At 38.3% G+C, this 57671-nt stretch carries 50 protein-coding genes (1 of these 50 running past the window's edge); 17 read left to right on the top strand and 33 right to left on the bottom strand.

The features are described from left to right. Positions 1-263: 263 nt before the first annotated feature. A complete protein-coding gene (gene wecB, locus EL17_RS11855) occupies positions 264-1358 on the bottom strand; it encodes a non-hydrolyzing UDP-N-acetylglucosamine 2-epimerase (protein ID WP_035074235.1) in 1095 nt (364 codons plus the stop codon). 340 nt (positions 1359-1698) lie between these two features. Here wecB and EL17_RS11860 point away from each other — a divergent pair, with 340 nt between their 5' ends. Then, a complete protein-coding gene (locus EL17_RS11860; RefSeq protein ID WP_035074237.1) occupies positions 1699-1887 on the top strand; it encodes a hypothetical protein in 189 nt (62 codons plus the stop codon). A gap of 92 nt (positions 1888-1979) precedes the next feature. Here EL17_RS11860 and EL17_RS11865 read toward each other — a convergent pair whose 3' ends face one another. The 20 genes from EL17_RS11865 to EL17_RS11960 all read right to left on the bottom strand — a co-directional run bounded on the left by EL17_RS11865 (position 1980) and on the right by EL17_RS11960 (position 28256). Further along, positions 1980-4418 (bottom strand): GumC family protein, encoded by a 2439-nt coding sequence (locus EL17_RS11865; protein ID WP_035074238.1) that lies wholly within the window; start codon positions 4416-4418, stop codon positions 1980-1982. A 4-nt stretch (positions 4419-4422) separates the two neighbouring features. Next, positions 4423-5238, bottom strand: coding sequence for a polysaccharide biosynthesis/export family protein (locus EL17_RS11870; RefSeq protein WP_084166202.1), 816 nt, complete (start codon positions 5236-5238; stop codon positions 4423-4425). A 239-nt stretch (positions 5239-5477) separates the two neighbouring features. Continuing rightward, entirely contained in the window at positions 5478-6176 is a 699-nt protein-coding gene (locus EL17_RS11875; protein WP_035074240.1) for a hypothetical protein, read from the bottom strand. Positions 6177-6431: 255 nt separating this feature from the next. After that, positions 6432-7727 carry a nucleotide sugar dehydrogenase gene (locus tag EL17_RS11880; RefSeq protein ID WP_035074242.1) on the bottom strand — a complete coding sequence of 432 codons (1296 nt, stop codon included), beginning with the start codon at positions 7725-7727 and terminating at the stop codon, positions 6432-6434. A gap of 16 nt (positions 7728-7743) precedes the next feature. Beyond that, positions 7744-8850 carry a DUF1972 domain-containing protein gene (locus tag EL17_RS11885; RefSeq protein ID WP_035074244.1) on the bottom strand — a complete coding sequence of 369 codons (1107 nt, stop codon included), beginning with the start codon at positions 8848-8850 and terminating at the stop codon, positions 7744-7746. Next, on the bottom strand, positions 8843-10390 hold the full coding sequence (locus EL17_RS11890) for a glycoside hydrolase domain-containing protein (RefSeq protein WP_035074246.1): 1548 nt from the start codon (positions 10388-10390) through the stop codon (positions 8843-8845). The genes EL17_RS11885 and EL17_RS11890 overlap by 8 nt, the downstream gene beginning before the upstream one ends. A gap of 151 nt (positions 10391-10541) precedes the next feature. Continuing rightward, on the bottom strand, positions 10542-11690 hold the full coding sequence (locus tag EL17_RS11895) for a glycosyltransferase family 4 protein (protein WP_035074247.1): 1149 nt from the start codon (positions 11688-11690) through the stop codon (positions 10542-10544). Next, complete coding sequence (locus EL17_RS11900; RefSeq protein ID WP_035074249.1) at positions 11671-12816, bottom strand: hypothetical protein; 1146 nt, start codon at positions 12814-12816, stop codon at positions 11671-11673. Before EL17_RS11900 ends, EL17_RS11895 begins: the two co-directional genes overlap by 20 nt. Further along, the gene (locus tag EL17_RS11905) at positions 12816-14093 is read right to left on the bottom strand and encodes a glycosyltransferase family protein (protein ID WP_035074252.1); all 1278 of its coding nucleotides are present in this window, start codon (positions 14091-14093) and stop codon (positions 12816-12818) included. Before EL17_RS11905 ends, EL17_RS11900 begins: the two co-directional genes overlap by 1 nt. Positions 14094-14144: 51 nt before the next feature. Continuing rightward, positions 14145-15275 carry a glycosyltransferase gene (locus tag EL17_RS11910; RefSeq protein ID WP_035074254.1) on the bottom strand — a complete coding sequence of 377 codons (1131 nt, stop codon included), beginning with the start codon at positions 15273-15275 and terminating at the stop codon, positions 14145-14147. After that, a complete protein-coding gene (gene asnB / locus EL17_RS11915; RefSeq protein WP_035074256.1) occupies positions 15276-17153 on the bottom strand; it encodes an asparagine synthase (glutamine-hydrolyzing) in 1878 nt (625 codons plus the stop codon). It abuts the gene before it with no gap. Positions 17154-17397: 244 nt separating this feature from the next. Continuing rightward, a complete protein-coding gene (locus EL17_RS11920) occupies positions 17398-18873 on the bottom strand; it encodes a lipopolysaccharide biosynthesis protein (protein ID WP_035074257.1) in 1476 nt (491 codons plus the stop codon). After that, on the bottom strand, positions 18873-19988 hold the full coding sequence (locus EL17_RS11925; RefSeq protein ID WP_035074259.1) for a TDP-N-acetylfucosamine:lipid II N-acetylfucosaminyltransferase: 1116 nt from the start codon (positions 19986-19988) through the stop codon (positions 18873-18875). The genes EL17_RS11920 and EL17_RS11925 overlap by 1 nt, the downstream gene beginning before the upstream one ends. Beyond that, positions 19981-21117, bottom strand: a complete 1137-nt coding sequence (rffA, locus tag EL17_RS11930) for a dTDP-4-amino-4,6-dideoxygalactose transaminase (protein WP_035074612.1) — start codon at positions 21115-21117, stop codon at positions 19981-19983. Before rffA ends, EL17_RS11925 begins: the two co-directional genes overlap by 8 nt. Next, positions 21114-21821, bottom strand: a complete 708-nt coding sequence (locus EL17_RS11935; RefSeq protein ID WP_035074261.1) for a GNAT family N-acetyltransferase — start codon at positions 21819-21821, stop codon at positions 21114-21116. Before EL17_RS11935 ends, rffA begins: the two co-directional genes overlap by 4 nt. Further along, entirely contained in the window at positions 21822-22790 is a 969-nt protein-coding gene (locus EL17_RS11940; protein ID WP_035074263.1) for a Gfo/Idh/MocA family protein, read from the bottom strand. Between the two features lies 1 nt (position 22791). After that, on the bottom strand, positions 22792-23364 hold the full coding sequence (locus EL17_RS11945; protein ID WP_035074265.1) for an acyltransferase: 573 nt from the start codon (positions 23362-23364) through the stop codon (positions 22792-22794). Continuing rightward, positions 23357-24487: a DegT/DnrJ/EryC1/StrS family aminotransferase gene (locus EL17_RS11950; protein ID WP_035074267.1), complete on the bottom strand. Its 1131-nt coding sequence runs from the start codon at positions 24485-24487 to the stop codon at positions 23357-23359. The genes EL17_RS11945 and EL17_RS11950 overlap by 8 nt, the downstream gene beginning before the upstream one ends. Positions 24488-24491: 4 nt before the next feature. Then, the gene (locus EL17_RS11955; RefSeq protein WP_164675074.1) at positions 24492-25547 is read right to left on the bottom strand and encodes a Wzz/FepE/Etk N-terminal domain-containing protein; all 1056 of its coding nucleotides are present in this window, start codon (positions 25545-25547) and stop codon (positions 24492-24494) included. A gap of 75 nt (positions 25548-25622) precedes the next feature. Beyond that, complete coding sequence (locus EL17_RS11960; RefSeq protein WP_035074271.1) at positions 25623-28256, bottom strand: SLBB domain-containing protein; 2634 nt, start codon at positions 28254-28256, stop codon at positions 25623-25625. Positions 28257-28854: 598 nt separating this feature from the next. Here EL17_RS11960 and EL17_RS11965 point away from each other — a divergent pair. Continuing rightward, the gene (locus tag EL17_RS11965; protein WP_051719968.1) at positions 28855-29433 is read left to right on the top strand and encodes a hypothetical protein; all 579 of its coding nucleotides are present in this window, start codon (positions 28855-28857) and stop codon (positions 29431-29433) included. Positions 29434-29504: 71 nt separating this feature from the next. After that, entirely contained in the window at positions 29505-30164 is a 660-nt protein-coding gene (locus tag EL17_RS11970; RefSeq protein WP_035074275.1) for a hypothetical protein, read from the top strand. Between the two features lie 270 nt (positions 30165-30434). On the opposite strand, the gene EL17_RS11975 is transcribed toward EL17_RS11970, so the two are convergent. The 3 genes from EL17_RS11975 to EL17_RS11985 form a co-directional block, all read right to left on the bottom strand. Continuing rightward, positions 30435-30929 carry a glycosyltransferase gene (locus tag EL17_RS11975; protein WP_394332164.1) on the bottom strand — a complete coding sequence of 165 codons (495 nt, stop codon included), beginning with the start codon at positions 30927-30929 and terminating at the stop codon, positions 30435-30437. A gap of 206 nt (positions 30930-31135) precedes the next feature. Continuing rightward, positions 31136-31438, bottom strand: a complete 303-nt coding sequence (locus tag EL17_RS11980) for a hypothetical protein (RefSeq protein ID WP_035074279.1) — start codon at positions 31436-31438, stop codon at positions 31136-31138. Between the two features lie 485 nt (positions 31439-31923). After that, entirely contained in the window at positions 31924-32715 is a 792-nt protein-coding gene (locus EL17_RS11985; protein WP_084166204.1) for a glycosyltransferase family 2 protein, read from the bottom strand. A 293-nt stretch (positions 32716-33008) separates the two neighbouring features. On the opposite strand from EL17_RS11985, the gene EL17_RS11990 reads away from it, so the two are divergent. The 3 genes from EL17_RS11990 (at position 33009) to EL17_RS12000 (ending at position 37014) form a co-directional block, all read left to right on the top strand. Further along, on the top strand, positions 33009-34646 hold the full coding sequence (locus EL17_RS11990; protein ID WP_035074281.1) for a capsule assembly Wzi family protein: 1638 nt from the start codon (positions 33009-33011) through the stop codon (positions 34644-34646). A gap of 33 nt (positions 34647-34679) precedes the next feature. Beyond that, entirely contained in the window at positions 34680-36392 is a 1713-nt protein-coding gene (locus EL17_RS11995) for a capsule assembly Wzi family protein (protein ID WP_240485986.1), read from the top strand. Between the two features lie 196 nt (positions 36393-36588). After that, a complete protein-coding gene (locus EL17_RS12000) occupies positions 36589-37014 on the top strand; it encodes a hypothetical protein (RefSeq protein ID WP_035074282.1) in 426 nt (141 codons plus the stop codon). Between the two features lie 5 nt (positions 37015-37019). On the opposite strand, the gene EL17_RS12005 is transcribed toward EL17_RS12000, so the two are convergent. The 5 genes from EL17_RS12005 to EL17_RS12025 all read right to left on the bottom strand — a co-directional run bounded on the left by EL17_RS12005 (position 37020) and on the right by EL17_RS12025 (position 44831). After that, positions 37020-37751: a DUF6089 family protein gene (locus EL17_RS12005; RefSeq protein WP_035074283.1), complete on the bottom strand. Its 732-nt coding sequence runs from the start codon at positions 37749-37751 to the stop codon at positions 37020-37022. A 295-nt stretch (positions 37752-38046) separates the two neighbouring features. Further along, complete coding sequence (locus tag EL17_RS12010; RefSeq protein ID WP_035074284.1) at positions 38047-39552, bottom strand: RagB/SusD family nutrient uptake outer membrane protein; 1506 nt, start codon at positions 39550-39552, stop codon at positions 38047-38049. A 64-nt stretch (positions 39553-39616) separates the two neighbouring features. Beyond that, complete coding sequence (locus EL17_RS12015) at positions 39617-42700, bottom strand: SusC/RagA family TonB-linked outer membrane protein (RefSeq protein ID WP_051719970.1); 3084 nt, start codon at positions 42698-42700, stop codon at positions 39617-39619. A gap of 445 nt (positions 42701-43145) precedes the next feature. Continuing rightward, the gene (locus EL17_RS12020) at positions 43146-44294 is read right to left on the bottom strand and encodes a BamA/TamA family outer membrane protein (protein ID WP_240485987.1); all 1149 of its coding nucleotides are present in this window, start codon (positions 44292-44294) and stop codon (positions 43146-43148) included. 54 nt (positions 44295-44348) lie between these two features. Continuing rightward, the gene (locus tag EL17_RS12025; RefSeq protein ID WP_035074285.1) at positions 44349-44831 is read right to left on the bottom strand and encodes a GNAT family N-acetyltransferase; all 483 of its coding nucleotides are present in this window, start codon (positions 44829-44831) and stop codon (positions 44349-44351) included. Positions 44832-44916: 85 nt separating this feature from the next. On the opposite strand from EL17_RS12025, the gene EL17_RS12030 reads away from it, so the two are divergent. After that, the gene (locus EL17_RS12030) at positions 44917-45708 is read left to right on the top strand and encodes a type III pantothenate kinase (protein WP_035074624.1); all 792 of its coding nucleotides are present in this window, start codon (positions 44917-44919) and stop codon (positions 45706-45708) included. A gap of 21 nt (positions 45709-45729) precedes the next feature. Here EL17_RS12030 and EL17_RS12035 read toward each other — a convergent pair whose 3' ends face one another. Continuing rightward, positions 45730-46035: a DUF4286 family protein gene (locus EL17_RS12035; protein ID WP_035074286.1), complete on the bottom strand. Its 306-nt coding sequence runs from the start codon at positions 46033-46035 to the stop codon at positions 45730-45732. A 107-nt stretch (positions 46036-46142) separates the two neighbouring features. On the opposite strand from EL17_RS12035, the gene EL17_RS12040 reads away from it, so the two are divergent. The 9 genes from EL17_RS12040 (at position 46143) to EL17_RS12080 (ending at position 54230) form a co-directional block, all read left to right on the top strand. Further along, positions 46143-46808: a carotenoid biosynthesis protein gene (locus tag EL17_RS12040; protein ID WP_051719971.1), complete on the top strand. Its 666-nt coding sequence runs from the start codon at positions 46143-46145 to the stop codon at positions 46806-46808. Positions 46809-47073: 265 nt separating this feature from the next. Further along, positions 47074-47961: a MerR family transcriptional regulator gene (locus EL17_RS12045; protein WP_035074287.1), complete on the top strand. Its 888-nt coding sequence runs from the start codon at positions 47074-47076 to the stop codon at positions 47959-47961. Between the two features lie 227 nt (positions 47962-48188). Then, positions 48189-48701, top strand: coding sequence for an RNA polymerase sigma factor (locus EL17_RS12050; protein WP_035074288.1), 513 nt, complete (start codon positions 48189-48191; stop codon positions 48699-48701). 3 nt (positions 48702-48704) lie between these two features. Next, positions 48705-50207: a phytoene desaturase family protein gene (locus EL17_RS12055; RefSeq protein ID WP_035074289.1), complete on the top strand. Its 1503-nt coding sequence runs from the start codon at positions 48705-48707 to the stop codon at positions 50205-50207. 1 nt (position 50208) lies between these two features. After that, positions 50209-51051 carry a phytoene/squalene synthase family protein gene (locus EL17_RS12060; RefSeq protein WP_035074290.1) on the top strand — a complete coding sequence of 281 codons (843 nt, stop codon included), beginning with the start codon at positions 50209-50211 and terminating at the stop codon, positions 51049-51051. Between the two features lie 2 nt (positions 51052-51053). Then, entirely contained in the window at positions 51054-51770 is a 717-nt protein-coding gene (locus EL17_RS12065; RefSeq protein ID WP_035074292.1) for a lycopene cyclase domain-containing protein, read from the top strand. Then, the gene (locus tag EL17_RS12070; protein WP_035074294.1) at positions 51763-52608 is read left to right on the top strand and encodes a 4-hydroxy-3-methylbut-2-enyl diphosphate reductase; all 846 of its coding nucleotides are present in this window, start codon (positions 51763-51765) and stop codon (positions 52606-52608) included. The genes EL17_RS12065 and EL17_RS12070 overlap by 8 nt, the downstream gene beginning before the upstream one ends. Positions 52609-52620: 12 nt before the next feature. Beyond that, positions 52621-53325, top strand: coding sequence for a fatty acid desaturase (locus EL17_RS12075; RefSeq protein ID WP_394332163.1), 705 nt, complete (start codon positions 52621-52623; stop codon positions 53323-53325). A gap of 224 nt (positions 53326-53549) precedes the next feature. Then, on the top strand, positions 53550-54230 hold the full coding sequence (locus EL17_RS12080; protein WP_035074295.1) for a peptidase associated/transthyretin-like domain-containing protein: 681 nt from the start codon (positions 53550-53552) through the stop codon (positions 54228-54230). A gap of 84 nt (positions 54231-54314) precedes the next feature. Here the strand turns inward: EL17_RS12080 and EL17_RS12085 are convergent, their stop codons facing one another. The 3 genes from EL17_RS12085 to EL17_RS12095 all read right to left on the bottom strand — a co-directional run bounded on the left by EL17_RS12085 (position 54315) and on the right by EL17_RS12095 (position 57274). Beyond that, positions 54315-55886: an Rne/Rng family ribonuclease gene (locus tag EL17_RS12085; RefSeq protein WP_035074297.1), complete on the bottom strand. Its 1572-nt coding sequence runs from the start codon at positions 55884-55886 to the stop codon at positions 54315-54317. 183 nt (positions 55887-56069) lie between these two features. Continuing rightward, positions 56070-56891 carry a tetratricopeptide repeat protein gene (locus EL17_RS12090; RefSeq protein ID WP_035074299.1) on the bottom strand — a complete coding sequence of 274 codons (822 nt, stop codon included), beginning with the start codon at positions 56889-56891 and terminating at the stop codon, positions 56070-56072. Between the two features lie 74 nt (positions 56892-56965). Next, on the bottom strand, positions 56966-57274 hold the full coding sequence (locus EL17_RS12095; protein ID WP_035074301.1) for an HU family DNA-binding protein: 309 nt from the start codon (positions 57272-57274) through the stop codon (positions 56966-56968). A gap of 159 nt (positions 57275-57433) precedes the next feature. On the opposite strand from EL17_RS12095, the gene mutY reads away from it, so the two are divergent. After that, on the top strand, positions 57434-57671 hold the beginning of the coding sequence (mutY, locus tag EL17_RS12100; RefSeq protein WP_035074303.1) for an A/G-specific adenine glycosylase. Its footprint extends 839 nt past the window's final position; the window shows 238 of its 1077 coding nt (coding positions 1-238); it begins with the start codon at positions 57434-57436; its stop codon lies off the right edge, out of view.

Raw genomic sequence — 57671 nt, forward strand, 5'->3', positions numbered from 1 at the left:
TTTACTAGTGGGTAAGTTCGACCCCTCCAGGGTCGTGGGGAGGATGAATACCTGTTTCCCATGGGTAGCTACCCATGGCTATTGAAAGGTTTGACCCCTATCGGGGTCGGGGATAGACAGGTGGAGATATGGATAAGACCGCGGCACAGGGGCCTATTCCGGACAGTGAAGCTGTCGAACTCCTTGATAGCCTAGGGTAAAAACCATTATAAACAATTTCAGGCAACCCTATAGGGATCGGTGATAGATGGAATTATAAAATATTATATGTTAAATATATCAATTATATGTTTTACAATCCTTTCGGCTGTTTTCCCATCCCAAAGCGGGATTTCTTGCCCTTTCTTCCAATTTCCGGCAAACAGTTTTTCCATGGCAGGTGAAATGGATTTCGGATCATTTCCCAACAGCTCATTGGTTCCCATAGTAATGGTTTCAGGCCTTTCCGTATTGTCCCGCAGGGTCATGCAGGGAATGCCCATCACGGTGGCCTCCTCGGTAATTCCTCCCGAATCGGTCACGACGGCCTTGGCCCGTTCTACCAGAAAATTAAATTCCAGATAACCCAAAGGCTCTATCATATGCAGGGCATCATGGACAATCCCCAAGTTTTCCAAAATCTTGCGGGTACGGGGATGCACCGGAAAAATAAGGGGAAGCCCCTGGGTATGGGCCACGATCTGCTCGATCAGTGCCCTTAGTTTCTCCTCCTGGTCTACATTGGCAGGGCGGTGAAGGGTCATTACGATGTATTTGCCCACATCCAGTGCCTTTTGCTCCCATATCTCCGGCTGTTTGAAGCGGGGTCTGTGTTTGAGCAGGGTATCGATCATGGTATTGCCTACCCTGAAGATCCGCTCCTCCCCCACACCCGAACGGATCAGGTTTTGGTCTGCTGCTTCCGTGGTGGTAAAAAAATAATTGGTAATGCTATCGGTCACCATCCTATTGATCTCCTCCGGCATGGTCCAGTCCCCGGAGCGGATACCCGCTTCCACATGGGCCACAGGCACCGATAATTTCTGGGCGCTGATGGCACAGGCCATGGTGGAGGTAACATCTCCTACCACCAGGCAAAGGTCCGATCTGGATTCCAACAATAATTTTTCATAGCCGATCATGATGGCAGCCGTCTGCTCTGCCTGGGACCCCCCTCCTGCTCCGAGATTGACATCCGGCGGGGGAATATTAAGTGCTTCGAAAAAGCTACCGGACATGTTTTGGTCATAATGCTGTCCGGTATGTACCAACCTGAAGGAAATGTCATGGCCTCTATCACTTGCCTGCCGGATGGCATCGATGATAGGGGAAATTTTCATAAAGTTGGGCCTGGCACCGGCTATGAGGTCAATTTTCATATAAATGGGGCTTAGGATGGCAAGTTACTATTTTGAGAGGACTATGGGGGCAAGTGCAACGATAAATATATAAGGGAATTGATGTCCCTGGAGAGAGGAGGGACGAAAGGCAGTGGAGAGGTACAGGAATGAAATGTTCAGGTCGATCCCTTATACAGCGTACTTTCCACCGAACGGAGGGAGCGGAGAAATCTCAGTAACGGGATTTAATCCGTATAAGAGACCTCTCCGCTACACTCCGTTCCGGTCGACGTGACGGCGTGTTGGCGGCCGAGGAGACGGGACGAATGAGTAAGGTCGACCCCTGTAGGGTCGTAGGGATGACGAATCCCTGTTTACCATGGGTGGCTACCCATGGCTATTGATGGGTTTGACCCCTACCCCTTTAGGGTCATGGTCCAGTTTCGAGGTGACGGAGTATGGAGAGGACGGAGCCTCTATACGGCGTCTTTTGGACCGACCGGAGGGAGTGGAGAAATCTCAGCAATGGAATTTAATCCGGATGAGAGACTTCTCCGCTAATGTCTAGGGTACGATCGGTGGAGATGCGTATAAGAGACCTCTCCACTACACTCCGTTCCGGTAGACGTGAGGGTGGAAGAAACGATAACAAATACCCTTTTAATCTTTTGCTTTGCTGAGCAGCGATTTGTACCAGGGCTTTTTTTCTTCTTCTTCGTGGTATCCGTACGATTTGCCGTTTCCATATCCATATCCGTAACCATAGTTACCATAATCCCCATAGGAATTGACAATGTATACGTCATTGAATACGGCATACAGTTTCTTGATACCTCCTTTGGTCTTCAGGTCATTGATGACCTGCACGGCATTTTTATGGGAATAATTCTGTCTGAACACAAACAGGTTGATATCGGCATATTGAAACAGCTCTTTGGTTTCAGAAACCAGGCCTACCGGAGGGCAGTCCATGATGACCACATCATATTCCTGCTGTATTTCTTTCATCACCTGTGCAAATTTGGGCTGCATCAGGAGCTCTGCCGGATTGGGAGGAGTAGGTCCGGCCAATAAGATATCACAGTAAGGAAACCCGGAAGGTTTGACCACCGTGCGCCAGTCTGTAGCCGAACTGAGTACCGTACTCATCCCCACATCATTGGTCAATCCAAAGTCATCGGCTATCCTGGGTTTTCTAAGATCAAGACCCAAGATGATGGTTTTTTTTCCTATCAAAGAATAAACCGAAGCGGTATTAAAAGCAGTAAAGGTTTTGCCCTCCCCGGAAATGGCGGAGGTAAAAGAAAGGGTAAGCGATCCCTTATGGTTGGGCAATAGGTAGGCCATGTCAGCCCGCAGGTTACGGAAAGATTCTGTCACCATGGAGCGGGGTTTGGTCAGGACCACTTTCTTATCCGAATAACTGCTCCTTCCGATCATGCTGATCAGTGGCACTTTTAAGGTGTGTTCCAGTTCCTCAGGATCTTCTACTTTGACTTTTAGAAAATTTCTTCCAACGATAATAACTATTGGAATCACAAACCCTAAAATAAATCCAACGAGTAAATTTAAAGTCCGCTTAGGTGCAACTGGAATATTACCAGCTCGGGCATAATCCAATATAGTATTATTTGGGATATTAGAAGCTTTGGTAATCTCTGATTCAGCCCTTTTTTGTAAAAGATAAACGTATATGTTTTCATTGATGGTAAACTGCCGCTGTATGCCCAACAGGTTTCTTTCTGTTTCGGGCAGGGCATTAATGTCCCTTTCCACATTTCTGACCCGCTGATTCAGCTGGGCCATGAGGTTTTCATTATTACTTAAAGCACTGTTGACATTTTCTAACAATGCCTGCCGGGTACTTTGAATTTTGCTTTTTACTTCCCTAACGGCAGGAGTTTGATCTGAAAAGTTAGCGGACAGTCTTACCCGCTCACTTTGTAGCTCTGCCAAATTAATAACTAATGAATTCAGCAAAGGATCTTGGATCCCAATGACGGATGGAGCAACCAAGTCATTCAGCTGCTCATTGCTCAGGTAGGTCTGAAGGGTTTGGTAATATTTAATACGAAGTTCAGCCTCTCCTCGTTCTCTTTCCAAAGCTTCTAAGCGTTCGAAAATAATAGTACCCTCCTTACTTAAGTTAAAGATGCGGTTTTCACTACGGTACTTTTGCAGCCTGTTTTCGAAAAAGGTCAAGGAATCAGTAATACCACTCAGCTGCTGATCGATAAACCTGACGGTATTTTCGGAAGCCTGGTTTTTGATCTTCAGCTCCCGCTCTAGGTATACTTCCATTAGTTTATTAAGATAGTCCTGACCAAGTCTCCTTAGGGGGGTTTCTAAACTAAGTGCCAATAAGGAAGCCTGCTTATTGAAAGGAGTAACATCGATTTTTTCTTTATAAGATAACGCCAAAGTAGGAGTATCTATTAACGTAATAAAAATTGTCTCCCCATGATAACTGGAGGTATTGTCAATTTGAAACTTGAAGTGTTCCCCTTCAATCATTTGACCAAACTGATAGGTACCTTCCTGAAAATTAAGCTGATCGAGTTTTGTTTTATAGAAAGGGTCCTGTGGATTGAATAAGGCAAAATCATCTTTTTCCAGGCTTAGGTTGAACGATTTATTATCCAATACCTCTATCTTCCACTGCCCCCCGACCATCTGTGGATGGGTCCAGTCTACCTGCACGTATACAGGAATATTGCCATAAACCTGTCTCTTTTTGAATAGGTCATCTTCATAATAGGAAACATTGATGTCCAAGGATCCGATGGCTTCTTCCGCTAGGCTAAATGATTTCAGTATCCCAATTTCATTTTCTATATTGTTTTTGGGCGCAAACAAATTTCCCCCGTCAAAGAGGTCCGCACCCAATGAAGGTTTGTCATCAGAGATCAGAACCGTAGCCTCTATCTTATATACCGAAGTCATGTATTTGGTAAGCACAAATGCACCAGCTACTCCTATGATGGCAGATACCAGTATATATGGCCAGTAACGCAGGTATTTGAAGAGTAACTTACGTAGGTCGAGGGTCTCTTCTTCTTCTATGACCTGATAAGGAGAATGATTGGGTTGCTGATTCATACTATTAACGGGTAAAGAAATTCAAAATAACGATCAGGGCGGTAAGCGAAGTCACGGCAATGGAAAGGGACTGGGCGGCGTTCTCACCGGTACCCCACTCCCGCTGCTTCAGCGGCTCGGCATAAATCTGGTCATTGGGCTGAATGAAATAAAAGGGGGAACGGATGATGTTCCGGTCATTGAGGTTTAACCGGTACACCCGGGTGCCCTCGGGATACTGTCTGACCAGCACCACCTCATCCCTTTTGGCCACGGTGGTCATGTCCCCGGCATGGGCTATGGCCTCCAAAATAGTCATCCTGTCCTGCAGGACCACAAATTTACCCGGTCTCCTGAATTCTCCCAAAGCACTGTAGCGGATGCCTCCCAGTTTTACTTTAACGAAAACATCGTTGGTAGCGTATTCTCTCAATTTATTTTCTATGGCAATCCGGCTTTGTTCTATCGTCAGATCCTGGACTTTTATATTGCCTAGGATAGGCAATCTAATTTCCCCCTCTCGATTTACCGTATACCCTGTCATATAATAAACATCCCCTCCTCCTTGACTTGCCATCTGCCCACCTGCCATGCCACCTTGCATGCGAACGGATTGACTAGAAAACCGTTTATTAACTTCATCATCACCCGTCTGTACGGTGACATCGATGATATCATTGTACTGAAGCTTATACTCGGGAATATCATAGGTAATGAGTTCCCCATCTTCTATAGGAGGAAGGCCTTCGAGGTTTTGGAGATAGATGATCTGACTGTTTCTCACACAGGAACTTGAGGCGACGATCAGCGTGCACCACAAAAATAGGTTAAATATCTTCATCGATTTATTATATTCAAGTCGCTTACACAGGATAGAAAGCAAGCAAACATAGCTAAAATCATTGAGATCTAAGAAGTTTTTTTTGTGAAAAACCCATAAAAAAATCTATATCATTCCGTATTTCACAATATATATACCTTGATTTTAAGGAATAATCAAAAAGAATTCATAGCATGGCTTTTTTTCCCATATATAAAAATATATTTTTTATATTAAAAAATGCTTTTGCTGCCAAAAACCTATCTTCCTAGGTACCTTTTAATGGTCACCTGCATCTGCAGCATCATGTCCAGAGGGATCAGTTTATTTTTAATACGGTTACCGTCCACATTAGAAGAAGTGGCGGTGATAAAGGTACCTTCTACGCCAATGTCCCAGAGTCCCTCTAAGTTGGTACTAAGCCCGGCTCGGATCGGAATGTACAAAGTGGTGGAGCTATTTTCTACTTCTCGGAGCAGCAGGGGTTCAGAAGCTCGCTCCCTGGGCAAGGGCACCTCTTCAGTTCTGCTGGAATAAAGAAATCCCAATCCCATACCGGCATAATAGTTAATGGCATAGCCCACATAGCCCGGAGGAGTAGGATTGAACTGGTATACCGGCATCAGGTCCAGGAAAAACGCCTGGCCCGTAAAATGGATGGCCTGGTCTTCAAATGCAGAACGGTTGGTATTGCCAAAGTTACGCAAGCCATAATCTCCCGCATCCATGAACTGTGCCCCAGCCGTGGCCCGAAAGTCCCACTCCGCTGCCATTTCCCGGCTATAACTGATACTAAAGGCAGGAGAAACTTCAAAGCGGAATTCTTTATACCGTCCGGCATTGTCCCCATAAAGCATGGCCGGACCTACGGCTACCGTAAAATTATCTCTTGAATATTGCGCCTGCGCAAAGGGAACCGCTGCATAAAGAAAAATGATTACGCCTAAAATTTTATTCATATTTACCTAATATTATTCGCTTGGAAGCCCAAATTTAGATAAAATCTATAATAATTAGGTTGTTTATAAGAAAAGAAGCCAGAAAAAGTTGTAATATGTTCCACTATTGTATAGGTAAACAACTTTTATATGTATACAATCAATAATTGATAAATGATAATTGATAAGTTTTATTTAACATTGAAAAAGGGTGTAAATGAAGCAGGAGCCTAGTAGGCTCCTGCTTCATCTATGGTGGTTAATGATTATTGGTTATTATAGCCTTGCTGTTACTTTTTCTTTGGGCAAAAAACCTTTAATATCATATATAACGGAATTTTTATTGCTCAATTTATCCATATCAAGTTCATAAAACTCCTTATGAGCCACAGCCAAAATGATGGCATCATAGGTCTCCAGCTGATCTTTATTGTTTGCTATATTAAGGTTATACTCATGTGCGACTTCTTCTTTGGAGGCCCATGGATCATACACGCAGATATCAGCATCATAATCCAGCAGTTCGTGATAAATGTCTATCACCCTTGTATTGCGCACATCGGGACAGTTTTCTTTGAAAGTAAAGCCTAAAATAAGGATTTTAGCATTTAATACAGTCACTTTGTTTTTAAGCATCAGCTTCACTACCTCTTTGGCCACAAATGCACCCATCCCATCATTTAGTCTTCTTCCTGCCAGAATGATCTCAGGATGATAGCCAAATTCCTGTGCCCGCTGGGCCAAATAATAGGGGTCTACCCCAATGCAATGTCCTCCTACAAGTCCCGGAGAAAAGTTTAGAAAATTCCACTTGGTACCTGCCGCTTCCAATACTTCCCGGGTATCAATACCCATCCTGGTAAATATCTTGGCCAGCTCATTTACAAAAGCGATGTTGATATCCCTTTGGGCATTCTCAATGACTTTAGCCGCTTCTGCTACTTTAATGGAAGGTGCCTTATGTGTACCAGCTACAATAATGGAGCGATAAAGCTCATCGACCTTATCAGCGACTTCTGGTGTGGAACCAGAGGTTACCTTTAGAATCTTGGTAACGGTGTGTTCTTTGTCCCCTGGATTGATCCTTTCAGGTGAATAACCCGCAAAGAAATCGACATTAAATTTTAATCCTGAAGCTTCTTCCAGAATAGGAACGCATTCCTCCTCGGTAACACCGGGATAAACTGTAGATTCGTAGATGACTATATCTCCTTTTTTTAATACCTTCCCCACTGATTTAGAAGACTTGATCAGAGGGGTCAGATCAGGCCTATTGTGCTTATCAGTAGGAGTAGGTACAGTTATGATGTAGATATTGGCATCGGCTATATCTGCTACCACGGTGGTACAGTAAAGCCCATGTCTTCCTTCTCCCAATTTATTGGCTGAATCAACCAATACGGACTTAAGGTTTTCATCTTCCACTTCCATGGTGCTGTCGTTTCCTTTATTCAGTTCACCCACTCTCTTTATGTTAATATCAAAGCCAATTACTGAAAACTTCTTTGAAAATTCTACGGCTAGTGGCAATCCCACATAACCAAGGCCTATGACGGCAATATGATTTTGCATCTTATAAGTTATTTATTTATCCTTTAATGGCTTGAATATACTGATCGCTGATATATCTCCAAGTATAATTTTTTTCTGCCAGCACTTTCATTTTCTTGGCATATTCATCTCTTTTAATCAAAATACTATTTTCCGTACTATTAAATAATTCAGAAATAATAGTTGATAATTGTACCTGATCTCTGAAATAGATGGCTTGTTCGGAGGTGCTTGCCTTATTATACGCTACATCATATGAGATTATAGGAAGCCCCAAATACATTGCCTCTACCAAGGATGGATTGGTACCTCCGGCACTATGGCCATGAAGGTAATAAAAACAATTAGACCGTAAAGCATTCAACTCTAATGTATCATAAATGGGATTCAAAAGATATATATTACTTTCGTTACCATATTTTTCTATTAGATGCTGACCAAATTTGCTGGCTTCCCAATTACCGATAATAACATAAGGCACTTTACTTTGGGCTTTTAAAAAACCTTCTATAAGCATGATAAGGTTATTTTCAGGCTCAATTCTACATACTGTAAATAGAAATTTATGTTCTAAAAAGGGATATTTATCTAAATAAAGATCCTTATTAACAGCCGAAACGTGATCTCCACCATAAGCTATAAAAACCGACTCTTTGTGATATTCTTTATTTACATGTTTTTGGATATGTAGATTATCTGTAATGACGGTATCCGAATAATTTACGGCTATCTTTTCCGACATCTTTAAAAATTTTTTGGCAAAGAAATTCCATTTATCTCTTTTCCATTCCAGTCCGTCAATATTGGTAATTATTCTTCCTTTAAACGATTTCTTTATAATAGGAAGCGCTATAGCACCTGAAACGCCTAATACCAACAGATAATCGTTTTTCCTAAAAGATGTAAACAGAGATAACATATCATAGGCAATACTTTGAATACCATTGGCCTTTAGATTTAAATATACAAGCTCAGCTCCCTTATATTTGCTAATTTTATTGCTATAACCATCCGCTTCACAAAATACTGTCACATCAAAATGCGCAGGCAAGAGATCCAACAGGTTTTCTACCAAAGTTTCAAAACCACCATAATTGGCCGGGACGCCAACAATTCCTATAATGGCTAATTTCTTTTTACTCATTTAAATTCCTGTTCATACTTTTAACCAATTCACTTCTTTGCTCTTCAGATCTTATAAGGGCCGGATCTAAATGCCTATCCAGTAATCTTTGTGTTTTTGATTTTCGGCTTCTGTTTTTGGCCTTTGACACTTCTTCTAAGGCATCTAATATTAAAAAATATCTAAGTGACGGCTGATTGTCTGGGTATACAAAGTGCGCATCCCCTGATGGCACATGAGCGTATATAGCATTTTCCCTAATATTAGAAGACCATTGATTATAGGCCCACCTTAATTTTCCATTGTACCCCTTTACATTGGCCAACATCATTAAGTAATAGGTATCCACATTGCTAGAAGTCATGAGCATATTAGCTCCTTTGTCAAAACAAGCCGTATAAAATGTCGTATGTTTTCCCTGCAGTTGCCTATCCTTTAAAATTTGAGCATCCATAACCACATTAGAGGGGATAGAATAATCGAATATATAAGGGGAAAGTTTGGCGTGAAATGCACCTGCATACCCCAGTTTAAAGTCAGGGTTTATACTGTGAATAAATTTCGCTAATTCTATAGTAATGTCTACATCTCTCTCATCTACATAAAACATAACTTTATCCAGCCATCCCTTGTCAGTTAAATAAACTTGAAAATCTTCTAAAAAAGGTCTCCAAAAGTCATGGTGTACAGGAGTATTGGGTACAGTAGAAATAGTTACCACCTGTCCGGTAGTTTCGTCCAAATAAAAAAAGTTATTGTTCCAGGGATACAAATTATGTAAGGAAATATGCTCATCTACCCCTTTGGAGAAGGCCAACTCTACATATTTTTCAAAGTTACTATAGTCGTAAACATAGTTCCCTTCTTGATCTCTTTTGACCTGAATCATCATTTGCGTGGGATCTCTTACTTGAGAGTTATAAGGGTCCCAAAATACAGTGGCTGTAACCACTTTTTGATTAATTTCATTCAATTGTTCAAACATCACTTCTAGATGTCGATAGTGCTCTTCTGACCACGGATCAAGATTATAAAAATCAGCAATTGACATTGGAAATTGCCAAAAATCTAGTTTAAAATCCATGTTCGATATTGCAGGAAGTTTTCTATTGATCACTTGAATGTTTGCAGTAACCTCTGCTTCTCTATTATTTTGCTTGATATTTACTGAAATGGGAATGTTGCCTCTTCTCATCGATTCCTCAATTTCTACTTTCAATAAAACAAAACTGGTTGTACTATCAGATCTGAATTTATTCTCAGATATTTTAACAGCCCTATCAGGAACCCTCGCCTGTTTAAATTTACCTTCCGCCTTTTCTGTTCCACAAAAACCAGCAGCGTAATCAGCCAAAACATAGGCCAGATTGAAGCTTTCTATATTAATTCTATCATTTGTATTATTTATATCCAATTCAATATCCTGGTTTGCCTCTGACTCTATCTTTAGCACCATTAATAACATCTCTCCTCTCCAAGCGCTATGTTTAGATCCTTCTGGAAGAAAATCATCAAAATCGTATATGGATGTAAACCCTACACTTAAAGGCTGCTGGGCCATAGTTTGGCAACGAACAGAAATTATACAGATAAAAAGCAATAAGAATCGCAATAAAGTTTTCACATTAATTTGTTTTAAGTTAAATAACCCTTTCTGGATACAAATATCTAACCATTAAATTTAATAATATAACTAAAACAATAATCTTGTTTCAAACCTTTTCCTGGATGGAATGAAGTTGGATATTTACAAACTGAGACATTCTATTATGATAAGAAGAAATAGAAAAATTTTTCATATATTTCTCTCTAGCATTAACGCCCAACCTTTTCCGTTCCGAAGCATCAGCAATTAAATTATCCAGCTCCAGAGCAAAGCGATGGGTATCATCATTTTTAATCAAGAGACCTGATTGCCCATGGACGATAGCCTCCGCTGCTCCTCCGGTATCTGTTGCCACAACGGCTTTAGCACAACACATGCCTTCCAATACTGTAGTGGGAAAAGGATCTTTCATGATGGATGGAACGACTAAAATATCCGTAGCATTAAGATATTTACTGACTTCTGTAGTAAAGGGGATGTACTGTATTTCAATGACACTTTTAGTGATATCTTGTATTAATTTATTGACATACTTTTCACCAAACGGCGCAGGTCCTCCTATTATTCTCACGCGTACAGACGATTTATCTTTAATCAAGTCTAATGCTTCCAAAAAATACCATATTCCTTTTTCTGGTTTAATTCTGGCAATTAAGGTAATGGTACATTTATCAGGGTCATTCTTGAATGTAGTATCAGGACTAAAAAGATCAGGGATCCCATTATGAATAACTTTTATTTTATCCTCAAATGATGAACCTGCTTTAAGAAGATTATCTTTTACCGCATGTGATACAGCCAAAATGGAAGTTGCCCATTTTAGAGAATACTTATTGATAATTTGACTGACTATTTTAGGGGATTCTAAAATCTCATGGACATGGACAAGAGTTTTGATCTTCAGCCGACTAGCAATCGGCAAAACTAAAAAATTACTTAAAGTATTGACGTACAACAGATCAATAGGCTCCTTTTGATGTTCGTACTTTAAAAATCTATAGAAATCTTTGACCAACTTAATGGCCTGCAGTCCTCCGGAAATGGAAAACATTTTTCTTTGGATAACAGGTAGACTGGGACATTCCACCATAATTACACCCGGATTATTTTTCTCTATAAAAGCAACTAATGGACCCTTAAGTTCAGGCAGCAATAATTGGATTCTACTTTCTGAAGGAAATGTCTTTAGTGCCAAAGATAGAATTCTATTGGCCCCATAAAGATCGGTGGTAGCATTAATTACTAATATTCTCATTTTTATATTGTATAACGGTCAGTATGGAAGCGATAAAAAGATAAAAAACGTTTGTTACAAATTCCTGTGTAAAAAACTGGGTAACAAATAAGTAGAAGAAAAGTACTATGGAAAGTTTATAAGCTTTGCTAATAAAAAAAGTATAAATTAACAAAAGAAATGAAGATACAATATATCCAAAAAGTCCCAAAAACCCATAAGTATGCAGTAGCATGGCATAGCCATTTTCTATATCCGGTCTATGATCCCATTTTACACGACTTACAATTTCAGGAGCATAAAAATTATCACCTTTGCCTAATAGGTATCCAAAAAATGTATTATTATTCCAAAATGATAAATAAAAACCTTGAAGTAATTCCGATCTAGACTGAATAGTTCCCATATTAAAAATAAAAGCGTATAGTTGTTCGTAGAAAACAACTATACCTATTAGAAGAAAGAAAGCTGAAATAAAAAAAAATTTTCTACTATACACTGAGAGAATTATAAATAAAAAAAGAAAGGAAGACCTATTAAAAGTCAAAAACAGGCTTATCATCACTATGAAAAATTGGAAGCCAAACTTTTTTTTAACCAATTCAAAATTTAAAACTATCCAAAGAATACAAAGCGTACCAAAAGTCTGAACGGTGGAAGCAAAGCCTTTAAAAGGTAAAATGAAAGGTAGTCCTTTATCAGCCATGCTAGTCACGGCCAAATTAGGTCCATTGATGTAAGCCAGTATGCCTAAAATACAGCTTAATAATATATAAATAAAGAGGGTTTGATGAAATGTTCTAATCCATTGTATTTTCACTATAACAAAAATGAAAAATATCCCCACCACAGGGTAAAAAATCATGGGTTTAAAGGTTAAATTAAAAATGCTAGAAGAAAAGGCAAGAAGTACCCAAAAACAAAGTATAGATAGATTAAAGGCATTTATACTAAGCTGAAAAACAGTAACAAAAACAAGGTAAAGTAGAAAAACAAATAAAAAAAGCTTATCAATGGGAAGGCCCAAACCATTGACCATAAATCCAAATAAAAAAACCGCAATTATCTTATCAAAAATAAACTTGTTGTAATCCATTACAACACCCCCGGATATGGGATGTAAATATTTATGATTAATATCCACCATCAAACCACGTCTTTAATCTTGGCCATTTGTATGAATCTGGAATATTTAGTTATTTTATTAACCGCAGACTCCTCAAGGTCTTCTATAGTGGCATCGATATAGAGAGACCTAATCCTTTCTATTTCTTGAAAACAACTTTCCTTATCCGTGGCAAAAAAACCTAAATTTACTTCGCTGAGAATTATTTCCATGATATCATTGTCTGTAGGGCATAATAATACCGGTTTTTTCAGTCCTATATATTCATATAGTTTACTGGAAGGAATACCTTTTAGATTGCCATAAGAAATTCCCAGTACAGCATGGGCTTTAAGCAAGAATTTGATAGCGTCTGCACGTGTCAGTCTTTCAGTAACTTTTACATATTGTTGGATTGAAGGATGGATAAGTCCTTCAATCCGCTTTTTTTCTTTAATATCAAACCCCGAACCTAAAAACACAAGTTGGAAAGGTTTGCCTCGGTCTTTACTTACTTTTAAAGTGTCTAATATAATTTCTATATTTTGAGAAGGATATACCGTTCCACTATACACAATAGTAAAATTATCAAATAATGGTGGTCTGGAAAATGCCAATAACGATTCTTCAAATCCATTTTCGATGGTGATACCAGGCACATTTAAAAAATTAGATATCCTATTGGTGTATTGGGGTGAGACAGAAATAATATGGTCTGCAGTGCTAACCCATCTTTTTTCATAAAAAGATTCTATATTAAAAATCAATTTTCTTAAAAATCCATTGCCTTTTTTTCTCTGAAGTTCATTGGTACTCCAATCATCACGGTAATCAGCAATCCATTTTAGCTTAAATAGTTTATGGGCATAGTATCCTATTTTGAATAAGTAAAAAGGTTCACCAGAGACTATGAGATGGTTATATTTCTCATTCATACAAAGTTGAGTAAGAAATGGGAAAAAATTTGAGTACGAAGTAAATCTTAAGGTAATACCAGCAAGAATAACATCTATCAATTTTACCAAAAAGAATAAAGGCCTTAAAGCTGTTTCTCCCCAATGATAATAAGCCCTATCTAATATTCCGGGATGAAAGGGTAAATAAAACACTTCAAAATGCTCATGTCTTTCATGCCTTACCTTATGGCCTATAGCTTTTTTAGTATCAAAATGGGATTTGATATCAGCTTTCCATTCTCGGGTGATAATTGTGGGATAATAACCAAGCTTATGGAAATTTTTAGCCCAATAAGTTATACGTTGTGAAGGCGTAAGGGTACATGGTTCAAAATAGAAAGAGATAATTATGTTTTTTTTCATTATATGCTGAACAATCCAATAACTTAATGGATCACACCAATAAGACCATATTTATTTAAGCACCCTACTAAGAATTCCTTTAAATATATCTATATTTTTATCATTGGAATATTTCTGTGCTATATGGTGGACATTTTGTTTCAATACAATAATATCTTCGCGACTTAAATTATTTATTCTGTTTGCCAGATCCAACTCGTCAAATGTTTGAGATACTATACCTATCTTTTCTTTTAACACAATTTTTTTCATTTCGATAGAAGGGCCTATAGCTATCGCTAGACGTGCTTGTATGAATTCAAAAAATTTATTTGGAAGGGCATAAGTATAATTAAAATTTACGGGCTCAAGTAAGAATAAGCCTATGTCAAACTGATTAATAAATTTAGAAATTTCGGTAGTCACTACAGGTTCTAAAAATAGAATGTTCTTGCCTTCAGATAATTTCTGAAGTTCTTCATAATAAATTTGGTCCACTGGCATTAACATCAGGTTTAAACGAAACCGATCATCCAGGTAATCCATCATATGAATAATTTTTTCAATTTGGCGGCTGCGATTTGCTATTCCATGATGTATTAATTCGATTGTTTCTCCTACCTGACTAGGTGTAAGTTCGGGTTCATACTCAGGAGTATTGAGGACTACTTGAGGCTTTACATTGTATTCCTTTTCATAATCCTGCGCTATACCATCACATACTGTCAAGAATGAATCAGCAACTGGTATAAATTCGCTGCAAAGGTAATTGGCATATCCTTTATGAAACCACTTCCATGATCTTAGATCACTGAATTGCTTTGCATATTGCTCATGCGCATCAAAAACAAGTTTTATATCTGGCTCATTTTTTTTAAATTCAGCTGCCAGCGGCCAAGTTTCGGCATCATTAGCAACAATAAGATCGAACGTCGGATTAATTTTTAATAATTTGTCAAGATCTGTATGATGTAGAAATTCCCTGACCCTAATTTTATTTAATTTGAAAACCATGATGCCTAGTTTTAACACTCTAAATAATAGCTGCTTAGGTTTAGTCAGTTGGAAAAAAGGCAGATCGCCTTCATACGCAATACCACAAAGAAAGATGTCATATCCCTGATCCTCAAAAAAATCGATCTGCCTCAATACTCTAGGGTCAGTATCAATCTTAGAATAACTGATAATTAAAACTCTTTTCATTTATGTATCATATAATTTTGAAACCATCAGATGGTTCCAGCTTCCATCTCCTTTTATATGGGCTACCTGGGATTGAATAGGTAAATTTTCCGCGCCTTTTTGCAATATACCTTCTTTACTTAAAATCTCTCTTGCCGCTCTAATTTTTTCTTGCGTTTTTATATTATCCATCCAAGATTTTTGGGGGGGTTCAAATCCAATTTTATCCTTTCGCCATGATATTTCTTGCGGTACTAAGTCTTCAAAAGCAGCTCTCATAAGATATTTAGTCCAACCCTCTTTAATTTTATAATCTGAAGGTAAACTAAAAACAAATTCAACCAAATCATGTGATAAAAACGGCAACCGGACTTCTCTGCTATGGGCCATTGAATTTCTATCAGCATATCTTAATAATGTAGGTAGGCCAATACTAAATGTAGAGAAATGCAGATGGCTGTTTAAATGTCCGACATCTAATTTAAAGTTATTATGAGCATGCTTTTTATTTTCTTCAAAAAAATCTTTTGCCATCAGTGAAGTATTTTTCATCTTGTAAGACAAAATGCCTCTCCCTACCTTACTGACTAAATCAGGAAAATTTGATGCCATTGACTGCTTCCATCCAGGTTTGGATATTTTTGCATTTATACTATTCCCTTCATGCAATTTCATATAAGCAGCATATTCTCTTTTAAACTTACTTTCAGAGTGTTTTCTGATCTCATTAAAATAGGTGGAAAAATAAGGATGATATCCGGCCAGTATCTCATCAGCACCCTGTCCGTCCAACAATACGGTAACCCCATGCTTTTTGGCCAACTCATATACTTGATATTGCACTAAAATACTAGCAGAGCCAAATGGCTCTTCTTGATGATAACATATCTTATCAAAAACATTCTCTAAGTCCTCCATATTGCTGTACAACTCATGAGAATTAATACGGGTGCTTTCCCTTACTTTTTGTATAAAATACCCTTCATCTTTATAGAAATCTTTAAATCGAGCAGAAAATGTATTCTGAATTGAATCTGGATGGTTTTTTAGAAGATTATCAATCACACATACCACTAATGAACTATCTATGCCACCTGATAAGCTTGATCCAACTAAAACGTCTGACCTTAAACGTCTATTTACTGATTCATAAAACAATGTTCTGAATTTATCCTTTGCCTCATCTATTCCGATACTGTTATTTTGGTTCTTAGGATTAAGACCCCAATATTTTTTTATGATAAAGCCTGCATTTTTCCAGATCAAATAATGGCCCGGTGCAAGTTTTTTATATCCTTTATAAAAAGTTTGGGTGGGGTCAGCATGATTATCTACTAAATCATAATGAAGGTAATTAAAGATCATCTCAGGATCAGGAATTCTATCTACACCAACCGCTGAGAATTCCTTCATTTCCGAAGCAAAATAAAAAGCCCCCTGGAATTGCGTATAAAAAAAAGGCTTTTCTCCAAATCTATCCCTAGCACAAAAAACTTCACCTGTTTTATTATCATATAAGGAAAAAGCAAACATTCCGTCCAAATCTTCTAGACAGCTTTCCTTCTTATGGTCATACAAAGCCAAAAGCACTTCGGTATCTGAGTTACTTCTAAAAGAATAACCCTTTTTTATTAAATCTGCTTTTATTTCTAAATAATTATAAATTTCCCCATTAAAAGTGAGGGTATATCTGCCCATGTAGTGCATAGGTTGTGCTCCTGACTCTGATAAATCCAATATGGACAACCTTCGATGGCCAAATCCTACCTTGCCATCCTCACTTATCCAATGTCCAGATCCATCCGGTCCTCGATGAATAATGGAGTCGGTCATTCTAATTAGGTTTTCTTTATTTATCAGATTAGGATTTTCTGAAAGTATGCCTGCTATTCCGCACATGTTTATACAATTTAATTTTATATGTTTTTAATACATAGTATATATTATATACTATTGGTAAATGTTCTTACGTATTAAAACTATTTTATATGCTAAAAGAGTAAAATAGTAAGTGCATTGCATTTAACAGAGAATTTATAATAGTGGTCAATAGAAAATGTCCAAGCAACTAAGAAGTATATCTACAAACTATGGAATGAGTAAACTATTTGGATATTTTCTCCTGAATAAAAAATAGTTGAAATTATCTTTGAGGAACAGCAGAATTGAATTTCTTATAAAGGATAACTTTAATCTTAATAAGGTCTTCTTTATTTAGATAGAATACAATTGCACTTGTAATAGATAATAGAGCTAATTTAATCAGAATTGATAAAAAGAAATTATCATGCTTTAATATTATCGAAACAATTACACATACGACGAAACTTAATAGTACTAATATATTTTTTTTAAAATCATATGGAATAAAAAAATATTTTTGTGATTTACGAAACATATATAAAGGTATTATCAATTGTGCAAAACAAATAGCAAGTGCAGCACCTTCTTTGCCATAATAAGGAATCAATAAGAAATTCAATGAAATTAAGATAGCTGAAGATATTAAACTTATAGTACCTAAAGGGGCCGTTTTCTTAGCTATAGAAGCCCCTAACCCTGCTATGTTTGTTAATCCCATCAGAAAATAATTGAAAACCAAAATTCCTGCCACTAGAGAAGCTCCATAGTATAATGGTGTAGTTAAGATTATTAAAGCTTCATAAGCGAATAAAGAAATTATAGTACATAAAAAACCTATACCTAATACATAAAAAGTAAAAGCAGCAGCATAGATTTCTTTAGAATTTTTTTGATTTAAAATAGAAAACGAAAAGGGGGACCAGGCTTGTTGAAAGGCCATAGTGGCAATACCCGCTACGGCTGCAATACTTATCCCTATTTGAAACAAACCTACTTCATTCTTTGTGACATATTCATTTAAAAAGAAAACGCCAGAGAGATTTACAACCCAAAACCCTATACTTGCCGGTATAAATGGAAGGGCATAAGAAACCATTTCTTTGAATTTTTGTAAAGTAAACCATTTGGGGGAACCTATCCAGTATTTAATCAAATAGATAGCAAGTGGCAAAGTAAAAATAACTGAAGATAGCTGTGCATAATAAACTCCTACAATACCCCATTTTAATAATAGTACATATAATACATTAAAAAAAATTAAAGATAAAGCTTGAAATAAAGATAAGAAAACTGCGCTCTTTGGCTTACGTTCAAATCGTAGAATGTTAGTAGCTACAGATGGTAAGACTACAAATACTAGAGTTAAAGCAATGAGGCGAATGTATAGATAACTATCAGCATATTCGGGCAAAAACATTTGAGCCCAATAGTGAGCTGAAAAAAACAACAATATCGCAGAACCTAATGATAATACAAGATAAAACCAAAACCAAGTATTGATAATTTGCTTTCTATGGTGAAAAGATTCTGTATCATAAAACCACCTTGCAGTGGAATTATCCATTGCAAAAACAAGTAATATAGTTATAAATACATATCCATTGGCAAGTATACCTATTACGCCATAATCATCAGGGGTAAATATTCTAGTATATAGCGGGGTTAAAAAAAGAGATATAAATTTTGTTAAAACACCTGACAACCCATAAATAACACTGTCAGAGGCTAGATTTTTTAAACTGCTTTTTATATTCATTAAACAACAATCTCATATAAACCTTTATAAAATTCATTTAAAGCATTTTCATTAAATTTGTCTATAATAATTTTTTTGTTCAATGTAATTTGATCTGAAGACAAAGGGTTTAATAAGTCTTCTTCAGTTAATTCCTCTAAGTTATATACTACAATGCCCCATTGTTTAAACTGAAAATAAATAGAATTAGAAGGATTCAAAAATACTTTGACTCCTAAAAATATTAAGCCTAATACATTTCCAAAACCTTGTTGTACATTATTATTAAAAATAGCAAACCCCACTTGTGAAAGCATATTATAATACTCTTTTTTAGGTAAAAAATCCATTATCGGCTCAAACCTTGTTCCAAATATGGTGTTCCCTTTTGTACGAATTTCATTTATATAATCAAGATTACCATAGGAAAGAGGACATAGTATGATATGGTTGATTTTAAACTTTTTTATAATATCAAAAGCTTCTAGGTGATTACCCTCTGGTACACCTGAATGTCCTATCAATATTTTATTACCATTAACTTCTAAATCTTGTAATAGATCTCGATCAAATAGCTCATCGACAGAAAGAAATGCAAAAGGAATATGTACAAAATCTTGGCTGAATAGATTTCTTGCTTCTAATACATCTTTTTCAAAAGGACTTGCAATAAATTTTATTCTTTTGAAAGATTTCCTATGTAGGACCGTTCCTTCTCTTTTTAATAAGCCTTTTATAATCTCTTTAATTTTTTTATTAAATCTGTTATTATAAACATAGGTCAACTTATTTGTAATTGGTTGATATATAGGCTTTGAGTAAAATGGAGTATTATACAAATCTCCACTCCATAGTACCCATATTACCTTGTAAAAAGGTATTTTATTTTTTTCTAAAAAATATGCAGTAGATTCATTATGATAATGTATAATGATACGCTTAAATGAATTGGCTTGTTTTAAAGATAAATTTTTTACGTAATTACTGTTTGTAATAAATGAAAATTCTAAATATTTTCTACTACTTGCCAAACATACATATTGATTTATATTAGGAAGAAGAGCCTCACTTCTATCTATAATCCAATTAGAATAGGGTGAATCAGGTAAAAAAACAAGATTTTCTTTTTCAACCATTAATGATAAATCTAGTAACTTTATGTAAATCAGGCATTTCAAGATCGTAAAATAGTGGAAGGCGAATTAATGTTTCTGAATAATTATCAGAAAGTGGTAACTCTATTTTACCGGGGTGAAGTGCCATAGAAAAAGGACTCTTATGTAAGCTAAGATAATGAAACACTGCTAATATTCCATTTTCCTTTAGTTTTTTCAACATACGTTCTCTTAGTTGAACACTATTACATATGACATAAAACATATGGGCATTATTAGTGGCATAATTTGGAATTACAGGGAGTTTAACTCCTATTGATTCAGTATGGGGAGCCAATAACTCATAATAAGAATTCCAAAGATCTAATCTTTTTCGCTGAATATTTTCTATATTTTCCAATTGAGCCCATAAAAAAGCTGCAATAAGCTCGGAAGGCAAAAAAGAAGAGCCAACATCAACCCATCCATATTTGTCCACCTCCCCCCTAAAAAATGCTGCTCTATCAGTGCCTTTTTCCCATATGATCTCAGCTCTTTTAAAAAACCGCTCATCATTTATAGCTAACATCCCTCCTTCTCCTGAAATTATATTCTTTGTTTCATGAAATGAAAAAGCCGCTAGATGACCAATAGACCCTAAAGCTCTTTTTATGCCATCTTTGCCTATATAATAACTATCTATAGCTTGGGCAGCATCCTCTATCACAAATAATCCGTGTTTTTCAGCCAACATCATAATGCTGTCCATATCACAGGCAACTCCGGCATAATGAACTGGAACTATAGCTTTTGTTTTTGTTGTGATCAAGCTCTCAATAGAAGATTCATCAATTCCTGGATGATCTGGTCGACTATCTGCAAATACAATCTTTGCTCCTCTCAAAACAAAAGCATTGGCTGTAGAAACAAAAGTATAGGAAGGCATTATCACTTCATCTCCCGGCTGGATATTTATCAATATGGCAGCCATTTCCAATGCATCTGTACAGGAGGTGGTCAGTAGGCATTTTTTAAACCCAAAGGTGCTTTCAAAATAATCCTGACATTTTTTTGTATACTTACCATTTCCAGAAAGTTTACCGGAATTCACAGCATCATACATATAATGGGTTTCTTTTCCGGTCAGGTAAGGCTTATTAAAGGGAATTATCTTTTCCAAAAATGATAAATATTTACGATTTGACTTATTTTAAAATCTTGGCTTTGATAAAGCCGTATTGCAGGTTGATTATTCATTTGGGTAGTTACCTTAACCTTTATCACATCTAAAGATGATATTTGGGAAAGAACTTTTTTCAAAAGTTTTTTCCCATATCCCTGACCTCGGTAATTCTTATCAATTCCTACCAATACTATGTCCGCATATTGTTGGGCAACTACCGAATATCCAACAAAGCCTATCATGTCAGACGCTTTAGTAATGATACAGACCTGTGAATTACTATCTGTTACTAATTTTTCTGTCCACAGAGTGTACATTTTGCGGTATTCCCCATTACAGAAATTGTTATCAGTATTAAACCTGGAATGTAAACCACTTTGAAGACCTAAGTCCAATAATTTCTCATAATCATCAATATTGGAATCAAATGGTCTGATTGTAAAATCATGGCTTTCTTCTATAGTTTCAGTAAAGTAGTTATCTTTTTCAAGTACTACTTTTCTGTCCCTAAGATTAAAATTTTGCGTATTAATTTCGGAAGTTGAAAAGATATAGACAAGATCATAAGGTAAAACCTCCTCATAAAACTTCTCTTCTGACAGCTTATCCCCTTCAGAGAGGGTAAGTTTTCCTACTTCATATCCAAAGAAACTGGAGTCCCAATCTAATTTTTGAATTTTAGGTTCAACCATTTATCTTACATCGAAGGGATGGCTATTCAATTCGCCTTTTGCCAATGGATGATAGTCTCCCTTTAAGCCAATTGGTTCCATATGCCTAATGTTATGAACTATCTCAATAGAATTTCTAGCTTCTTCAAGTCCAAAGCCATGCCCATCTAATATATGTTTGTAACTATTTGTGTGGAGCTCTGTAAACCCATCACTGAATTCTATTTCTTGACCTTCCATAGTTAAAGATCTATATGTCCTTCCGCCTCTTTGCTTTACTGTATCAGGAAGCGTATCGACATTAATGCTTAAAAACCATCTAACCCGGGCTTTTTCTAATTGAAAATAACCGGAGGCTCGGTCATGAGTATGTATGTGCACTACATTTTCTTTAATACCTCCAAAAATCCAGGTAAGCATATCATAAAAATGGACACCAATATTGGTGGCTATACCACCTGATTTGCTAACATCACCTTTCCAAGAAGTATAATACCAATGACCCCTAGAGGTAATATAAGCCAGATCAATGTCGTATATTTTATCTTTAGGACCTTCATCTATTTGCTTCTTTAAAGCTATGATAGAAGGATGAAGCCTTAATTGTAAAATATTAAAAACTTGCTTTCCATGTTCTTTCTCCACTTCTTGAAGTGCATCAATATTCCATGGGTTTAATACCAAAGGCTTTTCACATATTACATTGGCTCCAACTCTTAAGCCAAATCGAATATGCGAATCATGCAGATAATTAGGAGAACATATACTTACATAATCTATTTTGTTTTCACCTCTTTTTAACTTTTCGATATGCCTGTCGAATCTTTCAAATTCAGTAAAAAAATCAGCATTTGGAAAATGACTGTCCATCACTCCCACACTGTCAAACTTATCATATGCTGCCAGAAGAGTATTATCAGTATCCTTTATAGCTTTCATATGCCTAGGAGCAATATATCCGGCAGCTCCAATTAATGCAAAATTTTTCATTTTATAATTTTCTTACTTGTTGATTTTCTAAAATATATTTTTCGTTGCTTTCCTTACAATAAGCTATTCCATCTTCATCAAATTGCAGTCTTATACCATATTCACTCATCCATCCTATTTGTTTGGCAGGATTCCCCACCATCAAAGCGTAGGCAGACACCTTCTTAGTTATAACCGATCCGGCTCCGATAAAAGCAAATGTACCAATATCGTGTCCACAGACGATAGTAGCATTGGCACCTATAGTGGCACCTTTTCCAACATGTGTTTTAGCGTACTCCCCTCTACGGTTAATAGCACTTCTAGGATTAATTACATTTGTAAATACCATTGAGGGCCCTAAAAACACATCATCCTCACAAACAACCCCAGTATATATTGAAACGTTATTTTGTACTTTTACATTGTTTCCTAAAACTACTTCAGGTGATACTACTACATTTTGACCAAAATTGCAATTTCTTCCAATTTTACAATTGGGCATTATATGGGAAAAATGCCAAATTTTGGTTCCTTCCCCTATTTCACAGCCTTCATCAATTACAGCTGTAGGATGTGCAAAGTAATTATTCATTGAAAAAGTTTTTAATATTTTCTATTATATAATCCTGATCTTCGATTTTCATCTCTGTATGAATGGGCAATGAAAGCACCTGCGTACATAAATCCTCTGCTATTGGAAAATCCCCCTTTTTATATCCGAAAGTCTGATATGCTGTTTGTAAATGAAGGGGGACAGGATAATAAACCATAGAAGGCACGCCCTTCTCCTGAAGGTAAGCTTTCAAATCATCCCTTTTACCATTTTTAATTTGCACAGTATATTGATGGAATACGTGCGTAGAATTTTTTACCCTTATAGGTGTTTGAATTTGTTTATGACCTAAAAAGGCTTCATCATACTTATCAGCTACACTATTCCGTGCCTCGGAATACTTATTTAAATGCTTTAATTTAACCCTAAGAATGGCTGCCTGAAGTGTATCTAATCTAGAATTTACTCCAATACTATCATGATAATATTTCTTGCTTTGACCATGGTTAGCGATCATTTGAAGTTTTGCAGCCAATTCTGAATCGTTGGTAAATATTGCACCACCATCACCAAAACATCCAAGATTTTTGGAAGGGAAAAAAGAAGTCGTCCCTACATTTCCCATAGTACCTGCTTTAGCTACCTTTCCATCAGAAAAAGTATAATCGGCACCAATAGCCTGTGCAGTATCTTCTATCACTTTGAGTCCATGCTTAGTGGCGAATTTTAAAATCGCTTCCATATTGGAACATTGGCCATATAGGTGTACGGGTACTATACCTACAGTTTTGGACGTAAGATAATTTTCAAGCAGTTCACTTTCCAACTCATAAGTATCAGGGGTAACATCTATAAAAACCGGTTTTAATCCCAGCAAGGCAATTACCTCTACTGTGGCCACGTAGGTGAAAGTAGGCACTATCACTTCATCCCCAGGTTTAAAGTCAAGGGCCATCATGGCTATTTGTAAAGCATCGGTGCCATTGGCGCAAGGGATAACATGTGCTACTTGATTATATTCGGCCAATTCTTGTGCAAATGCCCTGACCTGGGGACCATTGATGAAAGCAGTAGTATCTATAACTTCTTGAATTCCTAGGTCTATTTCTTCTTTGATTTTATCATATTGGGACCTAAGGTCCACCATTTGTATTTTACTCATACTTTTAAATCGACTTATAAAAGAATTCTTTAATTATTAATATTAGGACAATTACCATTCCAACAAATAAGCCTAGAAAAATTGATATTATCAGGATTAATGGAGTATTCGGTGAAGCTTTACCCAATGGAACCGCGGCCGGTTCAAAAGTGGTAAATATAGGCGTATCTTTTTTTAATTGTATTCTAGTTTGCTCAACTTCTTGCTTTAGCGTATTATACACATTAAACGATATATTAAACTCTGCTTGAAGAAACTCTTCTCGGGTCCTGGCCCTTTGAGAGATCATACCTTGATTAGCATCCCTAAATGAGGCTAAGGTTAATTGGGATTGTTTAAAGTTCTGCTCTGCTTCTTTGGTTCTATCTTCAATGAACTCTAAATTATTTCTTTGCTTTTCTGTTTTATAGTTGGTAGCATACACAATCAATTTATCCAATACTATATTATTTAATTTTGCAGAAATCAGGGGCTCAGGAGATTTGACCCTCAAAGTCATAAAGCGCTTATCAATATCTATTGATATCCTTTTTCGTAATTGGCTGATCACATATTCATCAGAAGAAGAAACGCGAAGGAAATTCTCCTCATTATTTCCCTGTACATCTTCTATAGTACTTTCCTGAGAAACTGAGAAAATATTCCATAGCCTTGAAGGAATACTAAATACTAAACCAAAAAATTTTGAAAAAATATTTCCTGGTCTCTCTTGCAAATAATATTCCTTAATAGTCATGTTTTTACCCATTGTTTCAAAGAAAAATTCTTCGGATAACAACGGATTCAAAAAGGATCTGCTTTTAACCAAATCAGGATACATTTCAAGAGAGAAGGTTGTTTTTTGGGTATTGTTCATAGGAAGATTAATACCCGCCATTCCTGCAAGTCCACCGAGCTGACCTAAACCACCCATACCTTCTTCTGTCTCTGAAATAGTAATCGCCGAAGATTCAAATTCTACAGGTGAAGTTAAGGCCAATAAAATTCCTCCAAATAAAAATGCTAATAAAGTGAATAACAAAATCCTCTTTTTAGCTAAAACCATCTTAATCAAGTTCATATAACTGATTGATTCAGTGGTATTAAAATGTTTCTGGTCCTCCATCAAATTTTAAAATTTGCTGTTTCAGTAATGTTAGTTAGAGTTAATTATTTGAGAAACAATCAATGCCATTGTTGCTAAACTAGTCCCAATGGTAACCCAAACTTGAGGAGGAATTGCCTGTCTTTGGGGCTTTTCAGGTACAATTATTTCTGCACCCGGTTCTATCTTAGGATGTAATTTAATACCTAGAAAAGATTTTGTTCTTTGTACATCCCCGTTAGCATAGACTACATATGAGCGCGATCTTCTGGAATCTTCAGTATATCCACCTGCCCTGGATATATAATTTCGAAATCCTCTACTATCATCATACCTAGCTGTAGTAGGATATAGGACTTCGCCCCGCATCCTTACGGTCTGTAATTGTTTAGGAATACTTAAAATATCTCCTTCTTGAAGGATTAAATCAAATTTAGAACCTGGATTCTGAATGATCTTTTCCAGTTCAATACCAATTAATTCTGTTTCTCTCAGCGTGAGTTTCACCGAACCAGTATCAGCACCTGCTAATGCCGCAAATCTATCTTCGAGTAATTCATCTCCTCCAGAAGTATTTCTTCTTTCTTCTTGCTTTTCCAGCTCTTCAGATAATACTTTAATTCTTCTTTCTATCCTTTTTTGTAGTTCTACCTCAGTTTCCGAATTCTCGACATTATCGCCACGGTCAATATGATCAAGTAAACTTCTAAGATTTTTTAATTTTCTTTCCTCTTCTTGTAGCTGCTGATAAAATTCGGTTCTTCTAATTAAAGTAGCACCTTTTGGATAAGCAAATTGGTTCAAACCACCAGCTCGGACCAGAATATCGGATATTCTCTCATCAGCATTACCTAAAGCAAAATCACCTGGATAAAAAACTTCTCCTTCTACATTAACCATTTTTTCTCTCTGAAATCCTGGGCTTTTTCTTATGAAAACATGATCAAAAGGCATTAAAAATATTTGAGCATCATCAGGCCTCAGCTGTAGTTCTGGATCTATTTCAATGGTAATGATTTCTGCTATCTTTCCACTAGGTTCATTTTTTACCCTTCGGGCAATTTCTATAAATGAATTGGTAGCCGATTCTTTAAAGCCTCGAGACTTTACTATCAAATCACCCACAGTCATATTTTCAGCAAATTGATAGACTCCAGTTCTATTGACTTCTCCTGAAACTTGTATATAGTATTCTTCCTTTATATCGTAGATACTCGCAATATTTAAGATATCTTCTCTATTCAATGTAATATCTCCTATAGTACCATCTAAAACATGTTCTAAATCTATAGATATGATCTCTTGCTCAAAATTTAATTTTGTTCTGTATAAGGTAGCCCTATTTGTAAAAGCATCTCCTCTTAATCCACCTGCCTTCTCTATAAGCTCACTAATGGTTAAACCTTCCGTGAGTGCAAATTCTCCTGGCCTGTAAACGGCTCCACTTACCTGAACCCTATTTTCATAACGTTCTAATATTTCTCCGACTTTAAAAACATCTCCATCCTGCGGATTGAATGTCGCATAAAAGTCCTGTCCAATATCATCTACCTTCAGTGCTGCCCCTGTCGATCGTCTTACAGTTATCCTATTCTGGAATGCCCTATCAGAAAATCCACCCGCATATTGAATCAAATCTTCTATGGTTTCATTTTGCTTTAGCTCAAATAATCCCGGCCGTCTTACCGGTCCATCTATCTCCACTCTAGCTCTTATCGGCTGGACGATAACAACATCATTGTCCCTTAGCATCAAATTAGTCTGTTGTCCTCCCCGCACGATAAAATCATATATATCTACTTCTCCCACTAGTTTGCTGTCTCGGTAAACCTGAACATGTCTAAACGATCCATTTTCATTAGGACCACCAGCGGCAAACAAAGCATTAAATACTGATGCAAAAGAAGGTAGTGTATAAGTTCCTGGTTTTCTTAATTCTCCTACCATGGATACTTGTATGGTTCTTATATCACCCAACCTTAATTGTAAAAATGTATTAGGATTTGCTCCTCTCAATCCAGAATAAATATTGCTTAGGGATGATTGTATTCTCGAAGTGGCCGCCTCAATAGTCAATCCTCCCACAGGTACCGGTCCTACATTGGGTATAAAAATCCTGCCTTCAGGATTTACCTGAAGTTCATAGGTTTGCTGAGAAGCTCCATACACATCTATGATCAACTGATCATTTGCTCCTACCACATAATTTAGTGGTGTAGGTATATTCATATTAGGATTGAAATTCAGTTCTCTATTATGAAATAAAGTATATCCAAATATTTTTTTCTGTCTAGGGGTCAGGTCGTAATAAGGATCAGATCTTCTTAAAGAATCAAACATCACCTGAAAATCGTCCACTTCTCCCTGTACTCTTCTACCTTCGCGCTCGTTTGTTTGGCTGTCATTTCTTTGTTGCTGGGATTGATGTCCTCTTCTACCAGATCGAAGCTCCTGTATCCGTTGATTCAATTTAGCAACCTCTTGCTGAGGCATTCCGCGTTCTTGAGCCATTTGTGGAATCTGTTGTGCAGATACACCTTGTTGCTCTGCACGTCTGATTAACTGCTCTATCTGAGCGTCAGAAAGATTATCAACTTTTATATTTTGGATATCTTGTAATGATTGGGCATATGCTGCAACATTACAAATGAAAATACTAAAGATAATTATTAGGTAAATTCTCATAAATCAATGAGTAATGCTGAAATAGATTTTATCGAATAATTCTTGCAAACGATAAAAATTAAATATTTGATATATTGATTACTATATTTAGGATAAAAGCATAGCTTCGCCACTTCAGTCCCAATTAAATCCTTAAGAAAACAAGAGTTCTGATGTAGTAATATGAATAAAATTGCTTTTATAAAATCCGTGCAAATTTAGGAATACTTCTTTAAAAAGAAAGATGAATGAAGCTTTAATTACAACTCAAAAATATCCATAATAAAATCCAATATATCGATTTGGAAAGCCGAAAGTTACCCTTTCGAAACCCACTATAATAGCATCCAAATTCTTTAATATTAAAAATTCAAAAATGGTAAATAGGCTTATTTCTTACCTTATATTTTTGTAAAATATAACAAAACCCCTCAGCTTATCTATTTCTTACAATATTATAGCAAGCTTACATCATAATACCATATCGGTTTTTTCATTATATTTGAATTTATCTTATGCCATTATTTATTATTATCTAATGAATTATATTAGAACCCTATTCAAGTCTTTGCTCATAATTTCTCATTTACCCCTCCTATATTCATGTCAAAATGAATCTATGGAAGAACTGGTAATTTATTCCAATGACTTTTCTACAAATGAGCTGAGAAATATCATATCAAAGGAAGGGATACAAGAATTTAATGGTGAGGCTGTTCTTGGGTTTTTTAATAATGATTCTTTTGATTTAAACTTATTCGATTTGCCTTCACATAATATGGTCCGCATAAACATAGACCTATATATACACGACTCCTGGGAAGGCAACAGTCGAGGGGAAAATGGACCAGATGTTTGGAAAATGCTCGTAGAGGATGAATTGATCGTTAGTACATCATTTTCCAATTCAATCTGTGAACCGAGTTTTTGCCTGTACCAATCTTATCCGGAAAATGGGTTAAGGCAATTTGAACCTAAAACCGGGGCCATCATTTCCGATCTGCCAGGCCGCTGTCTGTATAAAGATGAGAATGGTTGGACATCTAAATATAAGATCAGCAAAATAGTCCCACATCATAATAGTACCTTAATCATAAAATGCTTTGATGAACTCATACAGCTAAATGAGAGTGATCCCAAATGTGATGAAAGTTGGTCCGTAAGCAAGATTGAGGTAAGTTTATTGAATATCAGATGAAATTCTTACATATTAATCCATCTACATCATTTACTTTCATTAAATCTATCCCGATATGAAGTCCTTACTATATGAAATCATCTAAAATTTGTCAGTTAATATACTTATTTATCATAGCTGAACTTATGTTCAGTTCCTGTCAGGAGAGGCTATTAGATGAAATGGTGGTGTATTCAAATGATTTTTCGTCTTTAGATCTTACATCAATAAATTCTGATCAAGGACTGGTTAGTTATAATGGACGAAACGTACTCGGATTTTTTAATAATGAAGGGTTTACATTGACATTAAATGAATTGCCTCCACATAATATGGTCAAAATAAATGTGGAACTCTATATCCATAATTTTTGGAACGGAAATAGTCCTGGTGTAGAAGGGCCTGATATTTGGAAAATGGAAGTAGATGAGGAGATCATTGTCAATACTACCTTTGCCAATACAACCTGTGCCTCTACTTACTGTCAATACCAATCTTTTCCGGAAAATACAATCAGGAATTTTCCTCCCAAAACAGGTGCTGACAAGATTGATTTGCCCGGTCTATTTGATCAGGCAAATAATAATGGTTTGACCAGTAAATATACGATTACCAAAATTATAAACCATGGTGATAAATCTATTCTGCTTAAATGCTATGATGAACTGCGCCAAGAAAATGTACCAGTGCCTCGTGAAGATGAGAGTTGGTCAGTAGGGGAAATAATAGTCAGTGTTCTAAATGTTCGATAGGTAGTAATATGGTAGGTGGTATGGCTTATTTTCAGGCATTTATTTTATCTACATTCTTCTTTTAAAGGGCTACGATTTGACCAAAATCGATTTGAAAAATCCTATGTATTTCTTTACATTGATCTTAGGGTTATATCTTTCGATAACAAACATTCGGCTATTATCAGAAATTCTATCTAACAATGCTCTATTTTGGTATTGTCGAATAATGGCAGCTGCCCAAGCTTCTACCGTATTTTCTACCAAAAACCCATTCTTTCCCTCTTGGATTTACCGGTTTAAGGGAGTGACATCCGATACCAGAACAGGCAGTCCTAAAGCCATTGATTCAATTATACTTTTACATAATCCCTCATAATCACAGGCATGCACTAATAAATCGCTATTTAGCAATACCTGCCAGAGTTCCTGTTGCTTATTAAAAAATGGTAGAAATGTTATACACTCATCCATACCTAAATCATTAACTCTAGACTGAATAGCTTCTTTCTTCATCCCATCACCTATAAAAGTCAAATGTACCCTGTAACCTTTAAGTATAATCGCCAATGCCTCAACCAATAAATCTTGTCTTTTCTGATAATCACTAAACCTTCCCACCATTACTATGTTGAGACGATTACCTGACAGAGAGCGTCTCGTCCATTTCACTTTTTGTGCAGAAGGAGAAACTCCAATATCTAAGGTCAATTTAGGTTTGGCTGTGACAGTTATGTCAAATTCTTTAATATACTGTCCATATAACTGTTCTATTCCAGAGGAAATAAATTTAAAGCATCGACTTGATTAAAGGCTGTTTCATAATAGGATGCCAACGCAGGATTTCTATAAATCTCTTCCACCCATTTCAAACCTGCCATTCGCAAAACGATTTTAAAATTAAATTGGGATTTCAGGGCAAATAAACTTTCCAAAATAGCCGTTTCATAAAAACAATGTACAATATCATAATCATGTATGCCCGCTAATTTTTAAATAGCTGGTTTAAAACAACTATACAAATATTGATTGTAAAGCTTTTTACCACGGGTTAATTTAAACAGGCATTTTAATGCCAGCCTACCTGTCCAGCTCGGTACTATCACGGTAATATTCATACCATTGAAGTCGAATTCTCTTTTAATAACTTTTTGGAGAGATAGATTAATGGTAATGTAATGAACGATATGTCCTTCTTTAACTAAATGCTCACCCAGTAACTTTAAAGAAGTTTCTGCACCTCCCACTATCTGATTTTGAAAAACATTATTTTGAGTAGCAATTAAAATTTTCATGTTTGCAGAAATACTTTTTAAAATAAATAAAGCCCTTAAAATAAATTATTTATATACTGCCTATTACTATGTGGTAAATTTTGACTTTCGGATATTAGGTTCTTTTTTAATTATACAAATTCTAGTAAGGCAGCCTACGACACTGTAAATCAGCTGTAATCATAAAAAGGTATGGTGGTGAAACAAATTAATTTTTTCTCACTTCATAGAATAAGAATGGATACCAAACATCCTCATTAGTTTCAGTACTTTAGAAAACTTTCGCAATGATAAGAAAATAATAAAGGAAACTCCATATTTAATACTGTATAATACATTTTGCTTTCTCAATAAAGATCATTAATAATAAGGAGCAATAGCACTTAGGCATTTCTAAAATCCTTCTGAAATAAATAATTCCACATGGTATAAAACTGCCATTAGTTGTAATGCATTACCTATATAACAACCACCAGAAAAAATTGCTTTAAAGAGAGCCCTAAAATTTATTGTCGTGAATCTTGTTTTCCTAAAAGTAGTAATATCACCTCCATAGCTCTTTCTATACTTAATATATATTTAAGAAAAAAAATCCTTGATTTGAGGGCAAAAGTAGTAGATGGATCTTTTTTTTGTAGGTAATTCCAATTATGTATAGAAGGAATGATATCTCGTAAAATCATTTTTACGATTGCTTTCTTATCCTTTTTTATTTGAGCATATTTCCCTCCTGCTATTCTTTTGGCTTTCTTCCTTAAAGCTGAGTAGTTACTTCGAGTAGGATGTCTAACTACTAAATCTGGGTAATAACCTATATTAAACCCCATCTTGGTAGCCCGGAGGTTCCATTCATGGTCACCTCCTGACTTCAGATTTTCATTAAATAAACCCACTTGATCAAAAAGGTCTTTCCGAACTATTAGATTTGCCGTAACTGATGAACCATTTTTAACATTTTCTATTTGATCGAATCCAAATATTAATTCATACTGATCGTATAAACTCGGCTTCAAACTTTCAAAATATAACTTAACAGGTCCTGTAATGCGGTCATGATTTAAACTATTCATTTGATCCAAAGCCTTGGCTAACCAATGAACATCGGGTATACAATCAGAATCCGTAAAGGCTAAAATCCTTCCTTTAGCATGCTTTACGCCTTTATTTCGAGCGGCATATGAGCCTGGTTTGGTCTCCCTCATTACTGATATGTTAAGAGGAAATTCATGTATTTTTGGAGGAATACAGTCGTTTGGATCATTATTGACAATTATTATTTCAAAGTTATCATAAATGATTCATGGCAGCCTATCACCGGCAATGCGTTTCGAAAAATTTTTCAGGTGGTTCAATTGCGGCTAAAAAGTGCTCCTATAGTTGCGTTTTTATATATTTGCATTCTTACTACCTGCTCATTATTCAGATAAGGTTTATTTTTTGTAAAATGAACATAATAAATCATTAATTTTACCTGGTTTATATTTTGATATACAAAAGTATTAACCTTAGTATATAAGAATTAATTGGTCAATAAAGCATTTCTAACCTACTTTGGGATCAAAGAAAAAGGAATGATTTCCGTTTAAAATTCATGAAAAAAATATTATTTTTAATTATTATATTAAGCACATTAAAAGCTAATAGTCAATCACTTCCTGTAGGTTTCCCCGTTCTTGAGGAGGGTATTCGCAGAGCCCAATTATTAGGGAATTTAGATTCTACCGTATCCTTTACAGTCCGCCCTGTTTACCCAACCAAACTATCCGAGACCTTCAATCCATATACTATACAAATAATGGGGGGAGATAGCCTATCTGGAAAAGATATGCTAGTTAGATTCTGGAAAGGGCATGGAAAAATTCAGCTATTACCTGTACAGTTACATACAGAATTCAACACCCATCACCCTTATCCCCAGGTAAATGGCCCTATGGTCCAAAACAGGGGTTTTCAGACTTTTGCCAGTATAGGGGCATATGCAGAATTAGGACCTCTGACCATTCAGTTCCAGCCAGAACATATTTGGGCCCAAAATAAAGATTATGCCTATGGCAATAGTAAAAGTATCTATACAGAGTATTTGGAAAGGTATGGTCATGCGGGTTATAACACCCTATTGATGGGACAAAGCAGTATACGGCTAAATCTTGGGGCTTTTTCGGCAGGAGTATCGAATGAAAATATTTGGTGGGGACCCGGTCAATATAATAGTCTGCTATTTTCAAACAATGCTTTTGGTTTTCAACACCTCACCCTGAATACCAGAAAACCTGCTAAAACATTTCTTGGCTCCTTTGAAGGGCAATTCATTATGGGGAGATTAGAGGGATCTGAATTTCCTGAACTGACTCAGCATAATTTAACCGATGACTGGAGGTATATTAACGGTATCAATATTTCCTATCAACCCAAATGGATTCCAGGTTTGTTTGTTGGCCTGAATAGAGTTTTTCAGCAATATGATAGGGATAGGACCAATTCACTTGGAGACTGGTTTCCGATCTTTGAAGTTTTTACTAAAGAGTCACTTTTTGAGGATGGCAACACCGTGGAATATGATGAAAGAGCCCAAGACCAACAGGTCACTATTTTCGGAAGATATGTCATACCAAAAGCTAAAGCGGAATTATATTTTGAATATGGAAAAAGGGATCATTCTGTTAACTGGCGTGAATTTTTTATCAATCCTGATCATGCCAGAGCATTCTTAATGGGTTTCAGTAAACTCTTTTCAATAGAAAACAATGCCTTTATCCAGGTGAGAGGAGAAATGCTGCAGCAACAAGAATCCATCAATATGCTGATCCGATATCCCGGAACGGGGGGAGATAGCAATTGGGGTGGCCACTACCAAGTACGCCATGGTTTCACCCACCGTGGCCAGATGCTCGGCCCTGGTGTAGGGCCTAGCAGCAATGTGCAAACCATAGAAACCGCATGGGTAAAGGGCACCAAAAAGCTAGGTATCCGGCTCGACAGGTTAAACAGGCACCAGGATATCTATGTCAAACAATTTAATGATACGACCTCTCAGGGCAGATGGGTGGATTTAAATCTGGGGCTACTGGCCGACTGGCAGTTTGACAGACTTTTGCTGAGTTCCCAACTGTACTTTATCAATTCTCTCAACTACCAGTGGCAGCTTCACCCCAATAGTACACCGGACTTTCCTAAAGGACATGATGTATTTAATGTACAGGGGCAGATACGGGCCGCTTATTTATTTTAAATTCGCTATCTATTTAGCCCATAGCTATAAATTATGAAACATATTAAAAACGGATCAGTCAATATGAAAAAGGTTTTATATATATTTTTATTATTACTGCTATCCAGCGCTGTAGATCTGCTAGCACAGACCGTTCCTCTCGGTACACCCTTGATGGAAGAATACCTACGGCGACAGCAGCTGATCGGAAGCTTGGATCCAAATGTTTCCTTTAATATCCGGCCGCTCTATCCCGCTGTGGCCTTTAACCTTAAAAATGGTCTGGATCTCGACAGCACGTTTACAGATATAGCCAATTCTGAATTCCATAGCCTGATCGGTGACAAAGGAAAGGTCATGATGATGCCAATCTCTGTGCGCACCCAATACAATTCCAATTATGCATATGGCAGCAACGATGGCCCGATGATTCCCAATAGAGGATTGCAGACGCATTTTAGTATGGGCTTATATGTAGAATATGGCAAATTCAGTGTACAGTTTCAGCCGGACTTTATCCAAGCCCAAAACAAGCAGTATCAGGGATTTCCTGAAGAACACTGGGGAAGTACTTGGCTGGAATATTATGAATATCTGAATATGATCGACCGCCCGGAAAGGTTTGGCACTGGATCTTACACTAATTTTTACCTTGGTCAGTCCAGTATACGATATAGTACAGAGCATATATCAGTAGGCATCTCTTCAGAAAGCCTATGGTGGGGACCTGCAAAAAGAAACAGTTTACTGATGAGCAACAATGCACCTGGTTTTCTTCACCTTACTTTAAATACCAGAAAGCCTATAGAAAGCCCCATCGGATCTTTTGAGGGTCAGCTCATCGCCGGAAGGCTGGATGCTTCTGGTTTTCCCCCTCCCAATCACCTTCATTCTGTACAGTACCAGATGCTCCACCACCCTAAGCGTGACAAAGATTGGCGCTATCTGGCAGGAGTGGTTCTCAGCTATCAGCCCAAGTGGGTACAGGGATTGTCTTTAGGATACAGCAGTGTGTCGCAGATGTATCATAATGACATGACAACTTTTGGGGATTACCTGCCTATCTTCAATGGTAACAAGCGTAACCCTGCAGTCAGCAGCGGTGCTGATAACGTGAGGAACCAGCTGAGCAGTGGCTTTTTCCGCTGGGTAATGCCAAACGGGCATTTTGAATTTTATGGTGAATATGGGAGCAATGGAAACAGTAAACGTTTTAGGGAATTTATTGTGAACCCTGACGAAAACAGGGCCTATACCCTTGGCTTTGTCAATCTTATCCCATTAAAAGACAAGCAATTCCTTCAGGTCCATATGGAAATGACCCATACTGGACAGACGGTAAGACGGGGCATCAGAAATATGAACAGCTGGTATACCCACTCCCATGTTAGGCATGGCTATACCCATCAGGGTCAGGTAATCGGTGCCGGTATAGGTTCAGGAAGTAACGTGCTTTTTGGTGAGATCAGCTGGGTCAGGGAATTTAACCGACTGGGTTTTCAATTGGAAAGAATAGAAAACAACAATGATTTTTATTATAAAAGATTTGAAATTATCCTGGACTGGCGGAGAAAGTATGTGGACATAGTACCCGCTTTGGTAGCGGACTGGAAAATAGATAATTTTCTAATATCTTCTAAGTTGCAGTATGTCAACTCACTAAATTACATGTGGTACTTGGAAGAAGATCCTAATAATTATTTAGCACCGGGCATGGACCGGAAAAACTTTGTGGCCAATATAGGGGTGGCGTATATATTTAGGTAATGGTATAAAAAATCAACCGAAACACTGAAGCTAGCCTAATCTATACTTTAATTTACACTCATCCTGTAGACAGAGCGCGTCATATAGGATGCTTACTTTATATGATGAAATATTATGAAATGGTACATTCTCCTTGTCTCATTTCTATGTGATTCAACCTCATCCGTAAATATGAGGCATATTAGGGATACAATGGGTGGAAAATAATCTAAAAGTATCCGAACGGATAAAAGAAAGATGGGGCCAACAGGATAGAGCTTTTAAATTTCATGGTCAAACCATCTATATGGATATGATACCGATGTTTCAACTGTTTCCAGCCCAACATGGAGGGCCTACTATTAATTTGTACGCCGGAGCTGGTATAGGTATAGTGCATATAAACAACCATCAATATAGGAAGGTGGCTCAAGAAGTGGCAGAAAAGCAGGCGACCGTGACGAGTGCATACATTCCCATAAGAGCTGCTATAGGAAAGAAATTAAATGGTACCATAGAGCTGCTATTAGAAGGTTCATTTTTGGGTACCTTTACAGATCAATTGGATGGTCATGTAGGTAAAAAATATATTAAAAACGATCACTTGATTCAGGCACAGGTCGCGGTAAAAAAACTTTTTTAATAGGGTCAATATGTAGGATTATTCAGCAGGGAATTTACCATTTTAAAAGTAAAAAATTTTCTTATTTTAATCTGAATACCCATAGGATAGTCATCCAAATGATTTGAGCCACGATGTCCGTCGATGTCATCATCAAAAGTAAACAATAAGGAGCCTTCCAAAGAAAGGTCCCATAAGGGCCTGAACCTGTAAGAAATACCAGCTCTAAGCGGAATATAGGGGATAAACTTATTATTTTCCCGACGGATGGAAGTGCTCTCCACCATCATATCGTTAGTAGAAAATATGGCCATACCTCCTATACCTGTACTCGCATATAGATTTAATCTGCGACGGTGGACGGTTTCTCTAAATCTGAATAAGCGGAAAACCGGAGCCACATCAAAATAGTAAAGTTGTCCCCTAAAATCATATGCATTCCCTTCATCTCCCAGCTGCATCTTTCTATCCATGGAAGCATCCAAGTTTCCCTCCATCCCTTGAAAACCTAATGTAGTCCTTAGGGAAAAGGGAGCGTTAATGTTTTTGGTAAGGGAAAGAGAAGCCGCCGGAGTTAAAGCAAAACCTATTCTACGAATAGATCCGGCATTATCTGCATACATCCACCCCGGGCCGACACCGGCCTCTATGCTCCAGGGTCTTTCCATCGTCTCATAATTAAAATTTTGGGCTATGGCTGGACGTAAACTGTAAAAAAGGACAGTCAGGGTAAAAAGTATAATGGTAAAATTTTTCATGGGTTCAGGATAAATCCTTTAAAACCAATCAAACTTAAAGCCAAAAATCAAAAGGGAAACGTGGACATCATTTCATAGCAATAGAAGTTTTTATAAAGATCAATGGATATAGAAGGTTTATATTTATACTGCTTATTGGTCTACATCCATATATATGTATTTTATCCTCAGGTTTGAAGGAAATTTTTTGAATGGCCAAGTCAAAAAGCTGGTACAAATAAATCATTTGGACATATCCACCTATTTTCTCCCCAAAACTACTGAGAGGTAGATTCGGGGAGAAACATTGTTATAGTTAATACCCAGGATTCTGATCAGCCAGTTCGATACCAGGGTTGAGGTCAATTTCTCGCTGTGGAATTGGTAGCAGGACCTCATGATTTTGTACATTACCGGCCAGAACGGGGTAGTAAACCTGGAAATGATTTCTCATTACATCCAGCAAAATGCCCCATCTGACCAGGTCATATCGTCTTATCCCTTCGAAAGCCAGCTCTTTTCTTCTTTCCTGTCTTACCGCCTGTCTAAATGCATCCTGAGCTAGACCGGGTGCTATATCTGGCAACCCGGCCCTTCTACGTACTTGGTTGATCATATCATAAGCGGTAGGGGAAGGGCTTCCTTCTGCTTCATTGGCAGCTTCAGCATACATCAGCAATACATCCGCATACCGTATAATGGGATAATTAAGATTGCCTCTCGGAGGGGCCGACTCCTGAAATTTACCTATATAGGGTGCAGGAATACAGGGAGCGGGAAAACCCATACAGGAAGCCCGTGGATCGTAAAAGTTAGTACCGCCGTTAGCCAAAGGCAGCTCCAAGAGAAATGCAGTTCCAAATCTGATGTCATTAGGATCAAAGGCACTAACAATATCGAAAGTGGGTTCGTTAACTCCATTACCATTTCCAGTAATAGAATTTATACCCCTGGGCTGGAAAAATTCCTGGATAGTACTTCCTACACCCTGCAAGGCACTAAACTGAACTGAAAATAAGTGCTCTGGGCTGTTTTGGTTCTCCAGCTGAAAAACATCTCTATAAGCGTTTAGTAGTCGGTGATGACCTGAATCAATCACCTCTTTTGCTTTGTCCCTTGCCAAAGCCCAATAAGGAGAGCCTGGATTGTCCCCAGCTCTGGTCAAGTAAACCCTGGCCAAAAGAGCTTTGGCAGAAGAGCGGGTTACCTGGCCTTCAAGGTTCTGTGATGCGGGCAGGTTTTCTGCAGCCAATAAATCTGGAATAATGACTTCATCATATATCCTGTTTACATCCACCCTCGGACTGGCTACATCATTTATATTTAATGTTTCTTCCACCTTTAACGGCACCGCCCCATACAGTTGGACCAGATCAAAATATAAAAATGCCCTGAGAAATTTAGCCTGGTTGATGATATTTTCTTTTTGGCTGTCATTCATGGAGATAGCCGGTACACGGCTGATTACAGCATTGGCCCTATTTATAGTTATGTAGGAATTTTCATATCGGTCCCTTACTATACCATTATTTGGATCTACCGTAAATTCATCCATCTGTATCCTATCCTGATTTCCTCTAAACTCCCCTGTGAAGGTATCATCAGACCCCATATCCCCTATCAGATAATGCTGGGAATACATGCTTCCCATTCTCAGTCCTGCATACACACCCACAAGGGCGGCTTCTGCATCCGAGGCCGTGTTATAAAAGTTTTCCGGGGCGATAAAGCTGAATACTTCTTCCTGTAATGGATCCTCACATGCACTTATCAGTGTGAGTAGTGATAGAATAATCCCTATATATATATATTTAATTTTCATTTTCTGTCTGTTTTTATGATCAGGTTATGTTATTTGAAGCAAAAGCTTCCTTATCAGATATAGATTATAGGCCAAAATTTACACCTAAAATAAAAGTCCTTGCCATGGGAAAAGTCCCTCTGTCTATACCGATCCCTATGGGATTTTGGCCAAAAGAATTGACTTCTGGGTCGAATCCAGAATAATTGGTAAAGGTGAATAGGTTTTGTGCCTGGGCATATATTCTGCAGGAACGTAGCCAGGTTACCCCGGTATTGGCCACAGGAAGCTGATATCCCAAAGTAATGTTTCTGACCCTCAGAAAAGAGGCATCTTCAATATGCCTATCAGAAAGAACAAAAGGTCTGGTCCGGGCACTTGGCCATTCGTTACTAGGGTTTTCAGGTGTCCATCTGTTCAGCACATCTCTTACATTATTCGTGGCGCCATCATTTCTATACAGCTCATGACTGTTGACATTCCATACATCATTCCCATAGGTGCCTTGGAGAAAGATGGATAGGTCAAAGTGCTTATAGGCAAGATTATTGGTCAGTCCATAAAAGAATTTAGGCTGTGGATTTCCTATGATCGTCCGGTCATTATTATTAATCACTCCGTCCCCGTTTACATCCACATACCTGATATCGCCAGGCCCTATTGACCCAAAGGAACTACTGCCAGGTATCACATCCTCTCCCTGCTGGTAAATGCCGTCAGTCACCATTCCAAAGAAACTGCCTACCGGAGCTCCTACCTGAAGAATGCTGGAATTGGATATCTGTAAGTGTCCGTCTCCGGTATCGGGTGCTAGCCGAAAAGATTCGCCGGGACCCAACTGTAAAATTTTGTTTCTGTTGAAGGTAATGTTGGCATTGGTGACCCAGCTAAATGCCCCGCTGAGGTTATTGCTGTTTATAGCTAGTTCTATTCCTTTGTTTTCCACGCTGCCTATATTCTGCAGTATAGTGGAAAAACCGCTGGATCGGGGCAGGTCTAATGGAAGCAATAAGTCTTGCGTCTTTTTATAATATGCTGCTGCTTCCAGAAACACCCTGTCTTCCCATACTCCTACTTCCAGACCCAGATTTACCTGATTTGTCTTTTCCCATCTTAAATCTGGATTTGGAATACGGCCCGGTGCCAGACCTATGGCTATCACACTGCCGAATGCATTTCTCTCTGTATTCAGTTGGGAAAGCGACTGATATAAACCTATTTCCTGATTTCCTGTCAACCCCCAGCTTCCCGTCACCTTTAAAGTACTGATGATGCTTTGAACCTTCAGGAAGGGTTCATTGCCAATATTATATCCAATGGCCGCTGAAGGAAAATAACCCCATTTGTTACCAGATCCAAATCTGGAAGAGCCGTCAGCCCTAAAGGTACCTGTGAATAAAAATTTATCAAACATGGTATAGTTCACCCGACCAAACCAGGAATCCAGTCTCCAGATGCTACGGCCTGAAAAAGGTGTTCCTACAATCTGCCCTAGGCCCAGATTATCGGAACCCAATGCATCTGTAGGAAAATTAGTAGCCTGAGCCCCTACAAAATCTACCATCTGGGACTGACTTTCATATCCAGCCAATAGGGTAAGGTTATGGTCTCTATTAATGATCTTATTATAGTTTAGCGTCAGGGTACCTACCGGACTGAAGACGTCCTTTTTCTCCACCAAAGCTGAACCGAAGGCATTTCGGCCCCTATTGTTGGTGCTGGGTGCATAAAAATCCCTTCTTCCTGCCTGATAATCCATACCTGCAGAGGCCCTGAATTTTAGATCTGAAACAATGTCCCATTCAAAATATACATTACCCAATACCCTATTGGTAACATTTTTATTCAACGTTTCCATGGCATCCTGCACAGGGTTTCCTACCTGCTGTGAGCCAGGAATGGCACTGTTATCAAATGTATAATTATTGTTCTCATCGAATACAGGCAGCGTAGGAGAGAAAACCAATGCGGCGTTTACCACCCCGCCTCTGGTCACATCAGTTACCTGCTGATTATTGGTCGCACGGGAAATAGTCAGTGAATTTCCTACAGTAACTCTGGGATTGATGGTTTTGTCCACATTTATCCGAAGTGACCCCCGAGTGAAACCAGAATTGAGAATGACCCCCTGCTGGTCGAAATAATTGCCAGAAATGGCATATCTGGTTTTTTTGTCACCTCCGGATATGGTTATTTGATGGTTTTGGATAGGTGCCTGCCGGAATACTTCATGCTGCCAATCGGTACTGTTACCCCTAAAACCGGCAATATCCTCTGCCGAAAAAATTTCCGGCTGACCCCGGTTTACTCTTGCTTCATTGGCTACAATGGCAAATTCTTCCGCATTCAACAAGGGAATGGTTCTGCTCACCTCCTGGATGCCATAATAACTTTCCACATCTATATTGGTCACTCCTGCCTGTCCTCTTTTAGTAGTGATGATGACCACACCATTAGCGCCTCTAGACCCATAGATGGCCGTAGCGGAAGCATCTTTCAGTATTTCCATTGATGCTATATCCCCGGGATTGATATTTGCCAGAGCGTTTTGAGATTGTCCACCTCCCGTAGCACCAGGAGAATAAGTGGCATTATTGGGGAAAATAGGAATGCCATCAATGACGTACAAAGGTTCATTGGATGCATTGATGGAATTGCCCCCGCGTATCCTTATGGATACACCACCCCCGGGAGCAGCGGATGCCTGTGTAACCTGTACGCCTGATGCCCTCCCCTGCAGTGCCTGATCCAGGGATGCCACAGCCACTTGTTTTATGTCTCTTTCACCTACAGATGATACTGATCCCGTGAGGTCAGACTTTCTTTGGACGCCATAACCCACTACGATGACTTCTCCCAGATCAGAAATTTGAGTCATTAATTGTACATTAATGCTGGTCTGGTTTCCGACCTCTACCTCTTTGGATATAAATCCTATGAAGGAGAAAACCAAAGTTCCACCTTCTGGCACATCTATACTATACCCTCCATCAAAATCAGCCACTGTGCCTGTGCTGGATCCTTTTAGCAATACTGATGTACCTGGAATGGGGTCCCCCATCTCATCCGTTATAGTACCCTTTACAGTTCTCTCCTGTCCAAACGATGGACATATTATCAATAGAAAGATCAGGGCTACGTTTAATAATAAGTAAAAGTTTTTCATCATGTTATCTGGGTTTTTGTTAAAGTTTATCTGATAATGATAAGAGGTACAAGACTTTAAGAAATCATCTGTTTTATAGTTAGAATAATAATAAACTATAAGGTTATATATATAAAATAGGGTTTATATATTTAAAAATACAATAAATAAAGAAGGAAAAATCACGGAATCGATTTCTAAATAGAATTACCTTCTGACTTTAATTTCTGTATAAAATTTATTAGATTATAGGGGTCATGGTGGAAATCCCTTTTGATTTTTCAGGGCATAAATGAGTATTAAATAATTTAAACTCCAACATGTATAGGGAGATACGTAAGCAGTACATGCATATGGAAGGTAATAGGCTTTTCTAGTTGATGCGGCCCGAAAAATAATTCTATAAAGCTAACCTTTGAATATTTGCTTACGCTAAACGGTCTTTTACATCAACCTGGACCATATAACCCTAAAAAACCTCATTCAACCCAAAGTAAAAAGCCCGCTGGTCACCATAGGCCAGATCCAGCCTGATATTTAACCCTTCATTATTAAGCCTGTACCGGAAACCAATGCCTCCGCCAAACCTGAACCTGTCCCATCCATAGGAGGATAAGCGGTCAGCCACCTGCCCGCCGCTTCCAAACAATACAAGACCTAAGTTTCGGTACAGTGGCAACCTGTACTCTACCTGATGGGCCATGCCCAACCTGTCCCTGTACCTGCCTTCAAAATATCCCCTCATCCTATCACTCCCTCCAAGGAGAGAAATGTGCTGAAAAGGAGGGTTGCCAGTGGTAAAGCTCCACCATGACTGTACTGCCAGCACTTGACTGTTCCAGGTGTTGAAATACCTTCGGAAATCCAATTGATATTGGTTAAATGTGAAATTGCTGCCCAGATAGGATTGGAAGGTCATCCATGATACCTGATGAAAGCTACCGTGTGATGGCTGAAAAATATTGTCCCGGGTATCATAATTCAGCAGTAACCCCAAACCTGAAAGCTGCTGCCCTTCACTGCCCGCTACCTGACGATTATCCAGGATGCCTCCTGGTTCTTTACGGTAAATATCATCGATCCTGAACTCGTATCGTGGACCAAGGTAAAGCGCAGGCGCTACCTGCCTTTCATAATTGAGGTGAAAATATGCATAGCGGGTAGCATAATACTCTTCATTATCACTGCTGAGTTCATTGCCAACCCCATAAAATTTGAAAGGATAGTCCGTCAATTCCAATCTGGCATTCACATATTCCCGGTTTTCCTTCATCCAAAGGTTAACTTCCCCACTGATGATCACCTGACGGTTGAAGGTATATAAAATCGTGATGGGAAGGGTACTCGGTCTAAGGACAGAGGACAGGGTGTCATTTTGATATCTAAAGACCTTAATCGCTCTCGCCCCCAGTCCCAGGCTGGTCTCGGGTGAATAGGTCAGTGCCGGAATAAAACTCCACTTATCCCCGCTTATGAAATCTATCACCCCATCAGCGGTGTCAAACATTTTTTCTACCAGCCCTCTTTTGTTTGACAGACCTTCATTCACATGCTGCTGGCCCAAAATTGGAAAAGCTAAAAAAAGCCCTAATAAAAGGATGATTACAGATTTTGCCACAGAAAGCAGGAGTTGTCCATATGATAGATCATCAAGGATACAAATCTAAGCTAATTATCGGTTATCATTTACAAACCCCTTTATTTCCTCAGCCTGTAGGTGACAGTTGTACCAACCACCCTCCATATAGGTACTGTACTTTTGATAAAAATTTATGGCTGGCTCATTCCAGTCCAGCACCTGCCACATCATACCTGTACAGTTTTCTTCAAGCGATTTTTTAAGCACCCTTTCAAATAGCATTTTACCTGCCCCCTGTCCGCGCTCTTTTTCCGTTACAATATAATCCTCCAGGTATAGCCTTTTGCCCTTCCAGGTGCTGTATCGGTAATAATAGATGGCTGTACCAATGATATCCCTGTTGTTTTTTTCCAAAACAAAAAACTGAAAGACTGGACTGGGACCAAACCCGTCTCTTTCCATCATTTCTAAAGTGTTGGTGACTTCTTCAGGTGCCTTTTCATACAGGGCCAATTCCTGAACCAGTTCAAAAACCTTCGGCAGGTCTTCTTTTATTCCTTCTCTGACAGTATACATAGTGGCTAAATTAAGCAAAAATAAGAAAAAATATAAAAGAGTTTTATATTTGGATTTTCATGTTGTGCCATTCAATTTTGACTATATGTTTCTCTCCATAGATGCCGGTAATTCCAATATCGTATTTGGTCTGTTTGACCCCAAAGAGCTGCTTTGGAAACATGAATTCAGAGTAGAAACGCGCTTCAATCTTCTAGAGCATGAACTGGAAGGTGCCATGCATTTATATTTTCTGGAAAACAACCTGCACAAGTCCCAAATCTCCCAAGTGGGTATCAGTTCTGTGGTGCCAGAAATAAATGCCCTGTTGGTTCAGTTTTGCCAGATGTACTTAAGGCTTTCTCCTTATCTGATCAGCGGAGAAAGCTATAGAAATCTCCAAATAAGTACTTCCAAACCAAATGAAATCGGATCTGACCTGATGGCCAATGCCGTAGCTGCCTATACTAAGTTCCAATGTGCCTGCATCATAGTAGATTTTGGCACCGCGCTGACCTTTACCGTCATTGATATCAAGGGTGAAATGAAAGGCGTAAACATAGTCCCTGGTATAAAGACTGCCATCAAAAGCCTCCATACCAATACCTCCAAACTTCCTGAAGTAAGCCTGGACTGGCCCGCTTCTGCCATCGGTAAGGATACGGTCCATTCCATTCAGGCTGGCATTCTTTACGGTTATGCTGGATTGGTAAAAGGAATGATAGAGAGCATTAAAGAAGAACTGCCCAATGAAAATTTTAAAATAGTAGCTACAGGAGGTCTTTCTTCGATCCTTGTAAACCTCAAGGAAAGATTTGATGAACTAGATAGAAACCTTACCCTAGAAGGCATAAGACAGATCACACTGCACAATAGGTCCGGTAAAAGCTTCCAATAAGTCCAAAATCAAAACTATGGGTTATGGTACAAGTTCCAACACTGAGCGGAAAGTAACGAACCTGCCTTCAAATTTCTCCCTTACTTCTTCCTGTAGTGCAGGGGCATGGTTTTCCTGGTAGTCATGAATCTTTTGGATATCTTCTGCAAAATACTGAACAGAATAATTTACTCCACCATCTTCTGATTCATGTAACAGTTTATAAAACTTATTATCAGTAAACAATCCCGTGGCCATTACATTGGGTATGTGTGTTGCTTTCATCCAGTTGATCCACTCCTCTTCCACCATCATATCGATGTTTACAGTAACATTATATAATATCATATCGGTTATAAATTTAATATATTTGCTTTAGTAGTGATAACAAAGATAGGAATAGTGTGTTATGGAAAGAATTTATTATAAAAAGTTTATCTGCATAAATATAGTATATGTTGACCCGTTCTGACCCTTCCTTACACCATACATTATCCTCCCACCCTACCACTTTTAAATTTATCCTCACCGTTTTTTACGTTGTAGGAATAATAGGAATGGCTATTCCCGGGGTAAGGCCATATTTCCAGCTGCTCACTCCTTTCCATCTGATCTTAAGCGTGGTGATACTGCTGATATTTCACCGGGACTGGAGCTATAAATTCATTGTTTTTGCCCTCGTGGCATTTTTGATCGGATTCGTAGCAGAGGCAGTAGGCGTACAGACCGGGCTGGTTTTTGGCGACTATTCTTATGGGACAGTACTTGGGCCAAAAATATGGGGAGCGCCTTTAATGATCGGTGTTAATTGGTTTTTACTGGTATATGTCTCCGGAGCCTTGTTCCATAATTATATAGCCAATGATTATCTCGCCGCCTTTATGGGTGCCCTGCTCATGGTATTCTTGGATTTTATCATAGAACCGGTGGCCATCAAGCTGGAGTTCTGGGCATGGGAACATGAAAATATACCTTTATCCAATTATATAGGATGGCTGGCGATAGCCTTTCCGATACAAATCGTGTACAGAAAAATGTCCTTTAGAAAAGACAATCCGCTGGCCGTATTTCTGCTGGTCTGTTTGGTAGCTTTTTTTGGAATTTTGTCTATTGTACTATAAGGCATTATTAAACATTTGATTTTTTGGCATGTTACAAAAAGTAAAATGAAATTAATGATGCTGACAATGAATGGTAACTGATGAATACTTAGGCAAATGAATGTGATTTTACTTTATATTTGATGTCTCAACAGTAAAAAACTCAAGGTGCCTAAGCTATAAACCTATGATGAATAAAGATTTATTTTTTAACAGGATAGTAAGCATTATAGCTTGAATAAAAAAATGTAATTCCAGAACTTATGCAATTTAAACCTTACTTAAAGTGAGTACATACTCCATCAAAGACTTAGAACAGTTATCTGGCATAAAAGCACATACCCTAAGGATATGGGAACAGCGGTATAAGCTATTAATGCCTAAGAGGACAGATACCAATATCCGCTATTATGAAGATCAAGACCTCAAGCTTATCTTAAATGTAGCACTGCTGAATGACAATGGCTATAAAATCAGTAAGATAGCCAAAATGAGTGTGGAGGAAATGCGGGAAGAGGTATATAGCCTCACCAAAAGGACTTTGACACATGAAGACCAGATTCATGCCCTCACCATCTGTATGATCGAAATGGATGAAGAGCGCTTTGACAAAATCCTTTCCACCAATATCCTTAAGATTGGATTTGAGCAGACGATGCTGCATATCATATACCCATTTTTGGCCAAAGTAGGCGTATTATGGCAGACAGGGGCCATCAATCCCGCCCATGAGCATTTTATCAGCAACCTGGTAAGACAAAAATTAATCGTGGCCATAGATGGACAGATGTACAGGGACAGGGGCCGGAAATTTCTGCTATTTCTTCCGGAAGGCGAACTGCATGAAATCGGATTACTCTTTGCTGCCTATCTTATCAAAGCCAAAGGCCATAAGGTGATATATTTGGGACAGAGTACGCCGTACGAAGACCTATTATCGGTATTTAAACTTCATACGCCGGATTTCTTACTTACGGTCATCACCACTTCTCCAAGCAGTGAACACATCCAGCAGTATGTTTCTTCGCTCAGTGAGCACTTTCCCCAGTCAAATATACTCCTTACCGGAAATCAGGTGATCGGTAAAGACTTAGACACACCGCCAAATGTAAAAATCCTCACTGCTTTTAAGCAGATCAAAGTGTTTTTGGAAGAAATGGAAACAGTAGGATAAATATTTTCTATCAAATTATTAAACAAAACCAGGAAAATACCAATTCCTGGTTTTTCATTTTATAGCCCTATATATACATTTAAGGCGTATAATAGCTATATATTTTCCTATTTTTTCTAGGTAAGATTATTTAATGAAAAAATAATATTAAAAAATTTTGCAAAGTCATTTGGTAGTCTGTTTAAACTTGTATACATTTGATTAAACAAAATATAAACCACATCGCTATGACAACTCTAGAATTTAGTTATTCGCTCCACAAAATGTCCCATGCGCTTAAACCTTTTGCTTTAAAACTCACCCGAGACATGGATGATGCCAATGATCTGCTTCAGGATACTTTTGTGAAGGCATATACCAACAAGGACAAATTTACGGATGGCACTAACCTGAAGGCCTGGCTATATACGATCATGAAAAACACTTTTATCACTAACTATCAAAGAATGGTCCGAAGGGGCACTTTTGTAGATGCTACTGATAACCTTCACTATATAAATTCGGGAAGCACACAGATAGAGAACGGAGCCTACGGAGAATTTGCCATGGAAGATATACAGTCAGCTATCAACGGGCTGGATGATGTATATAAGCTCCCATTTATGATGTATTTTAGAGGATTTAAATATCATGAAATAGCGGAAAAGTTAGAAATTCCAATAGGTACGGTAAAAAATAGAATTCATATCGCTAGAAAGATTTTAAAGGAAGATCTTTACATTTATAAAAATAAAAATTGATAAATGGAAAATACCAGAGTAGTTGTGATAGGAGCTGGTTTTGCTGGCATATCTGCCGCTACACATCTATCCCAACAAGGATATCAAGTAATACTATTAGAAAAAAACAGTACCCCCGGTGGAAGAGCTAGAAAGTTTGAAGCCGAGGGTTTTACTTTTGATATGGGTCCCAGCTGGTATTGGATGCCGGATGTTTTTGATGCGTACTTTTCTCATTTTGGTAAACAAACCAAGGACTATTATGATCTCATCAGGCTGGATCCATCCTACACGGTCATATTCGGTGAGGATGATTTTCTGGATATCCCTGCATCGCTCGCTGCATTTAAAAAAATGCTTAATGAAATAGAACCAGGGAGCGATGAGGCATTGGACCGTTTTCTTTCGCAGGCTGCGTATAAATATGAAGTGGGCATCAAGGATTTTGTTTACCGGCCAAACAGGTCCATTAAGGAATATGCCCAGCTTTCCCTTTTAAAAGATGTGATCAAACTGGATCTGCTTCAGTCGATGTCCAAACATGTGAGGAAATTTTTCAAATCAGATAAGATCATCCGTTTGATGGAATTTCCCGTGCTGTTTTTAGGCCAAACGGCTGAAAAAATACCGGCTCTTTACAGTATGATGAATTATGCTGATATAGCCTTGGGCACCTGGTACCCTATGGGGGGCATGTATAAAATTATAGATGGCATGGTCGCCCTGGCTAAAGAACATGGGGTTGAATTTAAATATAACGCTGAAGTAGACCATATCATGACAGAAAAAGGCAGGGCTACAGCAGTGCGGCTTAAAGACGGGTCTACTATATCCTGTGATATATTGATCGCGGGGGCAGATTACCAGCACGTGGACAGTACCCTGCTTAGTGCCGAAGACCGGAATTATTCAGCAGCATATTGGGATAAAAGAACAATGGCCCCTTCCAGTCTACTGTTCTATCTGGGCATCGATAAGAAACTAAATAACCTAAGGCATCACAACCTGTTTTTTGATGAGCCCCTGGGGCCCCATGCAGATGCGATATATGAAAATCCCAGATGGCCCGAAAAGCCACTATTTTATGTCTGTGCACCCTCAGTTACAGATGACGCTGTAGCACCTGAGGGCAAAGAAAATTTATTTGTACTGATTCCGTTAGCTCCCGGCTTAGAGGATACGGAAGCAATGCGGGAAAAATATTTCCATATAGTCATGGAAAGACTGGAAAAACTCACCAAACAGGATATACGCAAGCATATAGCATACAAAAGGGCGTATGCGCATAATGATTTCAAAGCGGACTACCATGCCTTCAAAGGCAACGCATACGGATTGGCCAATACTTTAAAACAAACAGCTATTTTAAAGCCTTCCTTGGTAAACAAAAAGTTAAAAAATATGTATTATACAGGCCAGCTTACCGTGCCTGGACCAGGTGTACCACCTTCCCTAATATCCGGACAAGTAGTCGCTACAGAAGTCATAAAAGACCATAAGTCCGGTGTAGCTTTTAAAACAGAATAGAATGGACGCAATAGCCCTATTTAACCAGACTGCCTTGGAATGCAGTAAGCTGATCACCAAGCGGTATAGCACCTCTTTCACACTTGGTATCCGTGCCCTGGACAAAAAGTATCATTTACCCATATACGGGATCTACGGATTTGTAAGATATGCTGATGAGATAGTGGATACTTTTCACGATTATGATAAAAAGTCACTTTTAAAGCATTTTCGAGAAGAAACCCAAAAAGCGATTGACGAGAAAATCAGCTTCAACCCTGTGCTGCATGCTTTCCAGCTCATCGTCAACCAGTATGCCATAGAATATGCGCTCATAGAAGCTTTTTTAGACAGCATGGAAATGGATCTGGAAAAAACCGACTATACCCCGGAAGGATACAGGAGGTATATATATGGATCTGCAGAGGTGGTAGGCCTGATGTGCCTGCGCGTCTTTTGTGAAGGAAATGATACCGTATACCAAAGCTTAAAAGAGCCGGCCTGTAAGCTTGGTTCGGCATTTCAAAAAGTGAATTTCCTAAGGGATATGAAAAGCGACTATGATGAAAGAGGTAGGACGTATTTTCCTGGACTGAACTATGAGAAGTTTAACCAAACGGTGAAAAGAGAGATAGAAGCTGATATTGCCATAGACTTTTCCGATGCCCTAGAAGGGATCAAAAAACTTCCAGCTGGGGCCAGATTGGGAGTATACCTGGCTTATAAATATTACTTAAAATTATTTATTAAAATCCGAAACCTGTCTCCGGAAACAATCGCTTCTACGCGTATACGCATACCAAATGCTATAAAACTGTCATTACTGCTCAAAACATATTGTGGGGTAAAATTAGGACTGGACTAAAAATGGAAAAATACCTGTATCTACTTTTAAACATCATGACCATCTCATTCCCTTTAATAAGGTCGTTTGAGCCTAAAATTCAGTATGCAAAAAAATGGCATGCCCTTCTGCCGGCCATAGCTATCACTGCTGTGTTTTTTCTGATCTGGGATTACTATTTTACCATCATAGGGGTATGGTCATTTAACCCTACCTACCTGACCGGTCTATATATAGGACCTCTGCCGATAGAAGAGTGGATGTTTTTTATCACGGTACCATTTGCCTGTATATTTATATATGAAGTGCTGAATTACTTTATTGAGAAAGACTTACTGGCAAAGGTCAGTACACCTCTTACTTATATCCTGATACTGGCATTTCTGGCTATAGGCTTGCTTCACCTAGACAAATGGTACACAGCAGTTAATTTTATTATAGCTGCGATAATGCTGGCCGCGCATTTTAAAATATATAAAAACCGGTTTTTGGGAAGGTTTTACATGGCTTATCTGGTTCACTTGATACCTTTTCTGCTCGTAAACGGAATACTCACCGGATCATTTATAGAGGAGCCTGTAGTACTTTATAACAATGCCGAAAACCTTGCCATAAGGATAGGAACGATTCCAGTAGAGGATATTGTTTATTCGATGACACTGCTCCTGATGAACATTACTTTATATGAAGGGTTCCTTAAAAGAAAAACGAACCCTCTAAACAAAAAGGCATATGCTTAATTTAAGTGTACATATCGATCAGCAATCCGGCTTTTGTTTCGGAGTGGTGTATGCCATAGAAATGGCAGAGGGTATACTGGACGAACAGGGATATCTATACTGTTTGGGGGATATCGTGCACAATGATGAAGAAGTCAATCGACTTACCAAAAAAGGGTTGAAGATCATAGAACATGAGGAGTTCAACCATCTTCAAGGGGAGAAGGTCATGATACGTGCCCATGGCGAACCGCCATCCACCTATCAAACTGCCCTTAAAAACAATATTACACTGATAGATGCCAGCTGTCCTGTGGTACTGAAGCTTCAGAACAGAGTGAAAAATTCATATGATAAATCAGAACATATATACATTTATGGCAAACATGGACATGCGGAGGTAAAAGGGCTACTAGGTCAGACAGGAAACAATGCGGTAGTATTTCAGGACATTTCCGAACTAGATATCTCGACGATACCCAAAAGCATTACCTTATACAGCCAGACGACCAAAAGTACTGACAAATTCTATGAGATCTACCAAATGCTCCAGGATAATGGCATAGTGGTAAATGCCCATGATACCATATGCCGGCAAGTATCCAACAGGGATAAAGAACTAAGGGAATTTGCTTCCAGATATGACAAAATCATTTTTGTGAGCGGAACAAAATCCTCCAACGGGAAGGTTCTATATCAGGTATGTAAAAATACCAACCCCTATACGCATTTTGTTTCCAATGTAGACCAACTGGATAAAAACTGGTTTGGGCCGGATGAAAGTATTGGCATATGCGGTGCTACCTCTACCCCTATGTGGCTGATGGAAGCCGTAAAGGAAAAATTATTGGCCTATTGATAGAAATATATTTTGGACATACACCAAACCCATAAAAAAATAGATCCAAAAGGTATCATCATCGCAGCTTCCGTGATCCTGCTATGGACACTCATGCTTATTTTTTTACTTCGTATAGAAGTTAATTTTACCCATCCATGGATCTATCTGGCTATACTGATCCAAACCCATTTGTATACAGGCCTTTTTATAACTGCCCATGATGCCATGCACGGGGTCGTGTCTTCTAATAAAAAGGCAAATAATATCATAGGCTGGACAGCTGCCATGCTGTTCAGTTATAATTTCTACGGCAGGCTATTCCCCAAACACCATGAGCATCACCGGCATGTAGCCACAGATGACGACCCGGATTACCATCCGTCCGGCAACTTTTTCCGATGGTATCTCAGCTTTATTACAAACTACGTAACGATCTGGCAGATACTCCTCATGGCAGTAACTTATAACGTATTGAAACTGTGGTTTCCATATGAAAACTTGATTATGTTTTGGATTATACCTGCAGTACTTTCTACTTTTCAGTTGTTTTATTTTGGAACTTACCTGCCCCATAGAGGAGAGCATGGCAACAAACACAGGTCTGGAACATTGCAGCGCAATCATGCTTGGGCATTCCTTTCCTGCTATTTTTTCGGCTACCATTATGAACATCATGACAGTCCAAGGACGCCTTGGTGGAGGTTATGGCAATTAAAAAACACCACCCGGCAATAAGAATTAATTCTTTTAGAAGCATCAACCATGATTGGAAAAGGCGTTTCAACTTGATGTCGGTCTTATTATACAGCTAAGCTTCATCTAAAGTGTCTGAACTGTAAGTCTTTTTTATTTCCAAAAGGTTGTTAACTACCGTTAAAGAAGGTTAAGCCGTCTTCCAAAGGATGGTAATTTTTTACAACTTAGTCCTTATTATTTTCCACGACCAAAAGAATTTTTAGATGTTGTATTTTTACCTATCACTCTTTGCCACCCTGGGCCTTATACAGGAAAAAAAATCAGAGCCCATAATATGGAGAGCTTTGGTTCTCGATCAGGAGACGCTATTACCTATAGAAGGCGTACATGTGGTCAGCAGCAATCGTCAGGGAATATCTGACAATAAAGGGTGGTTCAGTATAGCCGTAAAGGCCGGAGATATGATCACCTTTAGCCATATAGCCTATGAAACCTTTCAAATACAGGTAGAGGACCCTAAAGAACTACCCCCAAGTATTCAGATGAATCTACAAGAAGAAGAACTGGAAGGTGTAACGGTCAGGTCGTTGCCCACCGAAGAGGAATTTAAAAAACTCATGCTGGAAGCTGCTCCAACACATCTGGAGCAACAGCTGGATAATAACCTGCAATACATGAGGTCAATCTATAGGCTGGGCAATCACCACCTGGACAATGCCCTGGACCATACTTACAGGAAATTCAGCTCCGGTAACGGCGAGGCCACCATCTTTTCCAGCAACCCTTCATTGGGGATCGTGGGATTGATCAAGAGTTTCCAGCGCAAAGGATCTATCCCTTATGTACCCAACCAGGGCCACTCCCCCATCGGCCCGAGGTTAATTAAACGATTAAACAGAAATGATTCGTCTGTCCATATTTCAGACTATTTCAGGGAAGATTAACCGACGAAAAAAACGAATGGCAATAGCAAGTAAACCTAAGGCCCTGGCTGTAAGTTATTCCTTATTATTTAAAAAAAGCGAGCTCTAATCGAGCTCGCTTTTGATTTCCATTTCTATAGGTTCTCCTGTTTGGTCCAGGAACTTGTATTCCGTCACCGGTAGTGAAGAATCTCTGATCAATGATACCCACTTAAAATATTTAAAAAACCACTTGACCCTTTTAGATATGATGCCATACGTAAAGTATGCATGCAGATAAGGGTGCAGGCCTATTTTTATACTTGAACTGTTTTGGTTCGTAGCAATGAAGTCAAGGTCTTTTTCCAGTTTATCCGCCACTAAAATAGAGGCCTGGATCTTTCCGGTGCCGTTACAGGAAGGACAAGTTTCTTTGGTCACAATATTCATTTCCGGCCTTACCCTCTGGCGGGTGATCTGTAATAGACCAAATTTGGTCAGGGGAAGTACGGTATTTTTGGACCTGTCATCCTTCATTTCTTCTTTCATCGCTTCATAGACAGCCTTTTTATTATCGGCCTTTTTCATATCTATGAAATCTATCACGATGATGCCTCCCATATCGCGGAGGCGAAGCTGTCTGGCAATTTCTTTGGCAGCGACCAGGTTGGTCTTTAATGCTGTGTTTTCCTGATCACTTTCTTGATTGGACTTGTTACCACTGTTCACATCGATGACGTGCAGGGCTTCTGTATGTTCTATGATGACATAGCCGCCTTGTGGCAGACTTACAGATTGTCCAAAAAGACTTTTGATTTGCTTTTCAATTCCAAAACTTTCAAAGAGCTTAGCTTTTCCATTATAAAGCTTAACAATTTTTTCCTTTTCAGGGGCGATAGATCTAATGTAAGATCTAATCTGATCAAATGATACTTCATCCTCCACCGTGATTGCGTCGAATGATTCGTTGAGCAGGTCTCTAATGATAGAGGAAGCCATGCCCATTTCTCCTATTACCTTGTCTCTGTTCTTGGCTGTTGGCAGCTTGGCCATCCCATCTTCCCAGGTGGTGAGAAGGTTTCTCAGATCCTTATCCAGCTCGATTACGGACTGGCCTTCAGCTACCGTTCGGATGATTACTCCGAAGTTTGCCGGTTTGATGGATGTGATGAGACGGGCTAACCTTCTTCTTTCCTCTGCGCTGCGTATCTTTTTGGATACGTTTACTGAATTTGAAAAAGGAACCAACACCAGGTAGCGACCGGCTAAGGAGAGCTCACAGGATAGTCGTGGGCCTTTCGTCGAGATCGGCTCTTTTACAACCTGAACTAAAATCTGGTTATTTTTAGAAAGGATCTGGGAAATTTTTCCCAGCTTTTCTATTTCAGGTTCTTGTTCAAACCCTTTTAAATTAAAACTGGTATAGTTATTATTCCTGACCATTTTGATGTACTTGCTCAGGCTTTTGACCTGCGGACCGAGGTCCTGATAGTGCAAGAATGCATCTTTTTCGTACCCAACGTCGATGAAAGCTGCATTCAGCCCATTGACGATTTTGCGTACTGTGCCAAGGTAAATATCCCCTACTTTAAACTTGGAATCATCTGCTTCAGTATGAAGCTCGACCAAGCCTTTGTCTTTTAAAAGGGCTATGCGACTACCGTTTTGAGCAGAATCGATTAATAATTCCGTACTCAAATCGTGTCTCCTTTAAAGTGTTTATAAACGTTTTATTTAAAAACTCAAAAAGAAGAAGTATTACTACTTCTTCTTATGTCTGTTTTTTCTAAGTCTTTTCTTACGCTTGTGCGTAGCGATCTTATGTCTTTTTCTTTTTTTACCGCAAGGCATAATTTTATTTTTTAGAGTGTAACAATGATACTATATTCTATCTAAGTAAGTCTCCACACTGTTCAGGATCATAGGATCCTGCGTCATATTTTTTACCAACTCAAACTGTTTTTTCGCTTTGTTCTGTTGCTTTGATTCAAAATAACTCACAGCCAGATAAAACTGACCCTGTATATGGTCAGGGTGATGGCCTACCAGTTCTTCAAATCTCTCAGCGGCCCGCTTATACTGGCCGGACTGCATGGAAAGCACGCCCATGTTAAATAGAGCCGTTTCATTTTTAGGATCCTCTACCAATACTTCCCTAAGCATGGTAATGCCCTGCATAGGGTTGGTAGAAGAAACATATGTCATGGCTACCTTAGTCTTCAGGTCCAATCTGTCTGGATTAGCGTCGATCACCTTATTTAGGTTTTCACGGGCCTTACCGGCCAGATAGCTGATCTTCTCTTCATTCATGGCAAAACCATAAGCCTCATAATAGGCATTTCCGGCTTTTTCCCACCGCTGCTGACTAGGGATTTTGTTCGCTGCACTTTCATAATAAAAGGCAGCGCTGTCATACTTCCCCGAACTAGCATACAATGAGCCAATTGAATCTGCAAAGGTAGCAAAATTTTCTTTATTATCCTCATTTTCCAGTCTTACCTTCAAATTTTGCACGGCGGAGCGGTCTACAGGCGCCATATTGGGGTCATGCATCTCTGCTGCCATGTCCGATGGCGCTGCCTCCGCAGTCTGCTCAAGATTAGCTGTATCCTCGGCATTGTCCACTACCATAGTAGGCAATGTATAAAGAGCAACTACGAGAATCAAACCTACTGAAAGTACAATTATCTGCGATTTTTTCATGCTGAAGGGTCAACTGTCCAATGAGCAAGGGCTATCATTAAAAAAGGATAACCCTTGATCTTAAAGGGTTAAAACTACTCCTGATGAGCCAGTTCTTTAATTTTTTTACTGTTTTTTATTTTTTCAATAAAAACTTTTGATGGCTTAAAGGCAGGAACATAATGTTCGTCGATCACTATAGCTGTGTTTTTGGAAATATTCCTAGCGATTTTTTTAGCTCTTTTCTTATTGATAAAGCTACCAAATCCTCTAACATAAATATTGTCCCCTTCGGCCATAGAATTCTTTACAGTTTTAAAAAACTGTTCGATGGTGATCGTTACATCATCTTTAGCAATGCCTGTCTTTTCTGCAATTTCTGAAATTACCTCTGCTTTCGTCACTTTCGTTAAAATTTAATATTTATGAAATAAGCTAATAACCTATTAACCAACTATTTTTGGGATTGCAAATTTATACCAATCAATTCAATATAAAAACAAATTGCCAAAAATTAGCTTCTTTTGTTTAACGCAATTAACGCTGGTATAATTTCAAAAGTTTTGAATTTCAAACATTTCACCAAAGTCCTGCTACAGTGGTATCCCCAAAACAAAAGGGAACTGCCTTGGAGAAACACCCAAAACCCATACATCATTTGGTTATCAGAAATAATTCTACAACAAACACGTGTGGCCCAGGGCTTGCCTTATTTCCATAATTTTCTTGAAAAATATCCTACTGTTTACGATTTAGCAGCTGCTCCTACGGACGATGTCCTCAGGATGTGGCAGGGATTGG

This window comes from Anditalea andensis (assembly GCF_000714815.1).
GTDB lineage: Bacteria > Bacteroidota > Bacteroidia > Cytophagales > Cyclobacteriaceae > Anditalea > Anditalea andensis.

Excerpts from the sequence above, each read along its gene's own strand:
- wecB (WP_035074235.1), bottom strand. The coding sequence starts at position 1,358 with ATGAAAATTGACCTCATAGCCGGTGCCAGGCCCAACTTTATGAAAATT.
- EL17_RS11860 (WP_035074237.1), top strand. The coding sequence starts at position 1,699 with ATGGGTGGCTACCCATGGCTATTGATGGGTTTGACCCCTACCCCTTTA.
- EL17_RS11865 (WP_035074238.1), bottom strand. The coding sequence starts at position 4,418 with ATGAATCAGCAACCCAATCATTCTCCTTATCAGGTCATAGAAGAAGAA.
- EL17_RS11870 (WP_084166202.1), bottom strand. The coding sequence starts at position 5,238 with ATGAAGATATTTAACCTATTTTTGTGGTGCACGCTGATCGTCGCCTCA.
- EL17_RS11875 (WP_035074240.1), bottom strand. The coding sequence starts at position 6,176 with ATGAATAAAATTTTAGGCGTAATCATTTTTCTTTATGCAGCGGTTCCC.
- EL17_RS11880 (WP_035074242.1), bottom strand. The coding sequence starts at position 7,727 with ATGCAAAATCATATTGCCGTCATAGGCCTTGGTTATGTGGGATTGCCA.
- EL17_RS11885 (WP_035074244.1), bottom strand. The coding sequence starts at position 8,850 with ATGAGTAAAAAGAAATTAGCCATTATAGGAATTGTTGGCGTCCCGGCC.
- EL17_RS11890 (WP_035074246.1), bottom strand. The coding sequence starts at position 10,390 with ATGGCCCAGCAGCCTTTAAGTGTAGGGTTTACATCCATATACGATTTT.
- EL17_RS11895 (WP_035074247.1), bottom strand. The coding sequence starts at position 11,690 with ATGAGAATATTAGTAATTAATGCTACCACCGATCTTTATGGGGCCAAT.
- EL17_RS11900 (WP_035074249.1), bottom strand. The coding sequence starts at position 12,816 with ATGGTGGATATTAATCATAAATATTTACATCCCATATCCGGGGGTGTT.
- EL17_RS11905 (WP_035074252.1), bottom strand. The coding sequence starts at position 14,093 with ATGAAAAAAAACATAATTATCTCTTTCTATTTTGAACCATGTACCCTT.
- EL17_RS11910 (WP_035074254.1), bottom strand. The coding sequence starts at position 15,275 with ATGAAAAGAGTTTTAATTATCAGTTATTCTAAGATTGATACTGACCCT.
- asnB (WP_035074256.1), bottom strand. The coding sequence starts at position 17,153 with ATGTGCGGAATAGCAGGCATACTTTCAGAAAATCCTAATCTGATAAAT.
- EL17_RS11920 (WP_035074257.1), bottom strand. The coding sequence starts at position 18,873 with ATGAATATAAAAAGCAGTTTAAAAAATCTAGCCTCTGACAGTGTTATT.
- EL17_RS11925 (WP_035074259.1), bottom strand. The coding sequence starts at position 19,988 with ATGGTTGAAAAAGAAAATCTTGTTTTTTTACCTGATTCACCCTATTCT.
- EL17_RS11935 (WP_035074261.1), bottom strand. The coding sequence starts at position 21,821 with ATGGTTGAACCTAAAATTCAAAAATTAGATTGGGACTCCAGTTTCTTT.
- EL17_RS11940 (WP_035074263.1), bottom strand. The coding sequence starts at position 22,790 with ATGAAAAATTTTGCATTAATTGGAGCTGCCGGATATATTGCTCCTAGG.
- EL17_RS11945 (WP_035074265.1), bottom strand. The coding sequence starts at position 23,364 with ATGAATAATTACTTTGCACATCCTACAGCTGTAATTGATGAAGGCTGT.
- EL17_RS11950 (WP_035074267.1), bottom strand. The coding sequence starts at position 24,487 with ATGAGTAAAATACAAATGGTGGACCTTAGGTCCCAATATGATAAAATC.
- EL17_RS11955 (WP_164675074.1), bottom strand. The coding sequence starts at position 25,547 with ATGAACTTGATTAAGATGGTTTTAGCTAAAAAGAGGATTTTGTTATTC.
- EL17_RS11960 (WP_035074271.1), bottom strand. The coding sequence starts at position 28,256 with ATGAGAATTTACCTAATAATTATCTTTAGTATTTTCATTTGTAATGTT.
- EL17_RS11965 (WP_051719968.1), top strand. The coding sequence starts at position 28,855 with ATGGAAGAACTGGTAATTTATTCCAATGACTTTTCTACAAATGAGCTG.
- EL17_RS11970 (WP_035074275.1), top strand. The coding sequence starts at position 29,505 with ATGAAATCATCTAAAATTTGTCAGTTAATATACTTATTTATCATAGCT.
- EL17_RS11980 (WP_035074279.1), bottom strand. The coding sequence starts at position 31,438 with ATGAAAATTTTAATTGCTACTCAAAATAATGTTTTTCAAAATCAGATA.
- EL17_RS11990 (WP_035074281.1), top strand. The coding sequence starts at position 33,009 with ATGAAAAAAATATTATTTTTAATTATTATATTAAGCACATTAAAAGCT.
- EL17_RS11995 (WP_240485986.1), top strand. The coding sequence starts at position 34,680 with ATGAAACATATTAAAAACGGATCAGTCAATATGAAAAAGGTTTTATAT.
- EL17_RS12005 (WP_035074283.1), bottom strand. The coding sequence starts at position 37,751 with ATGAAAAATTTTACCATTATACTTTTTACCCTGACTGTCCTTTTTTAC.
- EL17_RS12010 (WP_035074284.1), bottom strand. The coding sequence starts at position 39,552 with ATGAAAATTAAATATATATATATAGGGATTATTCTATCACTACTCACA.
- EL17_RS12015 (WP_051719970.1), bottom strand. The coding sequence starts at position 42,700 with ATGATGAAAAACTTTTACTTATTATTAAACGTAGCCCTGATCTTTCTA.
- EL17_RS12025 (WP_035074285.1), bottom strand. The coding sequence starts at position 44,831 with ATGTATACTGTCAGAGAAGGAATAAAAGAAGACCTGCCGAAGGTTTTT.
- EL17_RS12030 (WP_035074624.1), top strand. The coding sequence starts at position 44,917 with ATGTTTCTCTCCATAGATGCCGGTAATTCCAATATCGTATTTGGTCTG.
- EL17_RS12035 (WP_035074286.1), bottom strand. The coding sequence starts at position 46,035 with ATGATATTATATAATGTTACTGTAAACATCGATATGATGGTGGAAGAG.
- EL17_RS12040 (WP_051719971.1), top strand. The coding sequence starts at position 46,143 with ATGTTGACCCGTTCTGACCCTTCCTTACACCATACATTATCCTCCCAC.
- EL17_RS12050 (WP_035074288.1), top strand. The coding sequence starts at position 48,189 with ATGACAACTCTAGAATTTAGTTATTCGCTCCACAAAATGTCCCATGCG.
- EL17_RS12055 (WP_035074289.1), top strand. The coding sequence starts at position 48,705 with ATGGAAAATACCAGAGTAGTTGTGATAGGAGCTGGTTTTGCTGGCATA.
- EL17_RS12060 (WP_035074290.1), top strand. The coding sequence starts at position 50,209 with ATGGACGCAATAGCCCTATTTAACCAGACTGCCTTGGAATGCAGTAAG.
- EL17_RS12065 (WP_035074292.1), top strand. The coding sequence starts at position 51,054 with ATGGAAAAATACCTGTATCTACTTTTAAACATCATGACCATCTCATTC.
- EL17_RS12070 (WP_035074294.1), top strand. The coding sequence starts at position 51,763 with ATGCTTAATTTAAGTGTACATATCGATCAGCAATCCGGCTTTTGTTTC.
- EL17_RS12080 (WP_035074295.1), top strand. The coding sequence starts at position 53,550 with ATGTTGTATTTTTACCTATCACTCTTTGCCACCCTGGGCCTTATACAG.
- EL17_RS12090 (WP_035074299.1), bottom strand. The coding sequence starts at position 56,891 with ATGAAAAAATCGCAGATAATTGTACTTTCAGTAGGTTTGATTCTCGTA.